The organism is Streptomyces sp. SudanB182_2057, assembly GCF_964272715.1.
Taxonomy (GTDB): Bacteria; Actinomycetota; Actinomycetes; order Streptomycetales; family Streptomycetaceae; genus Streptomyces; species Streptomyces rubradiris.
This window is the reverse complement of sequence record NZ_OZ186798.1, coordinates 1,836,253-1,893,282: the sequence shown is the minus strand read 5'-3', so window position 1 is coordinate 1,893,282 and position 57,030 is coordinate 1,836,253. Positions and strand designations below refer to the sequence as shown.

49 protein-coding genes (2 of these 49 cut by a window edge) are annotated in these 57,030 nt (G+C 73.8%); 36 read left to right on the top strand and 13 right to left on the bottom strand.

All coding sequences use genetic code 11. From position 1 onward, the window contains the following. Positions 1-453 carry the 5' portion of a TetR family transcriptional regulator gene (locus ACSURM_RS07965; RefSeq protein WP_436954265.1) on the bottom strand. It extends 153 nt beyond the left edge of the window, so only the first 453 of its 606 coding nucleotides appear in the window; it begins with the start codon at positions 451-453; the stop codon falls past the left edge of the window. 432 nt (positions 454-885) lie between these two features. Here ACSURM_RS07965 and ACSURM_RS07960 point away from each other — a divergent pair, with 432 nt between their 5' ends. Then, a complete protein-coding gene (locus ACSURM_RS07960) occupies positions 886-1,629 on the top strand; it encodes a class I SAM-dependent methyltransferase (protein ID WP_436954264.1) in 744 nt (247 codons plus the stop codon). A gap of 144 nt (positions 1,630-1,773) precedes the next feature. Here ACSURM_RS07960 and ACSURM_RS07955 read toward each other — a convergent pair whose 3' ends face one another. Next, complete coding sequence (locus ACSURM_RS07955) at positions 1,774-3,048, bottom strand: glycoside hydrolase family 6 protein (protein ID WP_436954263.1); 1,275 nt, start codon at positions 3,046-3,048, stop codon at positions 1,774-1,776. A 47-nt stretch (positions 3,049-3,095) separates the two neighbouring features. Then, entirely contained in the window at positions 3,096-4,061 is a 966-nt protein-coding gene (locus ACSURM_RS07950) for a glycoside hydrolase family 6 protein (protein ID WP_436954262.1), read from the bottom strand. A 362-nt stretch (positions 4,062-4,423) separates the two neighbouring features. Between ACSURM_RS07950 and ACSURM_RS07945 the strand changes: the two genes are divergently transcribed. Then, positions 4,424-5,437, top strand: a complete 1,014-nt coding sequence (locus ACSURM_RS07945) for a LacI family DNA-binding transcriptional regulator (RefSeq protein ID WP_436954261.1) — start codon at positions 4,424-4,426, stop codon at positions 5,435-5,437. A 28-nt stretch (positions 5,438-5,465) separates the two neighbouring features. Here the strand turns inward: ACSURM_RS07945 and ACSURM_RS07940 are convergent, their stop codons facing one another. After that, a complete protein-coding gene (locus ACSURM_RS07940) occupies positions 5,466-7,091 on the bottom strand; it encodes a glycoside hydrolase family 43 protein (protein ID WP_436954260.1) in 1,626 nt (541 codons plus the stop codon). A 283-nt stretch (positions 7,092-7,374) separates the two neighbouring features. Between ACSURM_RS07940 and ACSURM_RS07935 the strand changes: the two genes are divergently transcribed. Next, the gene (locus ACSURM_RS07935; protein ID WP_436954259.1) at positions 7,375-7,941 is read left to right on the top strand and encodes a hypothetical protein; all 567 of its coding nucleotides are present in this window, start codon (positions 7,375-7,377) and stop codon (positions 7,939-7,941) included. A gap of 374 nt (positions 7,942-8,315) precedes the next feature. Here the strand turns inward: ACSURM_RS07935 and ACSURM_RS07930 are convergent, their stop codons facing one another. Next, positions 8,316-8,540, bottom strand: coding sequence for a helix-turn-helix domain-containing protein (locus tag ACSURM_RS07930; protein WP_436954258.1), 225 nt, complete (start codon positions 8,538-8,540; stop codon positions 8,316-8,318). A 219-nt stretch (positions 8,541-8,759) separates the two neighbouring features. On the opposite strand from ACSURM_RS07930, the gene ACSURM_RS07925 reads away from it, so the two are divergent. From ACSURM_RS07925 to ggt, 12 genes are all read left to right on the top strand, one after another. After that, positions 8,760-9,128: a chaplin gene (locus tag ACSURM_RS07925; protein WP_436954257.1), complete on the top strand. Its 369-nt coding sequence runs from the start codon at positions 8,760-8,762 to the stop codon at positions 9,126-9,128. Beyond that, the gene (locus ACSURM_RS07920) at positions 9,125-9,571 is read left to right on the top strand and encodes a tail fiber domain-containing protein (protein WP_436954256.1); all 447 of its coding nucleotides are present in this window, start codon (positions 9,125-9,127) and stop codon (positions 9,569-9,571) included. The genes ACSURM_RS07925 and ACSURM_RS07920 overlap by 4 nt, the downstream gene beginning before the upstream one ends. Before the next feature lie 420 nt (positions 9,572-9,991). After that, complete coding sequence (locus ACSURM_RS07915; protein ID WP_436954255.1) at positions 9,992-10,309, top strand: hypothetical protein; 318 nt, start codon at positions 9,992-9,994, stop codon at positions 10,307-10,309. Between the two features lie 252 nt (positions 10,310-10,561). Beyond that, on the top strand, positions 10,562-11,863 hold the full coding sequence (gene pcaDC, locus ACSURM_RS07910; RefSeq protein ID WP_436954254.1) for a bifunctional 3-oxoadipate enol-lactonase/4-carboxymuconolactone decarboxylase PcaDC: 1,302 nt from the start codon (positions 10,562-10,564) through the stop codon (positions 11,861-11,863). Positions 11,864-11,901: 38 nt separating this feature from the next. Further along, positions 11,902-12,537 (top strand): MBL fold metallo-hydrolase, encoded by a 636-nt coding sequence (locus ACSURM_RS07905; RefSeq protein ID WP_436954253.1) that lies wholly within the window; start codon positions 11,902-11,904, stop codon positions 12,535-12,537. A 35-nt stretch (positions 12,538-12,572) separates the two neighbouring features. After that, positions 12,573-13,352 carry an exodeoxyribonuclease III gene (locus tag ACSURM_RS07900; protein ID WP_436954252.1) on the top strand — a complete coding sequence of 260 codons (780 nt, stop codon included), beginning with the start codon at positions 12,573-12,575 and terminating at the stop codon, positions 13,350-13,352. 15 nt (positions 13,353-13,367) lie between these two features. Beyond that, positions 13,368-13,787, top strand: a complete 420-nt coding sequence (locus ACSURM_RS07895) for a DUF6278 family protein (RefSeq protein ID WP_436954251.1) — start codon at positions 13,368-13,370, stop codon at positions 13,785-13,787. Positions 13,788-13,958: 171 nt separating this feature from the next. After that, positions 13,959-14,702 carry an amino acid ABC transporter ATP-binding protein gene (locus tag ACSURM_RS07890; protein ID WP_436954250.1) on the top strand — a complete coding sequence of 248 codons (744 nt, stop codon included), beginning with the start codon at positions 13,959-13,961 and terminating at the stop codon, positions 14,700-14,702. Between the two features lie 17 nt (positions 14,703-14,719). After that, complete coding sequence (locus tag ACSURM_RS07885; protein ID WP_436954249.1) at positions 14,720-15,646, top strand: glutamate ABC transporter substrate-binding protein; 927 nt, start codon at positions 14,720-14,722, stop codon at positions 15,644-15,646. After that, complete coding sequence (locus ACSURM_RS07880; RefSeq protein WP_436954248.1) at positions 15,643-16,287, top strand: amino acid ABC transporter permease; 645 nt, start codon at positions 15,643-15,645, stop codon at positions 16,285-16,287. The genes ACSURM_RS07885 and ACSURM_RS07880 overlap by 4 nt, the downstream gene beginning before the upstream one ends. Further along, the gene (locus tag ACSURM_RS07875; protein ID WP_436954247.1) at positions 16,284-17,162 is read left to right on the top strand and encodes an amino acid ABC transporter permease; all 879 of its coding nucleotides are present in this window, start codon (positions 16,284-16,286) and stop codon (positions 17,160-17,162) included. Before ACSURM_RS07880 ends, ACSURM_RS07875 begins: the two co-directional genes overlap by 4 nt. Positions 17,163-17,445: 283 nt before the next feature. Next, complete coding sequence (ggt, locus tag ACSURM_RS07870; protein ID WP_436954246.1) at positions 17,446-19,248, top strand: gamma-glutamyltransferase; 1,803 nt, start codon at positions 17,446-17,448, stop codon at positions 19,246-19,248. A gap of 33 nt (positions 19,249-19,281) precedes the next feature. Here ggt and ACSURM_RS07865 read toward each other — a convergent pair whose 3' ends face one another. Both ACSURM_RS07865 and map read right to left on the bottom strand, forming a co-directional pair. Continuing rightward, positions 19,282-21,840 (bottom strand): ATP-dependent Clp protease ATP-binding subunit, encoded by a 2,559-nt coding sequence (locus tag ACSURM_RS07865; protein WP_436954245.1) that lies wholly within the window; start codon positions 21,838-21,840, stop codon positions 19,282-19,284. Positions 21,841-22,024: 184 nt separating this feature from the next. Next, positions 22,025-22,792: a type I methionyl aminopeptidase gene (gene map / locus ACSURM_RS07860; protein ID WP_436954244.1), complete on the bottom strand. Its 768-nt coding sequence runs from the start codon at positions 22,790-22,792 to the stop codon at positions 22,025-22,027. A 79-nt stretch (positions 22,793-22,871) separates the two neighbouring features. Between map and ACSURM_RS07855 the strand changes: the two genes are divergently transcribed. From ACSURM_RS07855 to ACSURM_RS07810, 10 genes are all read left to right on the top strand, one after another. Beyond that, positions 22,872-23,123 carry a helix-turn-helix domain-containing protein gene (locus ACSURM_RS07855; RefSeq protein WP_436954243.1) on the top strand — a complete coding sequence of 84 codons (252 nt, stop codon included), beginning with the start codon at positions 22,872-22,874 and terminating at the stop codon, positions 23,121-23,123. Between the two features lie 172 nt (positions 23,124-23,295). After that, entirely contained in the window at positions 23,296-24,138 is an 843-nt protein-coding gene (locus tag ACSURM_RS07850; protein WP_436954242.1) for a nitrilase-related carbon-nitrogen hydrolase, read from the top strand. Positions 24,139-24,167: 29 nt separating this feature from the next. Beyond that, positions 24,168-25,418 carry an aspartate aminotransferase family protein gene (locus ACSURM_RS07845; protein WP_436960984.1) on the top strand — a complete coding sequence of 417 codons (1,251 nt, stop codon included), beginning with the start codon at positions 24,168-24,170 and terminating at the stop codon, positions 25,416-25,418. 43 nt (positions 25,419-25,461) lie between these two features. Further along, the gene (locus ACSURM_RS07840; RefSeq protein ID WP_436954241.1) at positions 25,462-27,063 is read left to right on the top strand and encodes a PucR family transcriptional regulator; all 1,602 of its coding nucleotides are present in this window, start codon (positions 25,462-25,464) and stop codon (positions 27,061-27,063) included. A 155-nt stretch (positions 27,064-27,218) separates the two neighbouring features. Further along, entirely contained in the window at positions 27,219-28,061 is an 843-nt protein-coding gene (locus tag ACSURM_RS07835) for a nitrilase-related carbon-nitrogen hydrolase (protein WP_436954240.1), read from the top strand. A 25-nt stretch (positions 28,062-28,086) separates the two neighbouring features. Then, positions 28,087-29,481, top strand: a complete 1,395-nt coding sequence (gene hydA / locus ACSURM_RS07830) for a dihydropyrimidinase (protein ID WP_436954239.1) — start codon at positions 28,087-28,089, stop codon at positions 29,479-29,481. 11 nt (positions 29,482-29,492) lie between these two features. After that, the gene (locus tag ACSURM_RS07825; protein ID WP_436954238.1) at positions 29,493-30,512 is read left to right on the top strand and encodes a TIGR03842 family LLM class F420-dependent oxidoreductase; all 1,020 of its coding nucleotides are present in this window, start codon (positions 29,493-29,495) and stop codon (positions 30,510-30,512) included. A 174-nt stretch (positions 30,513-30,686) separates the two neighbouring features. Then, positions 30,687-34,499, top strand: a complete 3,813-nt coding sequence (locus tag ACSURM_RS07820; RefSeq protein WP_436954237.1) for a CHAT domain-containing protein — start codon at positions 30,687-30,689, stop codon at positions 34,497-34,499. After that, positions 34,496-35,227, top strand: a complete 732-nt coding sequence (locus tag ACSURM_RS07815; protein ID WP_436954235.1) for a hypothetical protein — start codon at positions 34,496-34,498, stop codon at positions 35,225-35,227. The genes ACSURM_RS07820 and ACSURM_RS07815 overlap by 4 nt, the downstream gene beginning before the upstream one ends. Then, positions 35,227-35,877: an RES family NAD+ phosphorylase gene (locus tag ACSURM_RS07810; protein ID WP_436954234.1), complete on the top strand. Its 651-nt coding sequence runs from the start codon at positions 35,227-35,229 to the stop codon at positions 35,875-35,877. Before ACSURM_RS07815 ends, ACSURM_RS07810 begins: the two co-directional genes overlap by 1 nt. A 75-nt stretch (positions 35,878-35,952) precedes the next feature. Here the strand turns inward: ACSURM_RS07810 and ACSURM_RS07805 are convergent, their stop codons facing one another. From ACSURM_RS07805 to ACSURM_RS07795, 3 genes are all read right to left on the bottom strand, one after another. Further along, the gene (locus ACSURM_RS07805; RefSeq protein ID WP_436954233.1) at positions 35,953-37,518 is read right to left on the bottom strand and encodes a hypothetical protein; all 1,566 of its coding nucleotides are present in this window, start codon (positions 37,516-37,518) and stop codon (positions 35,953-35,955) included. Continuing rightward, entirely contained in the window at positions 37,493-38,257 is a 765-nt protein-coding gene (locus ACSURM_RS07800; protein ID WP_436954232.1) for a hypothetical protein, read from the bottom strand. Before ACSURM_RS07800 ends, ACSURM_RS07805 begins: the two co-directional genes overlap by 26 nt. Positions 38,258-38,328: 71 nt before the next feature. Then, on the bottom strand, positions 38,329-38,955 hold the full coding sequence (locus ACSURM_RS07795) for a hypothetical protein (protein ID WP_436954231.1): 627 nt from the start codon (positions 38,953-38,955) through the stop codon (positions 38,329-38,331). A 290-nt stretch (positions 38,956-39,245) separates the two neighbouring features. On the opposite strand from ACSURM_RS07795, the gene ACSURM_RS07790 reads away from it, so the two are divergent. Further along, the gene (locus ACSURM_RS07790; protein ID WP_436954230.1) at positions 39,246-39,923 is read left to right on the top strand and encodes a 4Fe-4S single cluster domain-containing protein; all 678 of its coding nucleotides are present in this window, start codon (positions 39,246-39,248) and stop codon (positions 39,921-39,923) included. Here the strand turns inward: ACSURM_RS07790 and ACSURM_RS07785 are convergent. Next, complete coding sequence (locus ACSURM_RS07785; protein WP_436954229.1) at positions 39,898-41,022, bottom strand: macro domain-containing protein; 1,125 nt, start codon at positions 41,020-41,022, stop codon at positions 39,898-39,900. The two genes, ACSURM_RS07790 and ACSURM_RS07785, sit on opposite strands and share 26 nt — an antisense overlap. A 155-nt stretch (positions 41,023-41,177) precedes the next feature. Between ACSURM_RS07785 and ACSURM_RS07780 the strand changes: the two genes are divergently transcribed. The 4 genes from ACSURM_RS07780 (at position 41,178) to ACSURM_RS07765 (ending at position 47,765) form a co-directional block, all read left to right on the top strand. Next, the gene (locus tag ACSURM_RS07780; protein ID WP_436954228.1) at positions 41,178-43,493 is read left to right on the top strand and encodes a serine/threonine protein kinase; all 2,316 of its coding nucleotides are present in this window, start codon (positions 41,178-41,180) and stop codon (positions 43,491-43,493) included. Then, the gene (locus tag ACSURM_RS07775; protein ID WP_436954227.1) at positions 43,490-45,142 is read left to right on the top strand and encodes a hypothetical protein; all 1,653 of its coding nucleotides are present in this window, start codon (positions 43,490-43,492) and stop codon (positions 45,140-45,142) included. Before ACSURM_RS07780 ends, ACSURM_RS07775 begins: the two co-directional genes overlap by 4 nt. Before the next feature lie 93 nt (positions 45,143-45,235). Continuing rightward, positions 45,236-47,248, top strand: a complete 2,013-nt coding sequence (locus ACSURM_RS07770; RefSeq protein ID WP_436954226.1) for an AAA family ATPase — start codon at positions 45,236-45,238, stop codon at positions 47,246-47,248. Continuing rightward, positions 47,223-47,765: an FHA domain-containing protein gene (locus ACSURM_RS07765; RefSeq protein WP_436954225.1), complete on the top strand. Its 543-nt coding sequence runs from the start codon at positions 47,223-47,225 to the stop codon at positions 47,763-47,765. The genes ACSURM_RS07770 and ACSURM_RS07765 overlap by 26 nt, the downstream gene beginning before the upstream one ends. A 16-nt stretch (positions 47,766-47,781) precedes the next feature. Here ACSURM_RS07765 and ACSURM_RS07760 read toward each other — a convergent pair whose 3' ends face one another. Next, entirely contained in the window at positions 47,782-48,444 is a 663-nt protein-coding gene (locus ACSURM_RS07760; RefSeq protein WP_436954224.1) for a hypothetical protein, read from the bottom strand. A gap of 199 nt (positions 48,445-48,643) precedes the next feature. Then, a complete protein-coding gene (locus tag ACSURM_RS07755; protein ID WP_436954223.1) occupies positions 48,644-49,708 on the bottom strand; it encodes a lipoate--protein ligase family protein in 1,065 nt (354 codons plus the stop codon). Between the two features lie 244 nt (positions 49,709-49,952). Here ACSURM_RS07755 and ACSURM_RS07750 point away from each other — a divergent pair, with 244 nt between their 5' ends. The 6 genes from ACSURM_RS07750 to ACSURM_RS07725 all read left to right on the top strand — a co-directional run. Continuing rightward, positions 49,953-51,836 carry a gamma-glutamyltransferase family protein gene (locus ACSURM_RS07750; protein ID WP_436954222.1) on the top strand — a complete coding sequence of 628 codons (1,884 nt, stop codon included), beginning with the start codon at positions 49,953-49,955 and terminating at the stop codon, positions 51,834-51,836. 176 nt (positions 51,837-52,012) lie between these two features. Continuing rightward, positions 52,013-52,858, top strand: a complete 846-nt coding sequence (locus ACSURM_RS07745; RefSeq protein WP_436954221.1) for an inositol monophosphatase family protein — start codon at positions 52,013-52,015, stop codon at positions 52,856-52,858. Between the two features lie 88 nt (positions 52,859-52,946). Further along, positions 52,947-54,365 carry a phytoene desaturase family protein gene (locus ACSURM_RS07740; protein WP_436954220.1) on the top strand — a complete coding sequence of 473 codons (1,419 nt, stop codon included), beginning with the start codon at positions 52,947-52,949 and terminating at the stop codon, positions 54,363-54,365. 45 nt (positions 54,366-54,410) lie between these two features. Next, positions 54,411-54,920 carry an O-acetyl-ADP-ribose deacetylase gene (locus ACSURM_RS07735; RefSeq protein WP_436954219.1) on the top strand — a complete coding sequence of 170 codons (510 nt, stop codon included), beginning with the start codon at positions 54,411-54,413 and terminating at the stop codon, positions 54,918-54,920. Between the two features lie 351 nt (positions 54,921-55,271). Beyond that, the gene (locus ACSURM_RS07730) at positions 55,272-56,126 is read left to right on the top strand and encodes a methylenetetrahydrofolate reductase (protein ID WP_436954218.1); all 855 of its coding nucleotides are present in this window, start codon (positions 55,272-55,274) and stop codon (positions 56,124-56,126) included. Positions 56,127-56,207: 81 nt separating this feature from the next. After that, positions 56,208-57,030, top strand: the 5' portion of a protein-coding gene (locus ACSURM_RS07725) for an AlkA N-terminal domain-containing protein (RefSeq protein WP_436954217.1). It continues 656 nt past the right edge of the window; the window shows 823 of its 1,479 coding nt (coding positions 1-823); the start codon lies at positions 56,208-56,210; its stop codon lies off the right edge, out of view.

The following is a 57,030-nucleotide window of genomic DNA, read 5'->3' as shown; positions in this document are numbered from 1 at the left end:
GGACTCCACGCCGGCGCCGGACCGCAGGCTCCCCTCCTCCCGCGCGCGCAGTACCGTCTGCCGGAGCACCGCGCGCCAGGCGAGCCGGCAGTCCATGGCCGCTCCCGAGGACGGTCCGCGCTCCCGGGCCAGCCTGAGGCCGGCCCGGGTGAGCGGGTCGGCCGCCAGCCGGTCGGCCAGTGCGCGCACCATGCCGCCCAGCGCCCGCAGGGCCGGGACCCCGGGGTCGTCCAGGGCCTTCAGCTCGGCGTGGGACCGCTCGCACGACACGTACTGCACGGCGTCCGCGAGCGCCGACTTGCTGCTGAAGTGGAACGAGAGCGCTCCCTTGCTCACCGCCGCGCGGTCGCTGATCGTCGCCAGCGTGGTGCCCTCGTAGCCGTCGCGGTCGAAGGTCTGGGCCGCTGCCAGAAGCAGGGCGTTGCGGGTCTCTTCGGCCCTCACTTGCCTCATGCGGCGGACCCGTTTCGCAGCATATCCACCGTAACTCCGTTCGATGATCACTTGGTGACGGTCAGTCGTAACAGGACGGATATCCAGCTTGCCGCCGTATCCTGGCATGCCCATGTGGCTGAGCGTCGACGGCGTGTCGGCCGTCGCGTGCCCCGCCCCTTTCGGTGAAAGCGCAGTTCACATGGGTATTCCGAATGCGTGCGGCCTTCTGGGGACTTGATTGTCCAACGACGCGACTCATCTTGTAAACCGAACCCCCGGTTTGTATTGTGGCCGAACTCTGCCCCTGGCGCGCCCATTTAGTTAGATTAGTCGGAAGTAAGGGGCCCGCTCTCTCATGGTTCGGGGGACGTTCGACGCGGGCTCGTGCCGGTGGCGAGTGGCGCCGGAAACGCGCGGACTCCGGCCGGGCGGCCGTCGTACAGTCGACGCATGCTCGATGAGGACGGGTACTTCGGGGAGTCCGTCGCCGCGTCGTACGACGAGTCGTCGGCGGAGATGTTCGATGCGCGCGTCGTGGAGCCGGCCGTCGATCTGCTGGCCGAGCTGGCCGGGGACGGCGGGCGGGCGCTGGAGTTCGGGGTCGGGACCGGGCGGATCGCCCTGCCGCTCACGGCGCGTGGTGTCGAGGTGCACGGCATCGACATGTCCCGGGCGATGGTGGACCGGCTGCGGGCCAAGCCCGGCGGGGACGGGATCGCCGTCACCATCGGGGACTTCGCGACCGCGCGGGCCGAGGGGACCTTTTCGGTCGTCTGCCTCGTCTACAACACCCTCATGAATCTGACCTCGCAGGACGCCCAGGTGGACTGCTTCCGCAACGCGGCCCGCCATCTGGAGCCCGGCGGCTGTTTCGTCGTGGAGGTGGGCGTGCCCGACCTGCGGCGGCTGCCGCCCGGGCAGAACGCCGTGCCGTTCCGGGTGGGCGAGGGGCGGCTGGGGTTCGATCTGTACGACCTGGCCGGCCAGTTCGTCAGCTCGCACCACGTGACCGTCCGCGACGGCCGCGGCGAATACCAGGCCTTCCCGTTCCGCTACGTCTGGCCGGCCGAGCTGGACCTCATGGCCCGGCTGGCCGGGATGCGGCTGCGGGCGCGGTGGGACGGGTGGAGCCGGGAGCCGTTCACCGGCGAGAGCCGGCAGCACGTGTCCGTGTGGGAGAAGGCCGCGGACTGAGGCGGCCGGTGGTCCCCTCCCGTGGCGGGATCACGGTCATGGCAGGCATGGGAAAGAGGGCAGCCCATCGGCCGGGGCGGAGCGGCGTACCCGCTCCGCCCCGGCCGGGCCCGGGGAGGCCCGGCCTCCCGGCCGGGGCTCCGCTCAGTGGTTGAACGTCAGGCGCGGTACCGCGTTGCGCGCCAGGGCGTGGGCCTGGTCGGGCCACCAGGTGCCGGCGGGCGGGTCGACGATGCCGTACTCGGGGTCGATCGTGCCGCCGGTGCCGCGCGTGCAGCTGCCGTCGGACTCGCCGGGCACCTTGATCCACAGGTAGGCGTCGACGAGAGGGACGCCGGTGTCGGCGGTGGGGCGCGGGCCGAGTCCACGGCCGGGCGCGTTGCACCAGGGTTCCGGGTCGCCGCTGTACTTGCCCGGCTCCGGTGTCCAGGCGCCCCGGCCGTTGCGGCTGGTGTCGATGACGAAGTGGCTCAGCGCGTCGGCCGGCGGCGTGCCCGCGTTCTGGTCGTACCAGGCGTCGGTCCAGCGCCAGGTGGCGGGGTCGGCGGAGGAGACGCTGTTGCCCGGGGTGCCGTCGTTGGGGGCGGCGGACGAGTAGTACTGGCTGGCGCACCAGTCGGCGTGGCCGCGAGCCCATTCGGGGCCCTCGGTGGCGAACCACACGCACTTGGCGACCCAGGTGCCGTACCGGGCGTTGTGGTCGGTGGGGTGCATGTTGGAGACGTTCAGCGAGAAGCCGTCGCCCTGGCGGACCCCGGCGTCCAGCAGCCGCTGGGCGATGTCGCCGACGGACCGCCACTGGACGTTGCCGGCGTCCAGGTAGACCGTGGTGCGCGGCCCGGCCTTCAGGGTCTTGACGGCGTAGGCGAGGTCGGCGATGCGCGCGGCCGTGAGTTCACCGGTCGGGTCGGTGGCCGGTCCGCAGTCCCGGGGGAGCAGCGCCAGGCCGTCGGGTTCCACGACGACCACCGCGTCGCGGTCGCCGATGCCGGCGGCGAAGCCGTCGATCCACTTCCGGTAGGCGGCGGAGGAGGCGGCTCCGCCGCCGGAGTACTGGGAGCAGTCCCGGCCCGGGGCGTTGTACGCGACCAGCACGGGGGTCCGGTGCGCGGCGCCGGCCCGGCGGACGAGTTTGTCCACCTTGCCCCGTACCTCTTCGGGCGTGCCCTCGGTGAACCACGAGGCCTGCGGCCAGCTGGCGAGCCTGGCCATGTTCGCGGCGTTCGCCAGGTCGCCGTCGCGCAGGTCCGCGAGGGCCTGCTCGGCGGCCTTGCCGTGCGGGTCCGCGTAGAACCGTGTGGCCGGGGTGAGTTCGCCCCGCGCTGGGGCCGCCTCCGCCCGGGTGGCGGTGAGCGCCGCGCAGGCGGCGAGCGCGGCGAGGACGGCGGCCGTCCCGCGTCTCAGGCTGCGTGCTGTCATGAACTGCTCCTGGTCGGTGGGTGGGTGGGGGAGGCGGCCGGAGCGGATCAGTAGCCGTAGATCATCTTGTAGGCGACCTCGGGGAGGAACTGCCCGGCCGAGGAACCGGCTCCGACGCCGCAGTTGCCGTCGGACTCGCCCGGGACCTTGATCCACAGGAGCATCTCCGCGCCTCCGCCCAGCCGGGTCGGGGTGCCGATGCGGCGGCCCGAGGGGTTGCACCACTGGCCGTTGGAGCCGTTGCCGTTGCGACTGGTGTCCACGACGAACGGCTTGGTGTAGCCGTAGCGGCGGCTCAGTTCGCTGTTGACGGCGTTGGCGTAGGCGGTGTTCTCGGCCGTGGTGAAGTAGTTGGAGATGTTGAGCGAGAAGCCGTGGGCCTGGCGGAGACCGGCGTCGTTGAGGCGCTGGGCCATGACCGCCGCGCTCGCCCAGCCCGGGTTCCCGGCGTCCAGGTAGACCCAGGTGTTGGGGGCCTGGCGGCTGAACTGGGTGAGGGCGCCGGTGAGCATGGACTGGCGCTCGGTGATCTGCGCCTGGGTCATGCAGCCGTAGTCCCCGAGGGAGTCCGGTTCGAGGAGTACGACGGCCGGGCGGCCGGCGATACCGCCGGCGAACTGGGAGATCCAGGTCGCGTAGGCGGACGCCGAGGAGGCCCCGCCGGCGGAGTGCCCACCGCAGTAGTCGCGGTTGTAGATGTTGTAGGCGACGAGGAGGGGCAGCTTGTCCTGGGCGTCAGCGGCCCCCGCGTACGCCCCCGTGGCGGTGCCGATGCTGCCGCTCCAGGAGCCGAACCAGCGGGCCGTCGGGGTGTTCGCGATCGCCGAGTTGATCGCGGAGGTCCGGCCGTCGCCGGGGTTGGCGGCGACCCACCGTTTCGCGCTGGAGTCGGGGTCCGTGTAGAACCCGCTGGTCATGGTGGTCGGGTCGGCCGCGTGGGCGGACGGGGCGACGGCGAGCGCCAGCGGCAGTGCCAACAGGCCTGCCACCAGGGCGCGGATTCTGCGGCGCATGGACGGTACCTCGGTTTCCTGGCAGGGCCGCGCGCACGCCCTCGTCCCGGACGTGCGACGCGCTGAGGAAGTGCGGTGGTACGACACCCTGCTGGGAGCGCTCCCATTGGAAGCGGTCCCATAGCGCCATACGGCCTACGGGGTGTGGTGGGTAATCGTGTTGCGGGCCGCCGGAGCTGTCAAGGGCCGCCGCACACAGCGCGGTTCACAGCCGTACCTGGCCTTTCACGAGACGTGCTCCAGGCTCTAGAGTCCTGGACGCGTGCCCAGGCTCCGAAGCCGGAGAACTGGAAGCGCTACCAGTCCCGTTCGGCGCTCCCGGTCCCCGGGCCGGAGCCTCCGCGGCGAAAGGCTCACGGGTGATGGCAGGTGGTGCGCCGCGTCGGCAGCCGACGCTGGACGAGGTGGCCGAACGCGCCGGTGTCTCCCGCTCCGTGGCCTCCCGCGCGCTCAACAACGCCCCGCACGTCAGCCGCGCCAAACGCGAGGCGGTCGAACGGGCCGTCCGGCAACTCGGTTACGTACCCAACCCCACCGCGCGTGCCCTGGCCACCCGGCAGACGGGAGCCGCCGCCCTGGTCATCTCGGGAGAGGACCCGTCGATCTTCGCGGATCCGTTCTTCGCCCAGGTGATCGTGGGGGCCTCGGCCGCCCTGGAGGAGGCCGACCTGCACCTGATGCTGTGCCTGGCCGCGTCCGAGCGGGGCCGCGAGCGGGTGGCGGAACTGCTGCGGGGCAAGGGCGCCGACGGCGTCATGCTGATGGCGCTGCGCGAGGGCGACCCGCTGGCCGGGCCGGCCGAACGGGCCGCGATGCCCGTCGTGTTCGGCGGCCGCCCGGTCGGCTCCACGCCCCGGTGGTACGTGGACGCCGACAACACCGGCGGGGCGCGCGAGGCGACCGAGTACCTTCTCTCCCGCGGCCGCCGTCGCGTCGCCACGATCTGCGGGCGGCTGGACACCGAGGCCGGGCGCGCCCGGTACCGCGGCTACCGGGACGCCATGCTGGGCGCCGGGGTCGCCCCCCTGCCGCCCCGGGAGGCCGACTTCACCGAGGCCGGCGGGGCCGCCGCCATGGCGGCGCTGCTGGCCGAACACGGGGACCTCGACGGGGTGTTCGCGGCCAACGACAACATGGCGGTGGGGGCGCTGCGCACGCTGCGCGAGGCGGGCCGGGCGGTCCCCGCCGATGTCGCGGTGGTCGGCTTCGACGACCTCGCCGTGGCGCGGGTCGCCGATCCGCCCCTCACCACCGTGCACCAGCCCGTCACGGCGCTCGGCCGGGAGATGGCGCGCATGCTCGTCGCGCTCGTGGGCGGGCAGGACCCCACTCCGCTGATCCTCCCCACCCGCCTGGTCGTCCGCGCGAGCGCCTGACGGCCCCTGCCCCGCTGTCGGGGGCCGGTCAGGGTGTGGACAGCTCGAACCGCGTGACGCGGACCGCGCCGCCGAGCGCTTGCGTGGCGTGGTTGAAGAGCGCGAACCGGTACCCCATGAAGAACCGCCAGTCGTTGCCCATCGTGAAGTCCGGCCCGAGGCGGGTGAAGTTGGTGCCGTCGGTGCTGTACGAGAAGGTGCCGGGGCGTGGCGCGCCGGGGCGGATGTCGGCGCTCGCGCGCAGCCAGATCCGGCTTCCGGAGACGGGCGCGCTCGCCAGTTCGGTGCCGGTGCCGGTGGTGTTCCAGTTGGTGTCCATGGTCAGTCCGCCGACCATGGCGATGCGGGTGACGCCGCCGTCGCGCTTGAGGCCGATCCACGCGGAGGAGTCGCGCAGCAGCGCGAGTCCGGCGCGGTCGCCGTCCCGCATCGCGGAGTGGTCGAGCTGGACCGTGGCCGTGGAGGTGGGGCCCTGGATGCGGTGGGTGAGGGTGTTGCGGGCCCAGTAGAGGTCGTTGGTGACGGTTGCCGTCCGCAGGGTGAGGCCGCTGCCGGTCGACCACTTGGTGTTGTCCGGGTTGTGGTTCCACTCCCATCTCGGTGAAAGGGCGGTGCTGTTGAAGGTGTCGACGCCGGTCATGGGGGTGACCGGGCGGGGCGGGGCGGGGACGGCCGGGCTGGGATAGGTGGTGCCCCAGGCGCCGTTGACCAGTTGGACGACGGGCCAGCCGTCCGAGGTCCAGGTGACGGGCGCCAGCGCGGGCATCCGGCCGCCGGGGTAGGCGTCGATGAAGGCCAGGTAGTACCAGGCGCCGTTCTGGGTCTGCACCAGCCCGCCCTGGTGCGGGACGCCGCCGCCGGGGATCGGCCCGCGCAGGTCGAGGAGGACCTGCCGCATGGTGTACGGGCCGAAGGGGCCGCTGGACGACTTCAGGATGTACTGACCGTTCGCGGGACGGGTCAGGAAGATGTAGTACTGGCCGTTGATCTTGTAGAAGCGGGAGCCCTCGAGGGTGCCGACGCTCGACGGCGTGGTGAACACCTGCTGCGTACGGACCTGGGTGCGGCCGTCGGGCGACAACTGGGCCACGTTGATGGTGGTGTTCCCGTACGCCACGTACAGGGTGTCGTCGGTGTCGACGAGCAGCCCCGCGTCGTAGTAGGCCGTCCCGATCGTCGTGAGCCGGCTCCACGGCCCCTCGGCGGCGGTGGCCGTGTAGACGTACGTCTTGGCGAAGTCGATCTGGCCGAGCCAGTAGAAGGTCCTGTTGCTCGGCCGGTAGGCGAGCGACGACGCCCAGATCCCGCGGACGTAGCCGCGGGCGCCGTTCAGGTCGTACTTGGCGCCGAAGTCCAGGCTGGGCACGGAGTGGCCGGCGATCTCCCAGTTCACCAGGTCGTACGAGCGCAGCACGGGCGCGCCCGGCGAGTAGTGCATGGTCGACGCCGAGGCGTAGAAGGCGTCACCGACGCGGATGACGTCGATGTCCGCGAAGTCCTGCCAGATCACCGGGTTGGTGTAGGTGGCGGCGGAGGCGGCGGACGCGTTGGGGGCTGCCCCGGCCAGGGGGAGGGCCGCGCCGGCGACCAGGCCGGTGGCGGCGGTCAGCGCGCGGCGCCGGGACAGTGGGTCATGCGGCCATGAGGAAACCATGGGCGGCGTACTCCTTGCGGCTCGGCCGTCGGGGGTGAGCGTTACCTGGAGGTGCCTTGCGTGGGGCGGAAGTGAGCATTCGATATGTCGAACGTCGATCGGCTCACCGGTCAACCTGGATGATCGGGGGACAGGGGACCCCCGTCAATCCCTCTCGCAGGATTCGCTGGGGGTGTCGAAACGTTCGGGCGGCTCCCGCGTGTGCCACTGCGGGCGTACGAGGACGTCCCCGAGGTACGCGCGTGCGCGCGGTGCTCGCCGGCCACGGGCGGCTGTCGCTCACGTGACCTCCGTCGACCCCGCCGCCTTCCGGAGCGGACGGCATCCGCATGATGAGCACATGGATTCAGGACTCGCGGCGGTGCTCGGCGCCGGCATCACCGGCTCCGTCGCGTCGCTGGGCGCGTTGCTCACCTACCGGCAGACGAAGGTGCAGCTCAGGAGCAACGCCAGACTGGCCCTGCGGGAACCGCGACGGAAGGTGTACCGCGACTTCCTGACCGGCAGCCGCGAAGCGGTGCAGGCCGTGCTGGACCTTGTCGACGAGGACACGGGAGAGGTCGCCGTCGGGCCGCTCGGCCTCGCCTTGGAGGAACGTTCCCCGGTTCTCATGCGCCTGCTGGCCGAAGTGGACCTGGAAGGTCCGCAGGCGGTGAGCGACGCGGCGAACGAGGTGGTCGGGAAACTTGTCGAACTTCATTCCACCGCCCTCACCGCCGACTTGTCCGGGCTGGTGGACGACGAGGGGCGACCCGCCCGCATCGGCGGCGACTTCCTGGCCGACGTCCGCACGGCGATGAAGCGATTCGTGGCGGTGGCCCGCACCGCACTCGCGACCGATGCCGATTGAGAGCGGCGGCGAGTTCGTTCGTTCGTCGGTACCTGGCCGGGGCTGGATACGATCAGCGAGCCTGAACAGTCACGGGCCCGGCCGGTAAGTACTGGCCGAACCCGGTGTCCGCGTCGCCGGTGTCCGTCGGACGCGCCATGAACTCCTGCAACCGGCCCGGGAGCCGACTCGTTGGCGCCCCGATGATGCGGGACTGCCGCAGTCGGATCTGTGTCGCCCAGGCCGGTGCCCCGGGACCGGTCGCGTCGGTGGGCGAGGGTTGTGGTTTCTCGCCTTGCTTCGCGGGGGGCGGCCCGGGGCGGTTGATCATCACCGGGCGGTGCCCTTCGCCGGCACGGTGACAGCCGTCCGGCGGGGTGCCCGGCGGAGGGTGGTTATCGGCCTTGGTGGGCGGGTGTGCCGGGGTGCCGCTGCGGGTGCTCGCCGCCCCGGGCGCGCAGGGGCACGTCCGTCTCGGTGAGGACGCGGTGGACGAACCCGTACGAACGGCCGTAGGCCTCGGCGATGGCCCGTATGGACCTGCCGGCCTCGTACTGCTCCTTCATCTCCCGCGCGAGCTTCTCACGCGCCGTACCAGTGATCTGTTGGCCTTTCCGCACGGCTCGTCTCCTTCCGTGTTCGGTTCCCCGGTTGTGATCGTCGTCTACCCCGGAATGAACGCGATGCCCCTGCCAAAGCCGGGGCCGTACCGGCACGGTCGGCGGGTCCCGGCCGTGCTGTCGGCGGGGGGGGGGCCGTCGTTAGTGGTTCGGCAAGCCGGAAAGTGGCCAGCGGCAACCGCCGGCGGGTGTCGCGGCCTGTGCGAGGAGGAGCGGAAGATGGGGATGGCAAGACGGGTACGCGCGATGCGTAAGCGGGCGGTCCTGGTGGGCTCGACGCTGGGAGCGGCGTCGGTGGCGGTGTCGGCGGCGCCGGCGCAGGCGAACATCATCGGGGTGGGCAACGCCGCGTTCGGCAACACCTGCGCCAACCACGGCGACGCGCAGGCGTCCGGCGCCACCGTCTCGGGCAGCGGCGTCCTGTCGGGCAACGCTCTCCAGTTGCCGCTGGACCTGCCGCGCAACGAGTGCGGCAACAGCGGCATGACCTGCCTGACACCGGGACAGAACATGGCGAAGAGTTTCATCCCAGGGTTCTCCGACCGGGCGTTGAAGACGGCGGTCACTCCGGTGGTCTGGGAGCGGTGAGCGGCTGGCGTCTGCGGAGTGTGCTGGCCCGGGTGCGGGCGCCCGCTGAGGTCCGCCGACGGCGTCGGCAGGGCGTGTCGGCGGCTGGGCTGGCGTCCTCGGCGGTCGGCGGGGCCGTGTACGGCGGTGAGCCGGTCAACGGCTACCGGGTACTGGAACAGGTGGTGAACCTGCCCATCAGCACCTGGCGTTACCACTGGGACCCGCCGCACGTGCGGCACCTGGGACCGATGGCGCAGGACTGGTGGCAGGCGTTCGGAGTGGGTGAGAACGACCGGACGATCTGCTGTACCGACGCCAACGGGGTGGCTCTGGTCGCCATCCAGGCCCTGCACCGGGAACTGACCGAACTGCGGGAGGAAGTCGCCGCTTTGCGGGCCCAGGTCCCGCGAAGCGACCCCGGCACGAGCGAGCCTGACGGCATCGGCACGAGCGGAGCCTGACGGCACCGGCCGGCACCGGGCAGGGTGGGCGGCGGTCACAAGGCCGTCGCCCTTTTCGGCTGCCACTGCCGGGGTGCCGGCCGGGGGAAACACGCGGGGAACCGACGTACCACCCTGGGGCCTGGCCCCGTGACGGAGTTCATCGCGCGGCACCGTGCGTGCCCTGCGAGGCGGCCAGATCCCGCACTCGGTGTGCGCACAGGTGGGTGGGGTGTGCGCACCGGCCCGTCCGGGCCATGGTGGGCGACGGGTGGTGGGCCGAGGCTGTCAGTCACCACCGCGAGCGCCACGCGGGGCCTCCCCCGGCCGGGCGGAGCACTCCCGTCTCCGCCTGTACCGCACCGGGGCTCCCGCGTGCGGGCGCGGCGAGACGCCCCCGAAGCCAACCCGGCTCCGACCAACAGGAAGAAGGCACCTCTCATGAGACACAGCCGTCGCACAGCGGTAACGGCCGCGGCCACCGTGGCCGCCATGTCGTTCCTCACCGGACAGGCACTCGCCGCCCCGGGCAACGCCACCGGCACCTTCTACTACACCGACCTGCTCGGCGGTAACCAGCAGGTCGTGAACCCCGAACTCAACACCTGCAAACTCGTGTCCGTGCTCGGCACCAGCGTGAGCAACCAGACGGACGCCACCGCGGTGCTCTACACCGACACCAGTTGCGCCCTCCTCGCCAACCCGGTGTCTCCCGGCAGCACCGTGACTTTCGTCTTCAAGTCCTACCGCTTCATCTGAAGCCCCACCCCCGGCCCGGGCGTACGCACGTCACCGCCCGGGCCGGCCCGCATGGCTCGCGGCCGCGATGACATGGACGAAAACGGTCTTCGCGGGGTCCGTCGGTACGATGCTCGGGCGTCCTGCTCGACGTACCTCGCCGTGGAGAAGTGGTACGTGAAGCCGGCCGTGGCGGACCTGCTTCCAGCAGCGGAGGCATGGGGTGGTCTCGCAGGGGGTGTGACAGATCGTGACAGATGAAGGTGTGAACCCGTGACCGAAGCCAAGATCGAGACGCTGCAATACCGCTTTGACGGGCCGGAACACCTCCCCGTCCTGATCTTGGGACCGTCCCTCGGTACCACCTGGCACATGTGGGACCGCCAGGTGCCGGAGCTGGCCAAGCAGTGGCGGGTCCTGCGGTTCGACCTGCCGGGACACGGCGGTGCCCCCGCGCACCCCGCCGGTTCCGTCGCCGACCTCGCCGGCCGGCTGCTGGCCACCCTGGACGCGCTCGGCGTGCAGCGCTTCGGCTACGCGGGCTGCGCGCTCGGCGGCGCCGTCGGCATCGAGCTGGCCCTGCGCCACCCCGAGCGGCTCGCCTCGCTCGCGCTGGTCGCGGCCTCCCCCCGGTTCGGCACCGCGGACGAGTTCCGGCAGCGCGGGGTGGTGGTCCGTACCAACGGGCTCGACCCGATCGCCCGGACCGCGCCCGACCGCTGGTTCACCGGCGGGTTCGCCGCCGCGCAGCCCGCGATCACCGAGTGGGCCGTGCAGATGGTCCGTACCACCGACCCGGGCTGCTACATCGCCGCCTGCGAGGCGCTGGCCTCCTTCGACGTACGGACCGAGCTCGGCCGGGTGGGCGTGCCGACGCTGGTGCTGGTCGGCTCCGACGACCAGGTCACCGGCCCGGCGGAGGCCCGTACGCTGGTCGCCGGCATCCCCGACGCCCGGCTCGCGGTCGTGCCCGGCGCCTCCCACCTGGTGCCGGTCGAGCAGCCCGCCGCCGTCACCGACCTGCTCGTCCACCACTTCTCCACCGCCTGGCAGCAGCCCTTCGACACCGGGCAGACCGCCCTGCCGGCCGCCGTCGCGCCCGCCGTCCCGGCGCCCGCCCCGGTCGTGCCGGCCCAGGCCGCGCCGGTCGCCGAGATCGCCCCGGCCGCCGTACCCGCCCAGAGCGACGGGCCGCCCGACCGGTACGAGACCGGGCTGAAGATCCGCCGCGAGGTGCTCGGCGACGCGCACGTGGACCGGACGCTGGCGGACTCCGACGAGTTCTCCGGGGACTTCCAGGACTTCGTCACCCGCTACGCCTGGGGCGAGATCTGGGACCGGCCCGGCCTGGACCGCCGTACCCGCAGCTGCGTCACGCTGAGCGCGCTGGTCGCCGGCGGCCACCTGGAGGAGCTGGCCGCCCACACCCGGGCGGCGCTGCGGAGCGGACTGACCCCGGCCGAGATCGCCGAGGTGCTGCTGCAGACCGCCGTCTACTGCGGGGTGCCGGCCGCGAACAGCGCGTTCCGGGTCGCCCAGCGGGTCATCCGCGAGGAGACCACGCCCGCCGAGTAGTGCCGCGCGCGGCGGGCGCGGGCGTGAAGATGGGAGACATGAAGCTCACGAAGAAGTCCCACGCCTGCGTCCGCCTCGACAAGGAGGGCCGGACGCTCGTCATCGACCCGGGCGCCTTCTCCGAGGAGGACGCGGCGCTCGGCGCGGACGCCATCCTGATCACGCACGAGCACCCGGACCACTTCGACGAGTTCCGGCTGCGGGCCGCCATGGAGGACAACCCCGCCGCCGAGATCTGGACGCTCGGGTCCGTCGCCGAGCGGATCACGGCCGCCTTCCCGGGCCGGGTGCACACCGTCGGCCACGGCGACACCTTCACCGCCGCCGGCTTCGACGTCCAGGTGCACGGCGAGCTGCACGCGGTGATCCACCCCGACCTGCCCCGCGTCACCAACGTCGGCTACCTGATCGACGGCGGCGCGGTCTTCCACCCCGGCGACGCCCTCACCGTCCCCGACCAGCCGGTGGAGACGCTGCTGGTGCCGGTGATGGCCCCCTGGAACAAGATCTCCGAGGTGATCGACTACGTTCGCGAGGTCGCCCCGCGACGCGCCTACGACGTCCACGACGCCCTGCTCACCGACCTGGCCCTGCCGATCTACGACGGTCACCTCGGCCGGCTGGGCGGCACCGACCACCAGCGGCTGGCGCCCGGGTCGGCGGCGGAGGTCTGAGCCCGTTGTCACAGGCTCCGGGTAGGTTGTGAGGCATGCGCATCGCCACCTGGAACGTGAACTCGATCACCGCTCGCCTGCCCCGGCTGCTGGCCTGGCTGGAGAGCAGCGGCACCGACGTGCTCTGCCTCCAGGAGGCCAAGATCGCCGCGGAGCAGTTCCCGTTCGACCAGCTCCGCGAGCTGGGCTACGAATCGGCGGTCCACGCGACCGGCCGGTGGAACGGCGTGGCGGTGCTCTCCCGCGTCGGCCTCGAGGATGTGGTCAAGGGCCTGCCCGGCGACCCCGGCTACGACGGCGTGACCGAGCCGCGCGCCATCTCGGCGACCTGCGGCCCGGTCCGCGTCTGGTCGGTGTACGTGCCCAACGGCCGCGAGGTGGAGCACCCGCACTACGCCTACAAGCTCCAGTGGTTCGAGGCCCTGAAGGCGGCCGTGTACGGCGACGCGCGCGGCAGCCGCCCGTTCGCGGTCCTGGGCGACTACAACGTGGCGCCGACCGATGACGACGTCTACGACGTGACGGCGTTCGAGGGCTCCACCCACGTCACCGCCGCCGAACGCGCCGCGCTCGCCGCCCTGCGCGAGACGGGCCTGGACGACATCGTGCCGCGCCCGCTGAAGTACGACCGGCCGTTCACGTACTGGGACTACCGCCAGCTGTGCTTCCCGAAGAACCGCGGCATGCGCATCGACCTGGTCTACGGCAACGAGCCGTTCGCCCAGGCCGTCAAGGACGCCTACGTCGACCGCGAGGAGCGCAAGGGCAAGGGCGCCTCCGACCACGCGCCGGTGGTGGTCGACCTGGACGTGTGATGCCACGCTGGGGGCATGCGTCTTCCGTTCCTGGGCCCCCGGCACGACAAGAACGGTGAGCCGGCGCCGCCCGCCGATCCCGAGGCGGTCGCCGCGCTGCTGTCCGAGTGCGATCTGCTGCGCTCGCAGGCGGCCCGGGCCGGTGTCCGCCTCGACGACACCCCGGCCTCCCTGGAGGCCCTGGACCAGATGGACCCGCGCTGGCGCGACGACCCCGAGACGCTGCCCTGGCTGGGCCATGACGCCGGGCTGTACCTGGGCACGGTCGTGGTGCGCACGGTGCCCGGCGCCGCCTGGCGGATCCGCTCCGACGGCGAACCCGTCGTACGGCTCGCCTCCGGCCGGACGGTGGAGGTGGTGCCGGCCGGGCAGGAGTGGGCCGCGAGCGGGGCCCCCGAGCTGTCCCAGCTGTACGCCGAGATCGCCGAGGACTGATCCCGCCCCGGCCCCCGGCCCCCGGACCCCGGCCGCCCGCCGGTGAACCCTGGGCCGCCCGCTGACGTAAATACGGCTAATGCCCTGAAGGTGCGTGTCGTCCCTCCGCCGCACCGTCGCCTGGATAGGTTGCGGCAACCACGACACAGCCGAGAGCGAGTGGGGCTGCGGATGGCCGTCGATCCGTTGATCGAACTGCGCAACGTCAACAAGTACTACGGGGAGCTGCATGTCCTGAGGGACATCGACCTCACGGTCGGCAAGGGGGAGGTGGTCGTGGTCATCGGCCCGTCCGGCTCGGGCAAGTCGACGCTGTGCAGGACGATCAACCGGCTGGAGACCATCGAGTCCGGCACCATCACCCTCGACGGCCGGCCGCTGCCCGCGGAGGGCAGGGCCCTCGCCCGGCTGCGCGCCGAGGTCGGCATGGTCTTCCAGTCCTTCAACCTCTTCGCGCACAGGACCGTCCTGCAGAACGTCTCCCTCGCCCAGGTCAAGGTGCGCGGGCGGAGCCAGCAGGAGGCCGACCGGCGCTCCCGCGAACTCCTGGACCGGGTCGGCCTGCTGAGTCAGGCCGGCAAGTACCCCGCCCAGCTCTCCGGCGGCCAGCAGCAGCGCGTCGCCATCGCCCGCGCGCTCGCCATGGAACCCAAGGCGATGCTCTTCGACGAGCCCACCTCCGCCCTCGACCCCGAGATGATCAACGAGGTGCTGGAGGTCATGCGGCAGCTCGCCCGGGAGGGCATGACCATGGTCGTCGTCACCCACGAGATGGGCTTCGCCCGCGCCTCCGCCAACCGGGTCGTCTTCATGGCCGACGGGCGGATCGTGGAGGACCGCAGCCCGGACGAGTTCTTCACCAATCCGCGCAGCGACCGCGCCAAGGACTTCCTCTCCAAGATCCTCAAGCACTGACCGGGGGACCGCGACCCATGTGCCGTACCACCCGTGCGCCCCGCGCCCTGTGCGCGCTGCTCGTGCTGCTGGCCGCCGCCTGCGGCAAGGAGGGCAGCCCGCCCGGCAAGGGACCGGCCGCCGGGAAACTCCCGCACTACCAGGTGGCCCGGGACGTCCGCCTGCCCGCCTCCCGGACCTGGACCCGGGCCAAGCGGCGCGGCCACTTCGTCGTCGGCGTCAAGGAGGACCAGCCCTACCTCGGCGAGAAGGACCCGGCCACCGGCACCTACTCCGGCTTCGACATCGAGATCGCCAAAATGATGTCCGCCTCGCTCGGCCTGGCGCCCAGGAGCATCCGGTTCCGCACCATCGCCTCCGCCAACCGCGAGACCGCCCTGCAGAACGGCCAGATCGACTACTACGTGGGCACCTACACCATCAACCCCAACCGCAAGAAACTCGTGGGCTTCGCCGGCCCCTACTACATGGCCGGCCAGTCGCTGCTGGTCCGCAAGGACGAGGACACCATCCACGGACCCGGGGACCTCGCCGGCGAACGCGTCTGCTCGGCGGCCGGTTCCACGCCGTACCAGCGCATCAGGGCCGACTACCCGAAAGCGGTCCTGGTCGGCTACGACACCTACTCCGTCTGCGTGGACAACCTCCTCACCTACCAGGTCGACGCGGTCACCACCGACGACGCCATCCTCATCGGCTACGCGGCCAAGGCCCCGGACGAACTCCGGGTCGCCGGCAAGCCGTTCTCCAAGGAGCCCTACGGGATCGGCGTCCCGCGCGGCGACGACGCCCTGCGGTTCGCCCTCGACGACGCCCTGGCGGCCCGCGAGAAGAACGGCGACTGGAAGAAGGCGTACGACGCCACGCTCGGCCTGTCCGGCGTGCCCGCACCCCACCCGCCCGCCATCGACCGCTACCCGGCGGGCCGAGCGAGGACGTCATGAACGTACTGACAGACAACTTCTCGGCCTACGGCGCCGGTTTCCTCGGCACCCTCGAACTGACCGTCTACGCCTCCCTGCTGGCCCTCGCCCTGGGCTTCGTGATGGCGTCCTTCCGGGTCGCGCCGGTCGGCTCCCTGCGGGTCTTCGGCACCGCGTGGGTCACCGTCCTGCGCAACACCCCGCTCACCCTGCTGTTCTTCGCGGTGCTGCTCGGCCTGCCCCGGTTCGGACTCGTCCTGCCCTTCCAGGTGTTCGCGGTCCTCGCCCTCGGCTGCTACACCTCCGCCTTCATCTGCGAGGCGCTGCGCTCCGGCATCAACACCGTGCCCCGGGGACAGGGCGAGGCGGCCCGCAGCCTCGGCATGACCTTCGGGCAGACCCTGTCCCTGGTCGTGCTGCCCCAGGCGTTCCGGTCCGTGATCCCGCCCGTCGGCTCCACCCTCATCGCGCTCGCCAAGAACTCCGCGATCGCGGGCGCCTTCAGCGTGACCGAGCTGCTCGGCACGTACAAGACGCTCAACGAACTCGGCTACAACATCATCTGGACGTTCGTCTGGATCGCCGTCGGCTATCTGATCGTCACGCTCGCCATCAGCACCCTGTTCCACGCGCTGGAGCGCAGGTGGGGAGTCGCCCGATGACCGCCGCCCCCGCGCTCTACGACGTCCCGGGCCCACGCACCCGGCGGCGGCACGCGCTCTACGGCACCCTGTCCACCGTCGTCCTCCTCGCGCTGCTCGCCTGGATCCTGTACCTGCTGTTCCACACCGGCCAGTTCACCGCCACCAAGTGGACGCCGTTCGAGTACCAGGGCATCCAGCGGCTGTTGCTGCGCGGACTCGGCAACACCCTGAAGGCGTTCGCGATCGCGGCCGTCCTCTCCCTGGCACTCGGCGGGGTGCTGGCCTGCGGCCGGCTGTCGGACCACCGGCCGGTGCGCGTGCTCGCCACGCTCGTCGTGGAGTTCTTCCGGGCCATGCCCGTGCTGGTGATGATCTTCTTCATCTTCGTGGCGCTGAAGGTGCAGCCGCTGCCCGCGCTGGTCGCCGGGCTCACCCTCTACAACGGCTCGGTGCTCGCCGAGGTCTTCCGCTCCGGTGTGCACGCCGTCGAACGCGGCCAGGGGGAGGCCGCGTTCGCGCTCGGCATGCGCAAGACGCAGGTCATGGCGCACGTCCTCGTGCCGCAGGCGGTGCGCGCCATGCTGCCCGCCATCATCAGCCAGTTGGTGGTCGCGCTGAAGGACACCTCCCTCGGCTTCCTCATCACCTACGAGGAGTTTCTCCATGCCGGGAAACTCATCGCCTCCAACCTCGACTACGATTTGCCGTTCATCCCCGTAGTGATGGTGATCTCGCCGATCTACATCGGGATGTGCATGCTGCTCTCGTGGTTCGCCGGCTGGGTGTCCCGCCGTGAGCAGCGCAGCCCCAAGACCGAGGCGGTGGCTCAGGCCCCGGCCGGTCCTGGGGCGCTGCTGCCCGGTGGGGAGCCCCCCATGGCCCCGAAACCCTGAGGGGGGCGGCAGTTCAACGGGCCAGGCTCGTCCGGCGGCAGCCGGAGATCACTGCTCGCGGAGCGGGACGGACACCTGTGACGGGTCGTCCCCGCAGCGGGGAGAAGGTCAGCTGCGCGCCGGACGGGTTGTGCTCGGCGGTGTGACATCCGCCACCGGCGCGACCACGCCCGTGCCGTACGCGTGTTCGAGCCCCGGCATGGTGGGGCGGGGCGCCGCGGCGTACTGTCGGTACAGCACCGTTCTGGTTACGCTGCGCGGACTGTCCCGACGGGAGGTACGCATGGGTCGCCCAGACAAGCGGAAACTGGCGGTTCTGGCGGTCTCGGCCGCCATGGTGTCGGTGGGGGCGGCGGCGCCGCCCGCCGCGCCGGCGAGCGAGACGGCCACCAAGACCCCCGTGGCCGTCGGTTACGGCGGAGCGGTCGCCAGCGTCGACGCGGACGCCTCCGCCGCCGGCATCGAGATCCTCCGGCGCGGCGGCAACGCGGTGGACGCGGCCGTCGCCACGGCCGCCGCGCTCGGCGTCACCGAGCCCTACTCCTCCGGCATCGGCGGGGGCGGCTACTTCGTCCACTACGACGCGAAGACCCGCACGGTCCACACCATCGACGGCCGCGAGACCGCGCCGCTCGCCGCGGACTCCGGCCTGTTCCTGGAGAACGGCAAACCGATACCGTTCGCCGACGCCGTCAGCAGCGGGCTGAGCGTCGGCACCCCGGGCACCCCCGCCACCTGGCAGAAGGCCCTTCAGGAGTGGGGCAGCGAAAAGCTGCGCACCGTGCTGGAACCGGCCGAGCGAATAGCCCGCGACGGCTTCACGGTGGACGACACCTTCCGGGCGCAGACCGCGGCCAACGAGACCCGGTTCCGCTACTTCCCGGACACCGTGAAGCTGTTCCTGCCGGGCGGCCGGCTCCCCGTCGTCGGCTCCACCCTGAAGAACCCCGAACTGGCCCGTACCTACGAGCAGCTGGGCCGCGAGGGCACGGCCGCCGTCTACCGCGGGGACATAGGCGACGACATCGTCGAGGCCGTCGAACGCCCGCCCGTGGACCCCGCCTCCGGCTGGAAGGCCCGCCCCGGCAAGCTCGCCGAGAAGGACTTCGCGGTCTACCGTGCCAAGCTCCAGGCCCCGACCAGGACCTCCTACCGCGGCCTGGACGTCTACTCCATCGCCCCGTCCTCCTCCGGCGGCACCACCGTCGGCGAGGCCCTCAACATCCTGGAGCGGACCGACCTGTCGAAGGCGGACCAGGTCCGCTACCTGCACCGCCTCATCGAGGCGAGCCGCGTCGCCTTCGCCGACCGCGGGCGCTGGGTCGGCGACCCCGCCTTCGAGGACGTACCGACCCGGGGGCTGCTGTCCCAGCGGTACGCCGACTCGCGCGCCTGCCTCATCAAGGACGACGCCGTCCTCACCAGCCCGCTCGCCCCGGGCGACCCGCGCCGTCCCGCACCCTGCGGCAAGGGCGGCACCGCGGCCCCGACGACGTACGAGGGCGAGAACACCACCCATCTGACCGTGGCCGACAAGTGGGGCAACGTCGTCGCCTACACGCTCACCATCGAGCAGACCGGCGGCAGCGGCATCACCGTCCCCGGCCGGGGCTTCCTGCTCAACAACGAGCTGACCGACTTCTCCTTCGCCCCCGCCAACCCGGCCGTCCACGACCCCAACCTGCCCGGCCCGGGCAAGCGCCCGCGCTCCTCGGTCGCCCCGACGATCGTGCTGGACCGGCAGGGCAGGCCCGTCGTGGCGGTCGGCTCCCCCGGCGGCGCCACCATCATCAGCACCGTGCTGCAGACCCTGACCGGGTTCCTCGACCGCCGTCTGCCGCTGGTCGACGCCATCGCCGCACCGCGCGCCAGCCAGCGCAACACGGCGCGGACCGAGCTGGAGCCGGGCCTGTACGACAGCGAGCTGAGGCGCCGTCTGGAGGCCGTCGGGCACGCTTTCAGCGCCACCCCCGAGATCGGCGCCGCCACCGGCGTGCAGCGCCTGCCGGACGGCAGGTGGCTGGCTGCCGCCGAGAAGGTACGGCGCGGCGGCGGCTCGGCGATGGTGGTGCGCCCGGCGCGGTAGGGCTCCGGCGGCTCCGGCCGCCGAAGCCGTGCGTCACGACTCCGATGCGGGCGGCCGGGTCCGCGTGTCCGACGCGGGCGGGGCCGTCTGATCGGTGCGGAAGTCCAGCCGCCCGTCCCTGACGTCCACCGTGACCCGGCCGCCCTCGGAGACCGTGCCGTTGAGCAGCAGCCGGGACAGCTGGTTGTCCACCTCGCGCTGGATGGTGCGGCGCAGCGGCCGGGCGCCGTACTCGGGCTGGTAGCCGCGTTCGGCCAGCCAGTCCACGGCCGCGCGCGTGAACTCCACCGACACGCCCTGCCCCTCCAGCAGCCGCCGGGTGCTCTCCAGCAGCAGATCGGTGATCCGCCGCAGCTGGTCGCCCGTGAGCTGCCGGAAGACCACGATCTCGTCGATCCGGTTGAGGAACTCGGGCCGGAAGTGCTCCCGCAGCGGCCGCAGGATGCGTTCGCGCCGCGCCTCCTCGTCGGCCTCCGAGCCGGCCGGCCCGAACCCGATCCCGGCCCCGCGCCGGGTGATCGCCTCGGAGCCCAGGTTGCTGGTCATGACGATGACCGTGTTGCTGAAGTCCACCGTCCGGCCCTGCGAGTCGGTGAGCCGGCCGTCGTCCAGCACCTGGAGCAGGATGTTGAAGACGTCCGGGTGCGCCTTCTCCACCTCGTCCAGCAGGAGCAGCGAGTACGGGTGCCGGCGCACCACCTCGGTGAGCTGACCGGCCTCCTCGTGGCCGACGTAGCCGGGCGGCGCGCCCACCAGCCGGGAGACGGTGTGCCGCTCCTGGTACTCGCTCATGTCCAGCCGGACCATCCGGTCCTCGCTGCCGAACAGGGCCTCCGCCAGCGCCCGGGCCAGCTCGGTCTTGCCGACGCCGGTCGGGCCGAGGAAGAGGAAGCTGCCGATCGGCCGGTCGGGGCTGGCGAGCCCGGCGCGGGAGCGCAGCACCGCCTCGGAGACCACGGCGACCGCCTCCTCCTGGCCGACCACCCGCTGGTGCAGGTGCTCCTCCAGGCCGAGCAGCCGCTCCTTCTCCTCCTCGGTCAGCCGGCTCACCGGGATGCCGGTCTGCCGGGACACCACCTCGGCGACGGCCTCCGCCGTCACCTCCAGCTGCCCCTCGTCGGCCTTCCCGTCCTCGCTGGCCGCCGCGATCCGCTGCTTCAGCTCGGTGATCCGGTCGCGCAACTGCTTGGCCTGCTCGTAGTCCTCGTCGGCGACCGCCTGGTCCTTGTCCCGGGCCAGCTGGTCCACCTCGCGCTCCATGGCGCGCACGTCCGTGCCCTTCGTGCCGGCGCCGAGCCGGACCCGGGCGCCGGCCTGGTCGATCAGGTCGATCGCCTTGTCGGGCAGCCGCCGGTCGGTGAGGTAGCGGTCCGACAGCTCCACCGCGGCCACCAGCGCCTCGTCGGTGTAGCGGACCTGGTGGTGGGCCTCGTACCGGTCGCGCAGCCCGCGCAGGATGCCGATCGTGTCCTCCACCGTCGGCTCCGGCACCAGGATCGGCTGGAACCGGCGGGCCAGCGCCGCGTCCTTCTCGATCCGGCGGTACTCCTCCAGCGTGGTCGCGCCCACGATGTGCAGCTCGCCCCGGGCGAGGGCGGGCTTGAGGATGTTCCCGGCGTCCATCCCGCCGCCGTCGCCGCCGCCCCCGGCGCCGACGACGGTGTGCAGCTCGTCGATGAAGACGATCAGCCGGCCGGAGTGGGCGCGGATCTCCTCCACGATGTTGTTCAGGCGCTCCTCGAAGTCGCCCCGGTAGCGGGTGCCGGCCACCACCCCGGTCAGGTCCAGGGCGACCACCCGGCGCCCGGCCAGCACGTCCGGCACGTCCCCGTCGGCGATGCGCTCCGCGAGCCCCTCGACGATCGCCGTCTTGCCGACGCCCGCGTCGCCGATCAGCACCGGGTTGTTCTTGCCGCGCCGGGACAGCACCTCGATGGTCTGCTCGATCTCGGTGTCCCGGCCGATCACCGGGTCGACCCGGCCCTGCCGGGCCAGCTCGGTCAGATCGCGGCCGTACTTGTCCAGGGTGGGCGTGTCGGTGGGCCGCTGCCGCTCCGGGCGGGGCGGCGCGCTCTCCGGGGCCTCCGGCGGCATGGAGCGCGGCTGGAACCGGGCAGCGTGCAGGATGTGCCCGGCCGCCGAGTCCGGGTTCGAGGCCAGCGCGCTGAGCACGTGCTCCGGGCCGATGTACCCGGCGCCGCTGGCCCGGGCCATGTCGTGCGCGTCCAGCAGGGCCCGCTTGACGGCCGGGGTCAGGGACAGCGACGTCGGCGGCGGGGACTCGCCCGGCGGGTGCTGGGCCGGACCCGCCCGGTCGTCGATCTCCGAGGCGAGCGAGTCCGGGTCCGCGCCCGCCCGGCTCAGCAGGCTCCGGGTGGGCTCCGACGACACGGCCGCCCGCAGCAGGTGCTGGGTGTCCAGGTCCCGGCTGCCGTGCTCGGCGGCGTACTGGGCGGCTCCTCTGACCAGCTCCCGGGCCGGCTGGCTGAGCAGGCGGCCGATGTCGATGTGGCGGGGCGCCCCGCCGGCGGATCCGCCGAAGAAGCGGGCCAGGAAGTCACCGAACGGGTCAGGAGGGTAGCCGTTGGTCATGGCGTTGCGTTTCCTTCGCTGACGACTGGCTCCGCCGGGTAACCGGGTGGGCGGCGCTCATGCCCACGATGACACGATCCGTTTCGTCGGGCATGTCCGCCTACGGGGGGGGGTTTCCTGTGTTTCGGCGGCTGCGGGAGCGTTGTGGTCGCTCGCGCCGTTCCTCGCGCCCCTTTGGGGGCGCCTACCGTGCCGTGAGGATCCGGGGGCCCGACTCCGTGATGGCCACCGTGTGCTCGGTGTGGGCCGCGCGGGAGCCGTCGTCGGTGCGCAGGGTCCAGCCGTCGGGGGCCTCGTGGTAGCCGTCCTCGCCGCTCGCGATCAGCATGGGCTCGATGGCGAGGACCATGCCGGCCCGCAGCGGCAGGCCCCGGCCGGGGCGGCCCTCGTTCGGCACCTCGGGGTCCTCGTGCATGCGGCGGCCCACGCCATGGCCGCCGAAGCCCTGCGGGATGCCGTACCCGGCCGTGCGGCAGACCCGGCCGACGGCGTGCGCGATGTCCCCGATGCGGTTGCCCACGACGGCCGCCGCGATGCCCGCGGCCAGCGCCCGCTCGGCGGTCTCGATCAGCCGCAGGTCCGCCGGGCGGGGGCGGCCCACCACGAAGCTGATCGCCGAGTCGCCGGCCCAGCCGTCCAGCACGGCGCCGCAGTCGACGGAGAGCAGGTCGCCGTCGCGGAGCCGGTAGTCCGTCGGGATGCCGTGCACGATCGCGTCGTTCACCGAGGCGCAGATCACCGCGGGAAAGGGGGTCGGGGCGAAGGAGGGGCGGTAGCCGAGGAAGGGCGAGGTGGCGCCCGCCTCGCGCAGCACCTCCCGGGCCACCTCGTCCAGCTCCAGCAGCGTGACACCGACGCGGGCGGCCTCGCGTACGGCCGTCAGGGCGCGGCCGACGACCCGGCCGGCCGCGTGCATCGCGTCGATCGACGTTTCGGTCTTCAGTTCCACCATGCCAATTACTATACCGGTATTTTAATTGGGTGACGCCCGGCCGGGCCGGAAGAGGGGGGACCGGGGCAGAATGGGGGACATGGTGCGTACCCCTCTCACTCCCGAAGAGCGCGACCGCGGCGAGCGGCTCGGGCGGCTGCTGCGCGAGGCGCGCGGCGAGCGGAGCATGGCGGACGTCGCCGCCGCGGCGGGCGTCTCCGCCGAGACGCTCCGCAAGATCGAGACGGGACGGGCGCCCACGCCGGCGTTCTTCACCGTCGCCGCGCTCGCGGAGGCCCTCGGCCTGTCCATGGACGAACTGGTGGCGCGGTGCGCCCTGGCGCCCGTCTGAGCCGCCCGCTCACCCCCCGGTGACCGGCTCCGCCACCGGAGTGCGAAACGTGATCGACTCCGGGCTTTGACGACGATGGTCTTGGCAAGGGCCGTCCGGAGGCTTACGTTCGTCCCTCTACCGCCTGCTCTACGGGCGTAGAGGCTCTGACGTCGTGTCGAAGGAGCAGCTCATGGCCAACGTCGTCCGCGCCGCTCTGGTCCAGGCCACCTGGACCGGCGACACCGGGACCATGGTGGCGAAACACGAGGAGCACGCCCGCGAGGCGGCCCGCCGGGGCGCGCGGATCATCGGCTTCCAGGAGGTCTTCAACGCCCCCTACTTCTGCCAGGTCCAGGAGCCGGAACACTACCGCTGGGCCGAGCCCGTGCCCGACGGCCCCACCGTGCGCCGCATGCGGGACCTCGCCCGCGAGACCGGCATGGTGCTCGTCGTCCCGGTCTTCGAGGTCGAGCGGCCCGGCCTCTACTACAATACCGCCGCCGTGATCGACGCCGACGGCAGCTACCTGGGCAAGTACCGCAAGCACCACATCCCGCAGATCAAGGGCTTCTGGGAGAAGTACTACTTCAAACCCGGAAACCTGGGCTGGCCCGTCTTCGACACCGCCGTGGGCAAGGTCGGCGTCTACATCTGCTACGACCGCCACTTCCCGGAGGGCTGGCGCCAACTCGGACTGAACGGCGCCCAGTTGGTATACAACCCGTCCGCCACCCACCGGGGCCTGTCCGCCCACCTCTGGCAGCTCGAACAGCCCGCCGCGGCCGTCGCCAACGAGTACTTCGTCGCCGCCATCAACCGGGTCGGCCAGGAGGAGTACGGCGACAACGACTTCTACGGCACGTCGTACTTCGTCGACCCGCGCGGACAGTACGTCGGGGAGGTCGCGAGCGACAAGGACGAGGAACTCCTCGTGCGGGACCTGGACTTCGGCCTCATCGAGGACGTGCGGCGGCAGTGGGCCTTCTACCGCGACCGCCGCCCCGACGCCTACGAGGGGCTGGTGCGGCCGTGACCGACCTCTACTCCCGCCACCGCGCCGTCATGCCCGACTGGCTCGCCCTCTACTACGACGACCCGATCGAGATCACCCACGGCGAGGGCCGCCACGTCTGGGACTCCGCCGGCCGCAGATACCTGGACTTCTTCGGCGGCATCCTCACCACGATGACCGCGCACGCCCTGCCCGAGGTGACCAAGGCGGTCACCGAGCAGGCCGGCCGGATCGTCCACTCCTCCACCCTCTACCTCAACCGGCCGATGGTCGAACTCGCCGAACGCATCGCCCGGTTGAGCGGCATCCCGAACGCCCGGGTGTTCTTCACCGCCTCCGGCACCGAGGCCAACGACACGGCCCTGCTGCTCGCCACCGCGTACCGGCGCAGCAACACCGTCCTGGCCATGCGCAACAGCTACCACGGCCGCTCCTTCACCGCGGTCGGCATCACCGGCAACCGCGGCTGGTCCCCGACCTCCCTGTCCCCGGTCCAGACCCTGTACGTCCACGGCGGCGTGCGCACCCGGGGCCCGTTCGCCCACCTCGACGACCGCGCGTTCATCGACGCCTGTGTGGCCGACCTCAAGGACGTCCTCGGCCACACCCGGCCCCCGGCCGCGCTGATCGCCGAACCCGTCCAGGGCGTCGGCGGGTTCACCTCGCCGCCCGACGGACTGTTCGCGGCCTTCCGTGAGGTCCTCGCCGCCCAGGGCATCCTGTGGATCGCCGACGAGGTGCAGTCCGGCTGGGGCCGCACCGGCGACCACTTCTGGGGCTGGCAGGCACACGCCCGCAGCGGCCCGCCGGACATCGTCACCTTCGCCAAGGGCATCGGCAACGGCATGTCCATCGGCGGGGTCGTCGCCCGCGCCGAGATCATGAACTGCCTGGACGCGAACAGCATCTCCACGTTCGGCGGCACCCAGATCACCATGGCCGCGGGCCTCGCCAACCTCACCTATCTCCTCGAACACGACCTCCAGGGCAACGCCCGGCGGGTCGGCGGACTGCTGATCGAACGGCTCCGGGCGGCCGCCGCCGGGCTGCCCGGGGTGCGCGAGGTGCGCGGACGCGGGCTGATGATCGGCATCGAGCTGGTCAAGCCGGGCACGGACGAGGCCGACCCGCAGGCCGCCGCCACCGTGCTGGAGGCGGCCCGCCAGGGCGGGCTGCTGATCGGCAAGGGCGGCGGGCACGACAGCAGCGCCCTGCGGATCGCCCCGCCGCTCACCCTCACCGTCGCCGAGGCCGAGGAGGGCGCGGCGATCCTGGAGGACGCGCTCAGGAGCCGGTACTGACGCGCCCGGGGCCCGTCCCGCACGAGAGAACGGGGGTACGGCCATGACCACCGCCCCGGAGTCCCGGCACGGGCACGGCACGGAACCCGCCCTGTCCGTCCGCCGGGTGCTCACCCTGGAGCGGGTGCGCGCCGGACAGCCCGAGGTGGTGGCCGGCGCCGACCGGCTGGACCGGCCGGTGCGCTGGGTGCACGTCGCCGAGGCCGCCGATGTCGGGGTGATGCTCAGCGGCGGCGAGATGGTGCTCACCACCGGAGTCCTGCTGGCCGGCGACGAGGCCGGGCAGGCCGAGTACATCCGCTCCCTGCACCGGGCGGAGGCCGCCGCCGTCGTGCTCGGCCTCGGCCGGGCCTTCCCGGCGCCGCCCGAGGCCATGCGCCGGGCCGCCGAACGGTGCGGGCTGCCGATGGTCGTCCTGCACCGGCCCGCTCCCTTCGCCGAGCTGACCGAAGAGGTCCAGTCCCGGCTGGTCAGGCACAAGTTCGCCGCCGTCAGCCTCTCGGAGACCGTCCGCACCGAACTCACCGCCCTCATCACCGCCGGCGCCCCCCTCCAGCGGCTCCTGGACGAGGTCGCCGTGCACAGCGGCTGCCCGGTCGTCCTCACCAACCTCGCCCACCGGGTCCTCGGCACGGCGGGGGAGCGGTCCGCGGTGGACGACGTGCTGCGCGACTGGGAGCGGATCGCCCGTCAGGCATGGGGGTACCGCCCAGGCCGTTCAGGCACTGGGGGAGGCACCGCCGGTGACGGCTGGATCCGGGCCGAGCTGCGCGGACGCGGCGAGCGCTGGGGCCGACTGCTGCTGTGCGGCTACCGGGGCGATCCGGCCACCGGACGGCTGCTCGCCGACCGGGCCGCCGAGGCCCTGGTGCTGCACCGGCTGCTCGGCGGCGCCGCCACGGACAACTGGGCGGAACAGTCCGCGCGGGGCCTGCTCACCGACCTGCTCTCCGGCGCCGTACCGGCCCGGCAGCTGCTGCCCCGGGCCCGGGCGGCCGGACTGCCGGTCAACCGGCGCACCTTCGTGCCGCTCGTCGTCCGGGACGCCGGCCCGGACCGGATCGACCCGGTGCTGCGGCTGCTGGGGCTGCCCGGCCTCGTCGCCGGCCTCGCCGACGGGGCCGCCGCCGTGCTGCTCAGCCTCGCCCGCGACCAGGACGCCGACGCGCTCACCGCGCACTTCGCCACCCGGCTGCGGGCCGGGCCGCCGGTCGTGGTCGCCGCCGCCGCTGCCCGCACCGCCTGGGAGGAGGTGCCCGACGGGCTGCGCGAGGCCCGGCACGTCGCCGACGCCGCCGCGTCCCCGGCCGCCCGGGAACTGCCGGCCGTCGTACGGCTCCGGGACGTCCATCTCCGCGGCCTGGTACGGCTGTTGCGGGACGACCCGCGGGTGCAGTCCTTCGCCGAGCGGGAGCTGGACGGGCTGCTCGGCGCCACCGATCCGGAGCTGCTGAACGTCCTGCGGACCTATCTCGCCACCGGCCGCAACAAATCCCGCACCGCCCTGCTCCACCACGTCTCCCGGCCGGCCCTCTACCGCCGCCTGGAGGCCGTCCAGGCCCGTCTCGGCGTCGACCTGGACGACTTCGAACAGGCGGCCTCGGTGCACATCGCGCTCCTCGCACACGACGCGCAACAGGGGTGAAACATGCGACGACCTGCGACGACGGTGGTGAAACATGGGCCCGTACGGGCGTGACACGGTGGCACGCCGACCCGCCGCGGACGTGACACGCTGCCCGTCGCACCGGCCGCCCGCGCTTCCTAGGCTCATCGCACACCGAGCTACCGGAGGTCCCGATGAGCCGAGTGATCCGTGCCGCCCTCTTCCAGACGTCCTGGACCGGCGACAAGGAGTCCATGATCCAGGCCCACGAGCGGGCGGCCCGCGACGCCGCCGCCCAGGGCGCCCAAGTCCTCTGCTTCCAGGAGCTGTTCTACGGGCCCTACTTCTGCCAGGTCCAGGACGCGGCGTTCCACGCGTACGCCGAGCGGATCCCCGAGGGCCCGACCGTGCGCCGCTTCCAGGCCCTCGCCGAGGAACTGGGCATCGTCCTCGTGCTGCCCATGTACGAGGAGGAGCAGCCCGGCGTGCTGTACAACACCGCCGCCGTGATCGACGCGGACGGCTCCTACCTCGGCAAGTACCGCAAGACCCACATCCCCCAAGTGCGGGGATTCTGGGAGAAGTTCTACTTCCGCCCGGGCAACAGCGGCTGGCCCGTCTTCGACACCGCGGCCGGCCGGATCGGCGTCTACATCTGCTACGACCGCCACTTCCCGGAAGGCTGGCGGGCGCTGGGCCTGGCCGGCGCCGAGATCGTCTTCAACCCGTCGGCCACCTCGCGCGGCCTGTCCCGCTACCTGTGGCAGCTGGAGCAGCCGGCGGCGGCCGTCGCCAACGAGTACTTCGTCGGCGCGATCAACCGCGTCGGCGTGGAGGACCTGGGCGACAACGACTTCTACGGCACCTCGTACTTCGTGGACCCGCAGGCCCGCTTCGTCGGCGAGACCGCGAGCGACACCAAGCCCGAACTGGTCGTCCGCGACCTGGACCTGGCGACACTCCACGAGGTGCGCTCCCGCTGGCAGTTCTACCGCGACCGCGCACCGGGGGCCTACCAGCCGCTGACGGCACCCTGACCGAGCCGAGTGACCGAGGAGCAGCATGAGCAGCCGTACCGTCATCCGCCACGGTCTCGTCATCACCGCGTCCGACGAGATCCACGCCGACGTCCTCGTCGAGGACGGCCGCGTCGCCGCCCTGGCCACGCCCCACTCGCAGAGCTGGACCGCGGACCGCGTGATCGACGCCACCGGGAAGTACGTCATCCCGGGCGGAGTCGACGCGCACACCCACATGGAGATGCCGTTCGGCGGCACACGGGCCTCCGACACCTTCGCGACCGGCACCCGGGCCGCGGCCTGGGGCGGCACGACCACCATCGTGGACTTCGCGGTGCAGAGCGTCGGCCACACCCTGCGCGAGGGCCTGGACGCCTGGCACGCCAAGGCCGAGGGCAACTGCGCGATCGACTACGCCTTCCACATGATCGTCTCCGATGTGAACGACGAGACGCTCAAGGAGATGGACCACTTGATCGAGGAGGGAGTGACCTCGTTCAAGCAGTTCATGGCGTATCCGGGCGTGTTCTACTCCGATGACGGCCAGATCCTGCGCGCCATGCAGCGCTCCGCCGAGAACGGCGGGCTGATCATGATGCACGCCGAGAACGGCATCGCCATCGACGTGCTGGTCCAGCAGGCGCTGGCCCGGGGCGAGACCGACCCCCGCTACCACGGGGAGGTCCGCAAGGCGCTGCTGGAGGCCGAGGCCACCCATCGCGCGATCCGGCTCGCGCAGGTCGCCGGGGCCCCGCTGTACGTCGTCCACGTCTCGGCGACGGAGGCGGTCGCGGAGCTGGCCAGGGCGCGCGACGAGGGGCTGAACGTCTTCGGCGAGACCTGCCCGCAGTATCTGTTCCTGACCGCCGACAACCTCGCCGAGCCGGACTTCGAGGGCGCGAAGTACGTGTGCAGCACCCCCCTGCGCCCCCGCGAACACCAGGCCAGTCTGTGGCGGGCGCTGCGCACGAACGACCTCCAGGTGGTCTCCACCGACCACTGCCCCTTCTGCTTCACCGGCCAGAAGGACCTCGGCCGGGGCGACTTCTCCAGGATCCCCAACGGCCTGCCGGGCGTCGAGAACCGCATGGACCTGCTCCACCAGGCCGTCGTGGACGGGCGTATCTCGCGCCGCCGCTGGATCGAGATCGCCTGCGCCACCCCGGCCCGCATGTTCGGCCTGTACCCGAAGAAGGGCACCATCGCCCCCGGCGCCGACGCGGACATCGTCGTCTACGACCCGCACGCCGAGCAGGTGATGTCCGCCGCGACCCACCACATGAACGTCGACTACTCGGCGTACGAGGGCAAGCGGGTCACCGGCCGCGTCGAGACGGTCCTCTCGCGCGGCGAACCCGTCATCGTCCAGCGGGAGTACACCGGACGCGCCGGGCACGGCGTCTTCACCCCGCGCTCCACCTGTCAGTACCTGAACTAGGAGTGGCGACCATGGACTTCGGACTCGTCCTGCAGACCGACCCGCCCGCCTCCCGCGTCGTCGCCCTGATGCGACGGGCCGAGGACAACGGCTTCCGCTACGGCTGGACCTTCGACTCCGCCGTGCTCTGGCAGGAACCCTTCGTGATCTACAGCCAGATCCTTGCGCACACCGAGAGGTTGACGGTGGGGCCGATGGTCACCAACCCGGGCACCCGCACCTGGGAGGTCACCGCCTCCACCTTCGCCACCCTCAACGACATGTACGGCAACCGCACCGTCTGCGGCATCGGCCGCGGCGACTCCGCGATGCGCGTCGCCGGACGCAAACCCAACACCCTGGCCAGGATCAGCGAGGCCATGAGGGTCATCCGCGCCCTCGGCCGGGGCGAGGAGGCCGACCTCGGCGGCACCAGGATCCGCATCCCGTGGATCAAGGAGGGCGCCGAGGTCCCCGTCTGGATGGCGGCCTACGGCCCGAAGGCCCTCAAGACGGCCGGCGAGGAGGCCGACGGGTTCATCCTCCAACTCGCCGACCTGTACCTGACCGAGTACATGGTGAAGGCGGTCAGGGACGCGGCGGCAGCCGCCGGCCGCGACCCGTCCGAGGTGACGATCTGCGTCGCCGCCCCGGCCTACGTCACCGAGGACGACTCGCCCGAGGCCCTCGCCCACGCCCGTGAGCAGTGCCGCTGGTTCGGCGGCATGGTCGGCAACCACGTCGCCGACCTCGTCTCCCGGTACGGCACGCGCTCCACCGACGTCCCCGCGGAACTCACCGACTACATCAAGGCCCGGCAGGGCTACGACTACGCCCACCACGGGCGCAGCGGCAACCCCGACACCGCGTTCGTGCCCGACGAGATCGTGGACCGGTTCTGTGTCATCGGCCCCGCCGAGCGGCACATCGAGAAGCTGACCGCGCTGCGCGCCCTGGGCGTCGACCAGTTCGCGGTGTACGACATGCACGACGCGCAGGAGAAGACGATCGACCTCTACGGCAGCCGGATCATCCCCGCCGTCAACTCCTAGCCTCACACCTGCCGTTCGCCGCCCTGGTCTCGCCTCTCCCGCCGGCCCGGGGCGGCGGAACGGGCGGAAACCGGCCGGTAGCCGGGCGTTGTCCGGCAGGATGCCGGTGGGGCGCGCCAGGACCCGGCTGCCGGAGCACGGAAGCGGGCACCATGGCGGCGGAGGGGATGACACATGAGTGACGCCGGAACCGTGTCCGCGGCCGACCGCGCCGCCGCCGCGCTCGCCCGCACCGACCAGGTGTCCGTACCGCTCGAACCGGAGACCCACACCGGCACACGAGGACCCGAACTCGACGCCCTGACCGGCGAACTGGAGGCGCTGCTGGCCGAGTTGGAGGCGGCCGGGGCGGACGGCGCGACGACCGCCGCGGTGGCCGCACGGCTCGGCCGGTGCCGGGCCCTGCGGTTCGTGCTGGACGGCGCCCCGGCCGACCGGGAGCGCGCGCTGCCCCTGCTGGACCAGGCCCGCACCTCACCCCTGCTCGGCCCGCGGGAGCGGGAGGCCGCCTACCGGGGACTCGTGGCGCTCACCGCGTTCCGGCTGGTGAGGCTCAGCCGTGACACCTCCGTCCTCTCCGAGCCGCACTGGAGCGTCGACCGGCTCATGCGCCTCATGGAACTGGGCACCCCGCTCACCCATGGCGGGCCGGGCATCGTGGAGGACACCGCGCTGCTCTGGCGGCTGCTGCTGGAACAAGAGCCCCACCGGATGCCCCCCGAACTGCGCGCGAGAGCACAGGGGTTCCTCGCGCTGACCGATGCGCTGCTGTCCGGCGACACCGGCACGTTCGTCCGCGAGGCGCGGCCCGTGCTCGCCGACCTCGCGGGCGGACCGGTACCGGCCTCGCTGGGCACCCTGCTGAACCTGATGCTGGGCGAGCTGGAGCAGGCCCTCGCCAGGTCCCCGGGCCCCGCGGAGCCGACGGCCGGGGACACCGACACGGCCGCGGCCACCCGTGACACCATGACCGAGTTCCTGGCCATGGCCGAGGCGATGTCACCCGGACTCGTCGGCCCGCAGAACGTGCCCGGGCTCCTCGCCGAACTGACCGGGGAACACCCCGGCACCGGCCGGGAGGACGGCCGTACACCGCTGCCGTCCCGGATGGCCGGCGCCTTCCTCCACGCCGCCCGCGCCATGTACTCCGGTGACATGACGGGCTTCAGGGAGGCGCTCCGGCTGGTGCACGGCGCGTGGGCCGAGGGAGAACTCGACACCGACCCCAACGGCGCGTGGCTCACCAACGTCGTCCCCGTACTGCTCTTCGGGGCCGCCATGAACGGCGGCAGCCTGGAGGACGAGGACCTGGCCCTGGAGCTGTTCGAGACCCAGCGGTGGGAGGGCGACCCCGCCAGTACGGCCGCCGCCAACCTGCGCCTGTGCGGGGAGACGATGCGGCTCACGGCGCGGCTGACCTCCGCCCTGGACCGGGGTGACGTCAAGACCGTCTGGGACGTCATCGACGCGCTGTGCGAACTGGAGGTGGACGACAACTATGCCGCCGCCGAGGAGTGGACCGGCATCCACATCGGCCTGGCGCTCGGCATCGCCTACCTCGGCATCGTCGTCCTCGACGCCTCGGGCGCGGACCGGACCGCCCACCTCAGGGCGGCCGTGCACCACATGCAGCGGTCCGTGGAGACAGCGGTGGACATGCCCGTCCTGCGCACCCTGCTCGACATGACCTGGGCCCCGCTGCTCACCCTGACGGCGATCGCCGAATCGGACCCGAGCCGTATCGCCGAGGGCGTCCGGCGTGCCCGGGCCGCGCTGACCACCACCGAATTCAGCGGCGCGCTCCGGCCCAGGTCGCACGGCGCCATCGCGCTCGCCCTGGACACCCTGCACACGTTCACCGGGGACGCCGGGGCACTGGACGAGGCCATCGGCGAGTTGACCGAGGGGCTGGCCGGTCTGCCCGACGGCATGCCGGGCGGCGCGGGCCTCACCTGGGACCTGGCCGCGCTGCACGCCAAACGCGCCCGGCTGCGGGCGGGCGCGCCCGGCACCGACGAGGACCTGACGGCCGCCATCGGCCTCGCGCGCACCTCGCTGCGGCACTCCGCCGACGACGTCCTGCTCCAGCAGGGCGTCGGCCGCGGTCTGCGGATCGCCCGCGCGGCGGCCGACCGGGGCCGTGCGGCAGCCTTCTGGGCGCTGCGCGCCGGACGCACCGAGGACGCGATCGCCTGCCTGGAGGCCGGCCGCTCCCTGGTGCTCGGGGCGGCGGCCGTGTCCGCGGGCGTCGCCGACCGGCTGGCCGCGCTCGGCGAGAGCGAACTGGCCGAGCGCTGGCGGGCCGCCGCCGACCCCGCCCAGGACCGCGGCGACGAGCGCTCCCTGTGGGAACTCTCCGCCGACGTGGCCTCCGGCACCCCCGGCGGTCGCTCGGGCGGCTCCCCGATGGAGCTGCTGGCGGGGCTCGGCGCGGGCAGCCCCGGACTTCCGGGTGACGTGCGGCGCCGCTCGCTGGAGCTGCTGCGCGGGCGGGGCGGGACCGGCCTGGAACCGGTGCTGCCCGCCGCGGACGACCTGCGCGCCGGGCTGCGGGCGACGGGCGCGGACGCGCTGCTGTACCTGGTCCCGGGCGTCGACGACCCGGACGGCGCGGTACTGGTCGTCCGCCGCGAGGGCCCCGCCGAGGCGCTGCCCCTGCCCGCCCTGACCCCGCACGGCCGTCGGCCCGTCGCGGAGTACCTGGCGGCCGGGGCGGACCGGCAGCGGCTGGAGACCATGGCCGGCGAGGATACCTCCGAGGAGGAGCGGGAGCGTGCCGAACGGCGCTGGCTGCGGGCCCTGGACGGCATGTGCGCCTGGGCCGGAGAGGTGCTCGGACCCGCCCTGGACCACCTCGGCGCGGGGGACCGGGCCGTCGCCGGGACGGATGTGTTCGCGGCGCCAGCGGTCGCGGGTGCGGGTGCGGGTGCGGGTGCGGACGCGGACGCGGACGTGGTCGCCGAGACGGATACGACTGCGGGCGGTGGCGGTGGCGATGGCACGCGGCCCGCCGCCGTACGGCTCGTCCTGGTGCCCTGCGGGGAACTGGGGGTCGTCCCCTGGCAGGCGGCCTTGCTCGGACAGCCCGCCGGTCTTGGGGAGACCGCCGGTTTTGGGGTGCCCGGACGCGAGGCCCCCCGCCCCCGCGACTCGCGCCCGGTGCGGGCCTGTGAGGTTGCCGTTCTCACTCACGCGGCCTCCGGGCGGGAGTTTCTGCGGGCCGCGGGCCGGCGGCGGATGCCGGTCGGCGGTCGGCCCGCGCTGGTCTTCCACGGCGGGGACGACCTGGAGTGGGCCGAGGAGGAGATCGACATCCTGGCCGCCGTGCTCTACCGCGACGCCGTGGTGCACCGCCCGCACGAGGACCCCGCCACCCCGGAGACCGTCCTGGCGCTGCTCGGCGGTCGGGCCACTGCCCCCGCCTCCCTGGTCCACCTCGCCTGTCACGGGCTGGCCGGCACGGATCCCACCCGGTCCGCGCTGCTCCTGGCCGACCCGGACGAGGCGGACGAGCCGGCCCGGACCGCCGGTCTCACCCTGAGCACCCTGCTGGAGACGCCCGCCGAGGGCGACGCCTTCCGGTCGGCCGGGCCCCTGGTGGTGTGCGGGGGCTGCGAGACCGACCTGACCACCCGCGACCACGACGAGGCCCTGACCGTCACCTCGGTGCTGGTGCACCGGCTGGCCGCCGACGCCATCGGCTCCCGGTGGAAGGTCGACGACAAGCGGTCCGAGCTGATGATGCTCGTCCTGCACGACGCCCTCGGCCGGGGACTCGCGCCCCCGGACGCGCTGCGCGCCGCCCAGCGCTGGATGCTCACCCCGCCGGACGAGCGCCCGCCCGTCCCGGCGCTGAGCCGCTTCCCGGCCGGGCGGCTGGCGGAGGACTTCCGCGACCGGCCCGACACCTGGGCCGCCTTCGTCCACCACGGCAACCCGGCACCGGCGGCCCCCGCCGCCCGGCAGCGGAAGGGAGAGCCCGTATGACCTCCGAGGACCTGCTGAGGCTCCTGGAGCATCACTGGACCACCGTCACCACCGGGCTGGACGCGGACGACCACCGCGAACTGTCCGACGCGCTGCGGGAGTTGCGCGAACAGACGGCCGCCGACAACCCGGCCGCCGCGGCCCGTGCCGTACGCCGGCTCAAGCGCGCGCTGTCCGCGCTGCCGCCCGGTCACCCGGTGGCCGAGGCGCTCGGCGGCCACCGTTACGCCACCGGCCCCCGCGAACTGCCCCGCCTCGCCACGATCGACGCGGTGATCGGCGTCCTCGGCACCCCGCCGCCCGACCCCGCCGAACTGCTCCGCGCGGCCCGTCGGCGCCTCCTGGCCGCCCCCGCCCTGACCGAGGCCGAGCACACGGCCCTGTACGAGGCCGAGGCCGGGCACCGTGAACCCGTCGCGCGTGACGACGCCGGATCCACCCCGCCGCCCGGTGGGCCGGACGGCCCCGCCGCCGGTCTGATCCGGCTGCGCGACCCGGACGACGGCTTCCGCTACCCCCGCTTCCAGTTCGAGCCCGGTACGGCCCAGCCCTTGCCGGTCGTCCGCCGGATCAACGTACTGCTGTGCGCGGACCGCGACCCGTGGGGAGCCGCCGACTGGTGGCTGGGCGGCAACCGGTGGCTGGGCGGGGTCCCCGCCGAACTGCTCGGCGTGGTGCCGGACGACGCGCTGGAACGCGCCGCCGCCGAACTGGTGGGGGCGGCCTGATGCCTGAACAGATTCCGCTGGAGGGCGTTCCGATGGAGCCGGTGCGGCACAGGCTGCCGGCGGGCACGGTGCTGTGGCGGTGCCACGAGGAGCAGTACGAGGCCACCGAGTTCAACCCGAAGATCGCCCACGAGTTCTTCAAGGGCAACCGCTTCGACCCCACCGAGAAGGACCCCTACCGCCACCTCTACGCCGCCCTGGACCCGGTCACCGCGCTCTGCGAAGTCCTGCTGCGCTCGGTCGAGTTCGGCGGTGACGGGGTGCGCCTGATCCCCTGGGCGCAGGCGTCCCGGTACGTGCTGTCGGCGTTCCGCACCACGGCGGACCTGTCCCTGGTGGACCTGACGACCGCCGAGGGGCTGGCCGCGGTCTGGCAGGACCACTGGCTGGTCGACACCGAGGACTACGCCGGCACCCGGTACTGGGTGCGGGTGATCCGCGAGCGGTGCGCCGATGTGCAGGGGCTGTGGTGGACGTCCAAGCGGTGCCGGCCGCGCACGGCGCTCCAGCTGTTCGAGGACCGCTGTCCGTCCGGACCCCTCGACCCCCGGCCCCAGGAGAGCCTGCGGCTCGCGTCCAGGGCGGACGTGCGCGAGGTCAACCGGCTGCTGGCGCCCCTGCGCGCGGTCGTCTCCGTCCCGGAGGAGTGAGCGCGGCCCCGGCACACCGCTGCCCCGGCCTCCCGGAAAGGGGGGCCGGGGCAGCGGCGCGCGGCGCTCCGGAGGTCAGCCGAGCGGCGCCGGACCGGGCAGCAGCGGCCGGCGGTCGGACCGGCGCATCGCCGCCTCGCTGACGGCGGGATCCTTCGAAGCCGTCACCACGCCGTGGAGGAACTCGGCGGCGGCGGACTCGTACAGCTCGCGGGTCGCGGCGATCCGCTCCCGCGCGGCCTCCCGGCGGTCCTCCTGCCGGGCCTGGGCCGTCTCCCGCGCGGCCCGTGCCCGCTCGGTGGCGGCCACGCTCTCGTCGTGCTGCCGTTGCAGGTCCTCCCGCCGCTCGACCGCCGTGCGGAAGGCGTCGAGGAACGGGTGTTCCCGGAACAGGCCGAGCAGGAACCCGACACCGCCCGAGAGCAGCAGCAGCGCGCAGAACAGCCAGGTCACCGTCTGGGTGGACAGGTGCAGCCGGTCCACCAGGGAGGTGGCGTCCGCCCCCGAGCCGCCGAGCCCGCGGAAGCCGGCGCCGTCTCCCTCCGCCGGAGTGTCGTGCTGCGTCACGAACCTGGCGCGCAGCGTGCCGAGCAGCCAGGTCAGGGCGCCCCACACGCCGAGCAGGGTCAGGGACGGCAGCCATCCGCCGCGCGGCGCCCCGGTCGCCGAGCGCCACCGCAGCATGTGCCCCGCCAGGTGCGGCACGATCAGCATGACGACCGCGGACGAGACGGCGAGCGTGCCGGACAGCACGTCACCGCCGGTGCTGCCGACGCCGTGGAAGGGCTGGTAGGCGACCCAGTAGACGGGCACCTCGACGGCCATGATGGCCGCGAGCAGGGCCAGGGTCAGCCACCGGGGCAGGCCGGGGCGGGTCAGCAGTCCCTCCCAGCGGTCGGCCGACCCCTGGACGCCGGTCTCCCGCAGGGCGGCCCGGTAGTCCTCCCCGAGCGCGGTGGCCGCGGTGCCGTCCGGCGCGGTGGCCGCGGTGGACACCGACTGCCAGTCGTCGCCCGGCTCCGCGCCCTCCTCCGGGCCGGGCGCCGGCCCGGTGCCGTCGTCCCCGGGCGCGGCGGTCGCCGGGGCGGGTCCGGCCGCGTTCCCGAAGCGGGCGCGCAGCCAGCGTTCCTCCACCCGTTCGCGCAGCCGGTCCCGGAAGCGCAGCCAGCGCGAGGAACGCAGCGCGAGCAGGTCGAGCTGGTCCAGGGCGGTCCGGACGGCCCTGTCGGCCTCTTGCAGCCGTCTGTCCAGCAGCAGGGTCCGGGCCTGGCCCGTGGTCATGTCGGCGGCGGCCCGGGCGTCCTGGAGCCGAGCCTCCTCCTGCCGCTCGTGCAGCTCCTCCTCGATCCGGTGGACCATGGTGTCGCGCAGCCCGGCCAGCTTGACGAAGTAGGGCAGTGGCTCGTCGCCGTGCAGCAGCCAGGGGTCCAGCGTTTTCTTCCGGCCGGCCTGCCGTCCGTGCCGGCCGGCGTCCTTGAGCAGCGTGCCCTGGTCCCCGGCGGCCAGGACCAGGGGCGGGCGGGAGGCCCGCCCGGAGCGGTCCGGCGCGCGCCGGGCGGTGCCCGGTGCGGGCCGCCCGGGGAAGGGCATGCGCAGGCGGCGCGGCCGCGGCCGGTCAGCGCCGGTAACGGGAGTCGACATGAGCCTCGGCCCTCCCTTCGAGTGCTTCCACCCAGAAGGACTCGAAGTCGTCGGCCTCGCTGGGTTTCGCCTTGTACTGCATGCCGAGCCCGACCGGGAAGACGTCCATTCCCTTGATGCCGGGCAGCCCCCGCTCCTTGACGAGGGAGTCGATGACCTTGGCCCGCCGGGCCTCGGTGGACAGGTCCTGGCGGGAGAGGAAGAACTCCGGGTCGGCCTGCTGGAAGTCGCTGACGACGAGCAGCTTGGGCGCCGGCCCATCACCGGGGACGGTGTCCCCGATGCGGGCCAGCGCGCCCCACACGTCCGAACCGTTCTGCGTACGGGCGCACTTGAGCTCGGCGAGGGCGGCGAGGGCCGCGTCGCGCCGGGCGCCGGCCCGCTGTGCCTTCTGGTCGGTGGTGGCGTCGTGCGGCGGGTCGAGGTCGACCTGGCCCTGCCGGCAGGAGGAGCTGCGCGAGGAACGGGTGATGGGGGCGAAGTCGACGGTTCCGCACTCCTGGTCGGTGAGGAACTCCACGAGGCTGTCCTTGAGTTTGGCCTCCGAGTCGAATCCCTCCTTCACCGCGGCGGCGGACCCGGAGCCGTCGACCACCACCCCGCAGGGTGTGGTGAGGGCCTCCTCCTGCTTGGTGCAGGACACGAGGGCGGACAGCGCGCACACCAGCGGGACGACGACGGCGAGCCGGCGGGTGGCGCGGACGGTGGACCGGTGACCGGTCCTGGCCGAGTGTTGCACGATGACGTTCCCTGGCCTTCCTGGGAGACGGGGAGCGGTGGGACGGCGGACGGGCGGCGGAGCGGGCGGGGTCATCCCTCGCGGACGCCGCTCGGGGCGCCGCCGTACGCCGCCTGGTTGTCGAGGATGTGCAGCGCCTGCGCCACGGCCGACGCCGCGGCGGCGTCGCCCCCGGCGTACCAGCGGTCGGTGAGCAGGCTGTCGTCGACGTGCTCCCAGGTGCGGTCCAGGGTGATCTCCCCGGGCAGCCAGCCCGCGGGCCGCGCCCCGTCGACCAGGCCGGCCGCCTGGCCGCCGGCCCACGCCGCGTCCCAGTAGCAGGCGATCAACTGGTTCGCCTCGTCGGCGAGTTGCTGGGCCCGCTGGCGGCATTCGGCGGCGGCCGAGCGCCACTCGCCGACCATCCGCCCGAACCGGGCGAGCGCGGCCGGCGCCGGCGTGCCGCGCACCTGGTACTGGTTCACCACCCGCACCGACTCCGCCTCGATCCGGATGTGCAGGGCGCGGTGCGCCCGGAGGGTGCGGGAGCGCAGCCGCGCGGTGCCGCGCCGCACCTGGGCGTGCAGACCCAGGATGTACGGCGGGAGGCCGGGGGCGGCATCGGCCGGCCGGTGCCCCGGTGCCGCTTTCCGCAGGAATTCCCGCAGCCTGACCGCGTCCCTGCGGCCGTGCGACCGGGCGCGCGCGGAGGACAGCAATCCGGCATTCAGTCGTCGGACCCGGACATTTATTCGAGCGTGGTTGATCATTTTCGAAAATCCCCCATTCGTCGCGGGCGGTCCGGGTGGGAAGGCGCCGCGATGGGGAGAGGTTAGCGGAGCGAAACCCTTGGCGGGACTGGTCGTTTGCGGAAAACCGATCATTCTCGTGGGGCTTCCGGAAAACAACCGGATCCCGCCCGGCGGAGAGCCGGACGAAGGGGCTTCCGGCAATTGCGGACGCCCCCCGGGCCGCTGGATACTCGGGGCCGGTACGGGGAGGAGAAGCCGTGGAATTACGTCTCGACGGGACGCACTACCCGTTGGAAACGCTGGGTCCGGGAAAACGGCTCGGCGTCTGGTTCCAGGGCTGCTCGCTGGCCTGCGCCGGCTGCATGTCCCGGCACACCTGGGACCCGGCGGCGGGCACGTCCGGCACGGTCGCCGAGGTGCTCGGGCTGTGGCGCCGGGCCCTCGCCGACGGCGCGGACGGCCTCACGGTCAGCGGGGGCGAGCCGCTTCAGCAGGCGGAGGCGCTCGCCGCACTCCTCACCGGCGCGGCACGGCTGCGCGACGGGGCCCGGCGGCACGAGGGGAGCGCCGGGCCCCGCCTGCCCGACCTGCTGGTGTACACGGGGTACGAGCCCGGGGAGCTGACGCCCGGGCGGCGTCGCGCCCTCGACGGCGCGGACGCCGTGATCACCGGCCGGTTCCGGGTGGCCGAACCCACCCGGCTGGCCTGGCGCGGCTCGGCCAACCAGCGGATCCACCCGCTGACCCCGCTCGGCGCCGCCCGCTACGGCCCGTACCTCACCCGGGAAACCTCCGGCCCCCGCTTGCAGCCCGCACCCGGCCCCGACGGCGCGCTGCGCCTGTACGGCGTCCCGCTGCGCGGCGAACTCACGGCTCTGGAGCGGGAGTTGAGGCGGGACGGGGTGGTACTCACGGAGCGGAGCTGGCGGCCGTGAGCAGCCGGGCGTGGCTCTCCTCCGGGGTGACCAGCAGCACCGACCAGGACGGATCCCGGCGCAGCTCCTCGCGGACCGCGTCGAGCAGCCGCCGGGCCACCGTCTCCACGGGCAGTCCGCCCCGGCCGGAGCCCAGCAGCGGAAAGCAGATCGAGGACATCGGCAGAGAGAGGAACTCGCTTTCGTGGCGGGCAAGTTCGAAGGACCTGCGCACCGCCTCGCCGAGCACGGCGGGGGACACGTGATAGCGGTCGCCGTCCCCGACCGGGGTGGCGATCGCCGCGTGGTGGACGCGCCGCACCCCCTGGGCGGCCAGGGCGCCGGAGGAGGTGGCGACGACCGTGCCCGGCCGCACCGGCATGCCCGTCCTGCCGTGCGTCCGCAGCCACACGCCCAGTTCCCGGGAGAGCACGTCGTCCACGATCTCGCCCTGGGCGTCCCGCAGGGCGGCGGCCCGGCGCAGCGCGCCGGAGACCGTGGGGCGGAACGTCTTGGACATCTCCAGATAGGTGTTCTCCGAGGACACCAGGATGTCCACGTCCCGCACGTCCTCGATCGGGCACACCCGCACGGTGATCCCGGCCCCCGGACGCGCCGGACGCGCCGGACGGGCCACCGCGGGCACCGCGCGCACCGCGGAATCCGCGGCCGGCTCGCGTACGACGTCGACGGGCCGGCCCGACGACTGGCGGGCGACGGCCAGCACCGCCGCCGCCAGCTCGGCGAGGACATCGTGCTCCTGGCTCTTGCGGAACCGCTCGGTGGTCACGCCGTAGACGGCCGCCGCGGCCTTGCGCCGGTCGGTGCCGGGCACCCCCCGGCGCGCCGGGAAGATCCCGAACGAGTGCGCGGCGGCACGGGCCAGCGGATCGCTGGAGTCGTCGTCCCGCACCGGGCGCCCGCCGGCCAGCCGGCGTACCGCCGCGCCCAACAGCTCCTCGATGCCGGTCTGTTCGTCCTCCGGACCGGCGCACAGCCCGGCCGCGACCGCCGCCTGGCGCAGCGCGTCCCTGGTGCAGTGGCGCAGCCCGGGCAGGCCGCGCCGCCTCAGTTCCCTGAGTTCGGCCACGAGGCTCTCGTGCGAGGGCAGGGGGTGCATGCTGCGCATCGTAGCCCCGGAGGGGTATCCGCTGAAGATCCGGGAAACCCCCTGTCACCCGCCGGGGACCGGGATGCCTCCGTCCCCCCGCGCCGGGCCACCGCGCCCTCCGGCGCGGCCCCCCTGCGCACCCGGCGCGTCTCCCGGAGGGCCGCATGATGACGACCACGCGGCCCACCCGATTCGTCGACCCCGCCGACGGGGGCTTCACCGACGCCCGCAACACCGAGACCCGCCCGGTCCTCGCCGAGGTGCCCCACGACCTCGCGGACCGCTTCCCGCTCGTCGCCGTCCTCTCCGCCGCGCGGCGGCCCGCCGAGGCCGTCGTCCTGCGCGTCCGCGACCTGACCGCCCGGCACGGACCGGCGGAGATACCGCTGGTGCTCAAGTGGTACCACCGGCTGCACGCCCCGGACCCGGCGGTGGAGCGCGAGCTGCGGGAGCTCGGCGCCCTCCCGGCCCCCCACCTGGAACGGCTCCTGGAGACCGGCGAGGCACACGGCCACCCCTGGCACCTGTACTGGTCGCACGGCGAGGAGACCCTGGAGAAGTACCACCGGGACCACCCCGAGGGCCTGCCCCCCGACGCCGTACGGGACATGGTGGGACAGCTGTACGGCGCCGTCACCGCGCTGCACGGACGCGGCGTCGTCCACCGGGACATCACCCCCGACAACATCATGGTGCAGACCCGCCGCGGCGACACGGCCGACCTCGTCCTCGTGGACTTCGGCGCCGCCGTCCACCGGCCCGACGAGGATCTGGAACCCCGCACCGACTGGCGCGGCAAGCCCCTCTACCTCGCCCCGGAGGCCGGACTGCTCCGGCAGACCGTCTCCGAGGCCGGCGACTGGTGGTCGCTCGGCATGGTCGTCGCCCAACTCGCCCTCGGCCGGCACCCCGTGGAGTTCCGCCGGGACGAGGACGTGCTCGCCGAGATCGCCACCCACGACCCCGACGTCTCCGGGATCGCCCACCGCGGGACCCGGCTGCTCTGCGAGGGCCTGCTCACCCGGGCCCCCGAACACCGCTGGCAGGCACCGCAGGTACGGGACTGGCTGGACGGCCGGGAACCCCACGTCCACCCGCGCACCGGCGGCCGGATCTGCGCCGACGACCCCACGCGCCCGGCGGTCCGCCCGTTCCCCTTCATGGGCCAGGAGTTCACCGGGACCGAGTCGCTCGCCCTCCACCTGGACCAGAACCACGTCTCGGCGGCCCGCATGCTGGCCGACGACGCCGACCGGGCCCGGCTGGCCGAGTGGCTGGAGCAGTTCCGGACCCTCGGCGGGCGCGGCGAGGAGGAACTGGCCCGCCTCGACGAGCTGACCGGGGAACTGGCCCGGCCGCCCGCCCCCGAGACCGTCGCCCGGCTGCTGAACTGGCTCGGCCCCGGCCTCGACGTCACCTGGCACGGGGCCCGGCTGGACGCGCCGACCATGCGCCGGCTGTGCCAGGGCGCCCGGGACGGACACGCCGACGCGGTCGCGCTGCTGCGGCACCTGGCGGACCACCCCGGAGTCATGACCGAACTCGCCCGGCGGCCCGGCGGCCAGGGCCTGGACGACACGGCCACCGCGTGGGCCCGGCTGCGCGCCCGGTGGGAGCCCACCGTCCGGGAGATCGCCCGGGACCGCCAGGACCGGGCGGCCCTGCGCCACACCGCCGCGGTGGACGCCTGGCTGCTGCAACTGGCCCGCGAACCGGACCGCACCAGGCGCCTGCTCACCGGCACGCTGCTGCGCCTGCGCGCCGAACTGCCCGAACCGGTGCCCTGGTTCGACGCACTGCTCGCCGCCCAGGACGACGATCCCCGCCTCGTCGCCGCCGTCCGGCTCGGCGCCCGGGCCCGGCAGGAGGCCGAGCGGCGCAGGGCCCGGCGCGTCCAGGAGGAGCGGGAACTGCTGCTCGCCGCCGACCAGGACGGACTCACCGCCGTACTGCGCCGCCTGGACCGCCTGCCCACCCTCGGCTGGGCGCTGTTCGGCGGCATCGCCGGCACGGCACCCTGGGCCTTCGTCATCGGCCTCGCGGACGTCCTCGGCCGCGCCTCCCAGGAGGCGGTCGTCACGGCCTGGCTGGAGGCGCTGCCCGCCGCCGCGGTCGTGTTCACGGCGGAACTGTGGACCGCCGTCTACATCGGCCCGCCCTTCTACCACCCCCACCGCTCGCTGGCCGGCCTGCTGATCCGCGGCGCGGACCGGCCCGGCCGGCTGGCCCGCACCCGGGCCGGCCGCTGGATCGGGGCGGCGCTGCTCGTCGTCTCCGTCTTCCTCGGGTTCTACGCCGTCGTCGTCGCGCCCTGGCTGTGGCCGCTCGCCTCGGCCGTCGCCGTCGTCGCGTGGAGCGTCCACCGCTGCCGGGCGTGGGGGCGCCGGCGGCGCGGTCTGCGGGCCCGCCGGCAGGCGAACCGCGCGGGCCGGCCGTGGCGGTCCCGGACGACGACCGACACGACAGGAGAACAGGCATGAGTTCGGGATTCGCCCTGCCCAGTATCGAGACGGTGGCACCCGCCGTGTACTTCCCGCCGCCCGCGCCGCCCCTGGACGCCCAGGCGCTGCCGCACACCGGCATGCTCCACCTGAACGACGCGGCCGGGCAGGCGTCGGGCCACCTCACCGACGCCGCCGGGCAGCTCACCGACGCCGCCGGGCACGCCGCCCACCAGGCCGCGGACGCGGCGCTCCAGGTGCTCGGCTCGCTCAGCGGCGTGCTGCTCGTCGGGCGCGCCGCGCTGCTCGGCACCCGGCTGCTGGCCGCCGGGGCGGTCCGGGCCGCCGAGGAACAGCGCTGCCTGGAACGGCGGCAGCGGATCGCGGCCACGGTCGCCGAACAGTGGGAGGCCGCCGCCTTCGCCGCCGTACGGGTCAACGCCCGCCGCCACGCCCTGCTGGCCCGGGTCGCGCGCGCCCGGGCCCTCGGCGGCCCGCCGGGCCCCCCGCCCCACCCCGACATACCGCCGCCGCTCACCCCCGTCGGCGCCCGGCTCGCCGACCTGCGGCGGGAGCTCGCCCGCGCCGAACAGGCCCTGCACGGCGCGGAGCAGGCGCAGGCCGCGTGGGAACAGCGGCGGCTCGCCGCCCGGTGCCGGCTGGACGAGGACCGCGACGACGACTGGCAGCTCGCCCTGCGCGAGGGCCGCGAGCGCGCGTTGCGCCGCTTCTCCGCCGAACGCACCGCCGACGCGGAGGCGGGACGGCTGCCCCACCCGGCCGCCGACCGCCCGGCCCCCGGACCCACCGACGTCCGGGAGGCACGCCGCACCGGGGCCCGTATCCTCGGCGAACTCGACCCGTACGCCGCCCCCGAGGCGGCCGGCCTCGCCGCGCAGGCCGTCCGGGACGCCGTACGCCGCGCCGCCGAGGACCCCCGCCGGGCCCGTATCCACCTCACCGAGGCACGCAAGTTCGTCCGCGACGCCAACCGGCAGGCGCGCGAGACCCGCGAGGCACAGGAACGCGCCGCCCTGCACCACGACTTCCTCGTCTACGAGACCCCCGAGGGCGCCGAGAACCTCGCCCCGGCACCGGACGCCGTGGCCCTGCTGCGGCGCACCCTGGACGAGGGCGTCCCGCTCGGCCCGGCCGAACGGGAGCTGGTCGAACGCCGGGTCACCGAACGGGTCCGCGCCCTGGAGGCCCTCTACGTGCGGGAGCGGTGCGCCGGCGCCGTCGCCGAGCTGGCCAGGAGGTTCGGCGGCCGGGCCGGACTGGGCCGGGGCGCGGGACAGGAGGTACGGCTCGACTGGACACCGCCGGGCTGGGACCCCGGGCACTGGCTCCGGGCCACCCTGCTCGACGGCCGGCTGAGCGTGGCCACCATGTACCGGGGCGGCCCGGGCGAGCGGACACCGCGACAGCGCGCCCTGGACGACGAGCGCTGCGCCGAGGCCCGGACGCGGCTCACCGAACTGGAACGGATCACCGCATCGCTCGGCCTGGAGGTCGAGTTCACCATCGAGCACACCGAGGGAGCACTGCCCGGGGTGCCGGGGGAGAACGCCCTGATGCTCGACGACCTGATCGACGAGGCGGAACAGCTCGCGGACACGTACCAGGACGTGCTCCCGCGGCCCGCCCGGCAGCGCCACGCCGACGGCGGGAACCGCCGCACGGGCTGACGCCGGGAGCACGAACCACCGGCGGGGCCCTGAGCACACCGCCGCGTCCAAGGCCCGCGCGCGGCCCGCGACAGCGCGCAACGGGGAGGAACGATGGATCTGTCCAAGGAAGACCGGCTGCCGCCCTTCGTGGAGGAGCTGACCGGAACACTCGGCGTGCACGCGCAGTACGTCCTGCACGGCAACATCCGGGATCTGCACCTGGTGCGCCGGCGCGGCCGGGACCGGTTCCACCCGCTGCTCGACGTGCTGTGGAACCCCCTGCGGCAGCAGGGCTACGAGGCGCTGGTGGTGTGCGACCAGATCAGCGGCTTCGGCGTGGCCCAGGCCGGCGCGGGCGACGTCCAGGCCGCCGTGGCCGAACTCCTGCGGGGGGCCGGGGACTTCCCCGGCCAGACGGCGGCGCGCCGCCAGGCGGTGCTGGACCAGCTCCGGAACATCACCGACGGCTGGGCGCGGCAGCGCGGCGAGGCACCGCGCGACGGCCGCCGGCTGCCGCCGCTGCGGGTCGCCCTGGTGATCGACCACGCCTCCCGGCTGCTCACCGACCCGGCCCGGCCCACCCCCGACGAACGGGACTTCTTCCTCGCGTGCCTCAAACTCGCCCACGAGGCACGGCCGTTGCCGCCCCGGACCGACACCGGCGGCCTGCCGCAGGGCCCCGGCCTGTTCAATCCGGTGATCTGGCTGGCGGAGGGCGAGCGGGACGTCCCCGCCTGGCTGCTCTCCGGCAGCGAGCGGATCCGGGCCATCGCCGTACCGGAGCCGGACGCGGACGAACGCACCACGATGGCCCGCCTCCTCCACCAGGTCTACGAGCGCTACCCCGGACACGGCACCCGCGACGGCGCCGCCGCGCCCGGCGGCACGGACGCCGAGGAGACCTCCCGCGCGGTCGGCGCCTTCGCCCGCGCGGCGTCCGGGCTGAGCCTGCGCGCCATGGAGGAGAGCGTGAAGCTCGCCCGCTCCCGCGGCCTGCCGTTCCCCGCCATGCCCGACGCCGTACGCATCTACCGGCTGGGCGTGGAGAAGAACCCCTGGGGCCGCGACGAGATCCGGCAGCGGATCCTGCGCGGCGAGGACCCGGACGACGAACGGTCCATCCCCCGCCGGGTACTGGGCCAGGAGGCGGCCGTGGCCCGCACCCTGGACATCCTCAAGCGGGCCGCGCTGGGGCTGTCCGGGGCGCAGGCCACCAGCCCCGGGCACCGGCCGCGCGGCGTGCTGTTCTTCGCCGGCCCGACCGGCACCGGCAAGACGGAGCTGGCGAAGGCCGTGGCCTCCGTGCTGTTCGACAGCGACCAGGCGTATCTCCGGTTCGACATGAGCGAGTTCTCGGCCGCGCACTCCGCGGACCGGCTCGTCGGGGCACCCCCGGGCTACGTCGGCTACGAGGCGGGCGGCGAACTGACCTCCGCCGTACGGGAGAACCCCTTCCGCGTCATCCTCTTCGACGAGATCGAGAAGGCCGACAAAGGCATCCTCGACAAGTTCCTCCAGGTGCTGGAGGACGGCCGGCTCACCGACGGGCAGGGCGTCACCACCTACTTCAGCGAGTGCGTGCTCATCTTCACCTCCAACCTCGGCGTGCAGCGCACCGACCCGGACACCGGGGAACGCGAGTGGATCGTGGCGCCCGGCACCCCGTACAAGCAACTGGAGGCCACCGTCCGGGACAACGTGAAGAAGCACTTCGAACAGGTCATCGGCCGGCCGGAGCTGATGAACCGGATCGGCGGCAACGTCGTCGTCTTCGACTTCATCTCCGACGACGTCGCCGAGCGGATCTTCGACCTCCAGGTCCGCAACATCCAGCGGCAACTGGCCCACGGGCACCGGCTGGTCCTCAGGATCGAGGACAAGGCCCGGCGGGAACTGCTGGAGTACTGCACCCGGGACAAGTGGAACGGCGGCCGGGGCATCGGCATGGTGCTGGAGACCCATCTGATCAACCCGCTCGCCCGGGAGCTGTTCGCCGCCTCCGACCTCGGACCGGGCACCACCGTCGTGGTGACGGAGGTGCGCGAGGCCGAGAGCGGACGGGTGGACACCAAGGTCGTCCTGCGGAAGGGAGACGCCGTTGACGGAGACCAGCGACTGGGATGACGACGACTGGCAGCCCGTCGACGGCGTCACGCTCCCCAGCCTCCCGCCCCCGGCCCAGCCCCCGCACCTCGGCGAGCGGTGCCCGCGCTGCGCCACGGTCGTTCCGGCGGGCATCCCCCGATGCCCCGGCTGTCTGGCCCCCTCGGGCGCGGGGCCCCCGCCCGAGCGGCTGGCCGGCGGGGTGCTGCGGCTGGTGTTCCGGGCCGGCGGCGGCCATCTCGACGTGCCGCGCGGCGGGGAACTCCGGCTGGGCCGCAGCGGCGACTGGGCCCCCGAGGCGTCGGCGCTCCTGGCGGACGAGGAGACGGTGTCGGCACGGCACGCCACCGTCGTGCACACTGCCGAGGGCGCGGCCTGGGTGACCGAGGTCGCGCGGGGCGCCACCAACGGCACCCGGGTCAACGACCGCGTCCTGGTGCCCGGCCGGGCCGTCCGCCTGCGCAACGGAGACCGGATCGAACTGGGCCCCAGGGCCGGCTTCGAGGTCCGCGGTGTCGAGGAGGAACCGGCGGACTGAGCGGCGGCGGCCCGGCTCAGCCGTCGCCGTCCAGCGCGGCCACCGCGGACTTCGCCGCCTTGATCGCGCCCTTGTTGATCTCGTCCGTGGCCGGCGCCTCGCGGGTCTCGAAGTCGCTGCCGCTGTAGGTGACGACGACGAGGGCGTTGGCGACGCGGGCCAGCACCACGCCCTCACGGGTCTGCTGCTCGTCCTCCGTGGTGAGACCGACGACGGAGTACGCGGTCTCGCCGAGCCCCGGCACGGCCCCGCCGCCGCTCTTCTCCGCGACCCGCTGCCCGTACTCCTTCTCCGCCTCCTGTTCCGACTCGGCGATCTCGAACGACACGTCGAGCCAGCGGTAGTCGTAGCCGTGGAGCGCGTTCCAGGAACAGGTGCGGCGCAGCTTGGTGTCCGTGGAGGGGATCTCCTTGCCGGCCGGCCCGGCGCCGGGGACCAGGGACTTCAGGGTGGCGGCGGGGACGGCGGCGCAGGGGGAGGGAGCGGTGGTGTACGTGGGCGCCGCCGCGGTGGCGGACGGGGCGGCGGCGGAGGTCCCGGCGGACGGGGTGCGGGCGGTCTGGTGCCCGGCGGCGGGCGGGGCGGCGGGGCCGGAGGACAGCAGCCAGCCGGCGCAGGCGAGCACCGCGACCGGCGACAGACGCGCGGTGAGGGCGAGCGGCAGGGGGAGGGGACGCACGGGCACACTTCTCGTGGGGGAGAGGGGTGGAGGGGTCCGCGGGGCGGACGGGGTACGACAGTGTCACATGACTGCCTGTGGGGCGGAAGTGCCAACGCCCCGCGTACCCACCCGGTCACGGGCCACGGTCACGACGTACCGTTTCGCCCGCGATGCGCCCCGGTCGCCGCACCCCTACGGCCTCGCGGACCGCCGGGGACTACGGCACGCGCGCCGTCCACTCCGCCGAGCCGAACTTCGTGCGGGCCAGCTCCTCCGCCCGGGCCAGTTCCTCGTCGGTGACCTTGCCCTCGGCCAGGCCGTAGCGCGCGCGGAAGGACTCGATCATCCGCTCGATGACGGCCTCGCGGGGCAGTCCCGTCTGCCGGCGCAGCGGATCGACCCGCTTCTTCGCGCTCTTCGTGCCCTTGTCGGACAGCTTCTCCCGCCCGATCCGCAGCACCTCGACCATCTTGTCGGCGTCGATGTCGTACGACATCGTCACGTGGTGCAGCACGGCGCCCGGACCCCCGCCGGGCCCGACCACCCGCTTCTGCGCCGCGCCCGCGATCTTGCCCTGGTCGGTGGCGATGTCGTTCAGCGGCTGGTACCAGGCCCGGACGCCCAGATCGCCGAGGGCGCCCAGCACCCAGTCGTCCAGATAGGCGTAGCTGTCCTGGAAGGACAGGCCCTGCACGAGGGACTCGGGCACCGACAGCGAGTAGGTGATCGTGTTGCCGGGCTCCACGAACATCGCGCCGCCGCCGGAGATCCGCCGCACCACCTCCACGCCGTGCCGGGCGGCGCCCTCCGGGTCGACCTCGTTGCGCAGCGACTGGAAGCTGCCGATGATCACGGCCGGGGAGCCCCACTCCCACACCCGCAGCGTCGGCGGCCGGCGACCCGCGGCCACCTCGGCGGTCAGCACCTCGTCCAGCGCCATGTGCAGGGCCGGCGGCTGCGGGGCCTCGTGGATCAGCTGCCAGTCGTAGTCGGTCCAGTCCGTGGCGCGGGCGAGCGCCCGGCGCACCGCGATGCCGACGCCCTCCGAGGTCAGGCCGTACATCACCGTCCCGGCCGGGAGCGCGGCGTCGACGCGCGCGGCCAGCCCCGCCGCGTCGGTGTCCGCGGGCGCGCCCTCCAGGGCGCCGTTCACCGCGTCCAGCGCCTCGTCCGGCTCCAGGAAGAAGTCGCCCGCCACACGGACGCGCCGCAGCACGCCCTCCTCGACGTCGACGTCCACGACGACGAGCTTGCCGCCGGGAACCTTGTACTCACCGTGCACTGTCTTGGCCTTTCGTTCCTGCCCACGAGATCAACGTCCGGCCCGCCCCCGGTGTTCCCGGCGTGTCACTCCAGGCAGGGGCCGCCCCCGTCGCGGCCCCCGGCAAGGGCGGCCTCCGGGGGTACATGCCGGACGGGCCCGGAAGGATCGGCAGTGGGCCGCGTAGCCGGTCGTGCGGCGGGGCAGCTTCCGGTCACGACAGCCGTTCCGGGCAAGCCGGCCGACGCGCACACCGAGGTGACAGATGCCGTTCACGACGCGACCCACCCTCCAAGGCACCTTCGGCATGGTCTCCTCCACGCACTGGCTGGCCTCCCAGTCGGCGATGGCGGTGCTGGAGGACGGCGGCAACGCCTTCGACGCGGCCGTGGCCGGCGCGTTCGTGCTGCACGTCGTGGAACCGCACCTGAACGGGCCGGCCGGCGAGGTCCCGATCCTGCTCGCCCCCGCGGGCGGCGCCGTGCGCGTGCTGTGCGGACAGGGCGTGGCCCCGGCCGGCGCCACCCCGGCCCACTACCGGGACCTCGGTTTGGACCTCGTCCCCGGCACCGGACCGCTCGCCGCCGCCGTGCCCGGCGCCTTCGACGCCTGGCTGCTCCTGCTGCGCGACCACGGCACCAAGTCCCTGGACGACGTGCTGAAGTACGCCATCGGCTACGCCGAACACGGGCACGCGCCCGTGGAGAACGTCGGCGCCACCGTGGCGAGCGTACGGCGGTTGTTCGAGACGGAGTGGACCTCCTCGGCCGAGGTGTACCTGCCCGGCGGCCGGCCGCCCCGGTCCGGCACGCTGCTGCGCAACCCCGCGCTCGCCGCCACCTGGAAGCGGCTGCTGGCCGAGACCGCGCACGCGGGCGACCGGGAGGCGCGGATCGACGCCGCGCGCGAGGTCTGGCGTTCCGGCTTCATCGCCGAGGCCCTGGTACGGCAGTCCGGGCGGCCCACCATGGACACCAGCGGCGAACGGCACACCGGCACCCTCACCGAGGCCGACCTGGCCGGCTGGTCCGCCCACTACGAGACACCGGTGACGTACGACTGGAACGGCTGGACCGTGTGCAAGGCCGGCCCCTGGAGCCAGGGCCCGGTGCTGCTCCAGCAGCTCGCCCTGCTCCCGCCCGAGCTGCCCGCCCCGGGCTCCGCCGACTACGTCCACCTGCTGATCGAGGGCTGCAAGCTCGCCATGGCCGACCGCGAGGCCTGGTACGGCGACGCCGCCGAGGTGCCGCTCACCGACCTGCTGTCGGACGCCTACAACGCCGGGCGGCGGGCCCTGATCGGCGCGAAGGCCTCGTACGACCTGCGTCCCGGCAGCCCCGGCGGACGGCTCCCGAGGCTGCCCGCGCTGGCGCACGCGTGCGTGCCGGCGGACGCGCGGCCCGGCTTCGACCCGATGGGCGCCGGGGAGCCGACCGTCGCCCGGCTGCCCGGCGCGCCCACCCTCGCCGAGGCCACCGGGGAGGCGCAGGTCACCGGGGAGGCCGATGCGGCCGGTGAGCCGAGCGTGGCCGCCGACGGCTCGACCCGGGGCGACACCTGCCACCTGGACGTCGTGGACCGCTGGGGCAACATGATCGCGGCCACGCCCAGCGGGGGCTGGCTCCAGTCCAACCCCGTTGTCCCCGAACTCGGCTTCCCGCTCGGCACGCGGTTGCAGATGACCTGGCTGGAGGAGGGCATGCCGGGCACCCTCACCCCCGGCCGCCGCCCCCGCACCACCCTCACCCCCTCCCTCGCCCTGCGCGACGGGATACCGGTCCTGGCGTTCGGCACGCCCGGCGGGGACCAGCAGGACCAGTGGCAGCTGCACTTCTTCCTGGCCGCCGCCCTGCGCGCCCCCGTCCGCGGCGGCCTCGACCTCCAGGGCGCCATCGACGCCCCCAACTGGCACAACGACAGCTTCCCCGGCTCCTTCCACCCGCGCCGCCGGAACCCCGGCAGCGTGACCGTGGAGTCCCGCATGGACCCCGGGGTGATCGAGGAGCTGCGGCGGCGCGGCCACGACGTCACCGTCGGCCCCGCCTGGTCCGAGGGCCGGCTGTGCGCGGTGGCCCGGGACCCGGAGACCGGCATCCTCTCGGCGGCGGCGAACCCACGCGGCATGCAGGGCTACGCGGTCGGCCGCTGACGCCCCCGCCCGGGACCGGACCGACGGGCCCCGGACGGCGTCCGCGGTCCACCCCCGTGCCCTCCGCCCGGCACCGTACCGAGGCCCCTCCGCGAGCCCTCGCTGTTCACGCCGATTCCACCCGGTGGCCACCCGGGGACCCGGGGCTGTCAGTGGGGCGTGGTCTGATGGGAGGCATGATCGAAGAGACGGAAACCATCGAGGAGTTTCTCGCACGCCGCTCGGCCGACGTGGAGGAGGCGGTCCGCGAGGCCGCCGAGGCCGAGATCCTGCCCCGCTTCCGCCGCCTCGCCGCGCACGAGGTGGACCAGAAGAGCGGCCCGCACGACCTGGTCACGGACGCCGACCGGCTCGCCGAGCTGCGGCTCACCGAGGACCTCCGCGCACTGCTGCCCGGCTCCGTGGTGGTCGGCGAGGAAGCCGTGCACGCCAACCCGGCGGTCTACGAGGCGCTCCGGGGCGACACCCCGGTCTGGATCGTCGACCCGGTCGACGGCACCCGCCAGTTCGTCCACGGCGACGACGGCTTCTGCACCCTGGTGGCCCTCGCCCACCACGGCACCGTGATCGCCTCCTGGACGTACGCCGCCGCGCGCGGCCGGTTCGCCACCGCCGTCCGCGGCCAGGGCGCCTTCCTCGACGGCGAGCGGCTGTTCGCCGGCCCGCCCGAGCCCGGCCGGGACCTCGTCGTCGCCACCTCCCACCCGGACTACACCACCGACGAGCAGAAGCGCGCGCTGCGCGCCCTGTGGACCGACGGCCTCGCCCCGCACGCGTGCGGCTCCGCGGGCCTGGAGTACCTCGCGATCGCCCGGGGCGAGCTGGACGCCGTCGCGTTCTCCTGGGAGGCCGCCTGGGACCACGCGGCCGGCCTGCTCCTGGTCGAGGAGGCCGGCGGCACGCACCTCACCCTGACCGGCGAGCCGTTCCGCGTCACCGGTGGCAACGCCCTGCCGTTCACCGCCGCGCGGGACGCCGCCACCGCCCGCCGGGTGGCCGATGTGCTGCGCACCGCCTCCTGACCGGCCGGGGCCACCCGGGCCGGGGGAGTGTCGGTGCCCCGGCATATCCTGATCCCGAATGGCCGTCGGCTGACGAAGGGGTCCGAAGGTGCCGTCGATGCTCGATGCGGTCGTGGTGGGTGCGGGGCCGAACGGACTGACCGCCGCGGTGGAGCTGGCCCGCCGCGGTTTCTCCGTGGCCCTGTTCGAGGCGAAGTCCACGGTGGGCGGCGGCGCCCGCACGGAGGAGCTGACACTGCCCGGCTTCCGGCACGACCCGTGCTCGGCCGCCCACCCCCTCGGCGTCAACTCCCCGGCGTTCCGCGCCCTCCCGCTCGACCGGTACGGCCTGGAGTGGCTGCACGCCCCGCTGCCCATGGCCCACCCGTTCCCGGACGGCACCGCTGCCGTGCTGTCCCGCTCGGTGGCCGAGACTGCCGCCTCCTTCGGACCGCGCGACGCCGGCCCGTACCGCAGACTGGTCGAGCCCCTGCTCGCCCACTGGGACACCCTTGTGCAGGACTTCATGTCCCTGCCGCTGACCGCGCTGCCCCGCGACCCGGTCACCCTCGCCCGCTTCGGCCTGGCCGGCCTGCCGCCGTCCACCTGGCTGATGCGCCGCTTCAAGGACGAGCGGTTCAAGACCCTCTTCGCCGGTCTCGTCGCCCATGTGATGGCACCGCTGGGCGGCCTCGCCACCAGCGCCATCGGGCTGGTCTTCGCGCTGTCCGCGCACGCCCGCGGCTGGCCGGTGGCCCGCGGCGGCTCCCAGGCCGTCTCCGACGCCCTGGCCGCGTATCTGCGCGACCTCGGCGGTGCGGTGCACACCGACTTCGAGGTCAAGCGCCTGGACGACCTGCCGCCCGCGCGCGCGTACGTCTTCGACACCTCGCCCGCCGCGCTCGCCCGCATCGCCGGCCTCGGCGACTACTACGCGAACTACCGCTACGGCCCCAGCGTGTTCAAGATCGACTACGCGCTGGACGGCCCGGTGCCGTGGACCGCGCCCGAGGCCCGCACCGCCGGCACCGTCCAGATCGGCGCGAACCTCGCCGAGATCGGCACCGCCCTGCGCGCCGCCTCCCGCGAGGGACGCGCGCCCGAGCGGCCGTTCATGATCACCGTGCAGCCGAGCGTGGCCGACCCCACCCGGGCCCCCGAGGGCAAGCACGTCTTCTGGGCGTACGGCCATGTGCCGAACGGCTGGTCCGGGGACCTCACCGAGGCCATGGAACGCCAGCTGGAGCGCTTCGCCCCCGGCTTCCGCGACCGGGTGCTCGCCCGCGCGACGGCCGGGCCCGCCGAGATGGCCGCCCACAACGCCAACTACGTCGGCGGGGACATCGCCTGCGGCGCGGCCTCCGGACTCCAGTTGCTGCTGCGCCCCAAGCTGTCCCTGTTCCCGTACCACACCCCGCACCCGGCCGTCTTCATCTGCTCCTCGGCCACCCCGCCGGGACCCGGGGTGCACGGCATGTCGGGCCACAACGCGGCCAAGGCGGTCTGGCGCAGACTGAGACAGAACTGAACCGACGCGAGCCGAGCCGCCGTCGCTGGGAAAGGCACGACCGACATGACCGGCATCACCCTCGTCCAGGGCGACATCACCCGGCAGCACGCCGACGCCCTCGTCAACGCGGCCAACTCCTGGCTGCTGGGCGGCGGGGGAGTGGACGGCGCGATCCACCGCCGCGGCGGCCCCGCCATCCTGGCGGAGCGCCGCGCGCTGCGCGCCTCCCGCTACGGCAAGGGCCTGCCCACCGGCCAGGCGGTCGCCACCACGGCGGGCGACCTGGACGCCCGCTGGGTGATCCACACGGTGGGCCCCGTCTGGTCACCGGCACAGGACCGCTCGGATCTCCTGGCCTCCTGCTACCGCGAGTCCCTGCGCGTCGCCGACGAACTCGGCGCCCGCACGGTCGCGTTCCCCGCCATCTCCACCGGCGTCTACCGCTGGCCGATGCGCGACGCGGCCCGCATCGCGGTGGAGACGGTACGCGCCACCCCGACCGCCGTCGAAGAGGTGCGGTTCGTCCTCTTCGACACCTACGCGTACGAGGCGTTCGCCCAGCACCTGGGCTGACGCCAGGCGGGCCGGGGTCGCGCCCCCGGCCGGCGGCGGCAACTCCTCGTCGCCCGGGGCGGGGCCCGCGCGGTGGTCGCCACCCGCGAGGCGGACGACCCCCGCCGCGACCTGTGACGGGCCCACCCCTTCCGGCGTAGCCGGCCCGTCCGGGCGCCCGCCACCGGACGGGCACCCCGGCCCGTACCGCGCCCCCCGCCCGGCGGGCGCCGCGCGGCACCGGTCACCGGGTGGCCCGCGCCCTGCCCGCGGGCCCCGGCGGGCGGCGTGACATCATCGGCGGGACCCGCGCCACGGCCCGGCGAGCCGCGGGCCCGAGCCGTACGTCGTACGAGGAGCACGAGAACCACCATGAACCCCGCTCTGCTGGACGACTTCTCCCTGGAGATGACCGGCAAGGACGTGCCCCGGCTGGAAGAGGCGCGCGACGGCATCCCGCCGGGCACCCGGATCAACATCACCTTCCTGGCCGGCGAGGACACCGCGACCCGGCTCACGGCGGCCCGCGCGGTCAAGCGGCTCGGCTTCGTCCCCGTACCGCACGTCTCCGCCCGCCGCCTGCCCTCCCGGCCCGCGCTGGAGGAGTTCCTCGCCGGGCTGGCGGCCGACGGCACCGCCGACAACCTGTTCGTGGTCGGCGGCGACCCCGCCCGGCCCGAGGGCCCCTACGAGGACGCCCTCGCCGTCCTGCGCACCGGACTGCTGCGCCGCCACGGCGTCCGGCACGTCGGCATCGCCGGCTACCCCGAAGGCCACCCCGGCATCACCGACCGCGCCCTGTGGTCCGCCCTCACCGACAAGGCGGCCGCCCTCGACGCGGACCGGTTCGACGGCGACGTCATCACCCAGTTCGGCTTCGACGCGGACCCGGTCCTCGCCTGGCTGGAGGACCTGCGCGCCCGGGGCGTGCGCCTGCCCGTCCGGGTCGGCGTCCCCGGACCGGCCGGGGTGCGCCGGCTGCTGGGCTACGCCACCCGGTTCGGCGTCGGCACCAGCGCCTCCGTCGCCCGCAAGTACGGGTTCTCGCTGACCAACCTCATGGGCACCACCGGCCCGGACCGCTTCCTGCACGCGCTGGCCGACCGCTACGACCCCGGCCGGCACGGCGTGGTGAAGGTGCACTTCTACACCTTCGGCGGACTGCGCGCCACCGCCGAATGGGTCGACGGATTCCGGCGGCGGCACGCCCCCGCTCCCGCGCCGTGAATCGGTGAAGGCACCGGCCGGGCCAGGGTGATGTCGGATTCCCGCCAGCGGACGGGGCGGGCCGTGGCCGATGCTGGAGGCATGCGGACAGGCACTCATCTCGACCGGGACCACTGCGTGCGCGCGGTGCGCTCCAAGGACGCGCGATTCGACGGCTGGTTCTTCACGGCCGTCCTGACCACCCGGATCTACTGCCGCCCGAGCTGCCCGGTGGTGCCGCCCAAGCCGGAGAACATGACGTTCTACCCGAGTGCCGCCGCCTGCCAGCAGGCCGGGTTCCGGGCCTGCAAACGCTGCCGCCCCGACACCAGCCCCGGCTCCCCGGAGTGGAACCGGCGCGCCGACCTGGTCGCCCGCGCCATGCGGCTGATCGCCGACGGCGTCGTGGACCGCGAGGGCGTGCCCGGCCTCGCCGCCCGGCTCGGCTACAGCACCCGCCAGGTGGAGCGGCACCTGCTCGCCGAACTGGGCGCCGGCCCCCTCGCGCTCGCCCGCGCCCAGCGCGCCCAGACCGCCCGGCTGCTCATCGAGACCACCGCGCTGCCCATGTCGGAGATCGCCTTCGCGGCCGGTTACTCCTCCGTGCGCGCCTTCAACGACACCGTCCGCGAGGTCTTCGCCCTGTCCCCGAGCGAGCTGCGCGCCCGGGTGCCCGCGAGCGGCGCCGGCACCCCCGGCGTGCTCACCCTGCGGCTGCCGTTCCGCGCCCCGCTCAACCCGTCCAACCTCTTCGGTCACCTCGCCGCCACCGCCGTACCCGGCGTGGAGGAGTGGCGGGACGGCGCCTACCGCCGCACCCTGCGGCTGCCCTACGGCCACGGCATCGCCGCCCTCACCCCCGGCCCCGGCCACATCGCCTGCCGGCTCACCCTGAGCGACCTGCGCGACCTGCCTGTGGCCATCA

Excerpts from the sequence above, each read along its gene's own strand:
- ACSURM_RS07960 (WP_436954264.1), top strand. The coding sequence starts at position 886 with ATGCTCGATGAGGACGGGTACTTCGGGGAGTCCGTCGCCGCGTCGTAC.
- ACSURM_RS07955 (WP_436954263.1), bottom strand. The coding sequence starts at position 3,048 with ATGACAGCACGCAGCCTGAGACGCGGGACGGCCGCCGTCCTCGCCGCG.
- ACSURM_RS07950 (WP_436954262.1), bottom strand. The coding sequence starts at position 4,061 with ATGCGCCGCAGAATCCGCGCCCTGGTGGCAGGCCTGTTGGCACTGCCG.
- ACSURM_RS07945 (WP_436954261.1), top strand. The coding sequence starts at position 4,424 with ATGGCAGGTGGTGCGCCGCGTCGGCAGCCGACGCTGGACGAGGTGGCC.
- ACSURM_RS07940 (WP_436954260.1), bottom strand. The coding sequence starts at position 7,091 with ATGGTTTCCTCATGGCCGCATGACCCACTGTCCCGGCGCCGCGCGCTG.
- ACSURM_RS07925 (WP_436954257.1), top strand. The coding sequence starts at position 8,760 with ATGGGGATGGCAAGACGGGTACGCGCGATGCGTAAGCGGGCGGTCCTG.
- ACSURM_RS07915 (WP_436954255.1), top strand. The coding sequence starts at position 9,992 with ATGAGACACAGCCGTCGCACAGCGGTAACGGCCGCGGCCACCGTGGCC.
- ACSURM_RS07905 (WP_436954253.1), top strand. The coding sequence starts at position 11,902 with ATGAAGCTCACGAAGAAGTCCCACGCCTGCGTCCGCCTCGACAAGGAG.
- ACSURM_RS07900 (WP_436954252.1), top strand. The coding sequence starts at position 12,573 with ATGCGCATCGCCACCTGGAACGTGAACTCGATCACCGCTCGCCTGCCC.
- ACSURM_RS07895 (WP_436954251.1), top strand. The coding sequence starts at position 13,368 with ATGCGTCTTCCGTTCCTGGGCCCCCGGCACGACAAGAACGGTGAGCCG.
- ACSURM_RS07890 (WP_436954250.1), top strand. The coding sequence starts at position 13,959 with ATGGCCGTCGATCCGTTGATCGAACTGCGCAACGTCAACAAGTACTAC.
- ACSURM_RS07885 (WP_436954249.1), top strand. The coding sequence starts at position 14,720 with ATGTGCCGTACCACCCGTGCGCCCCGCGCCCTGTGCGCGCTGCTCGTG.
- ACSURM_RS07880 (WP_436954248.1), top strand. The coding sequence starts at position 15,643 with ATGAACGTACTGACAGACAACTTCTCGGCCTACGGCGCCGGTTTCCTC.
- ACSURM_RS07875 (WP_436954247.1), top strand. The coding sequence starts at position 16,284 with ATGACCGCCGCCCCCGCGCTCTACGACGTCCCGGGCCCACGCACCCGG.
- ggt (WP_436954246.1), top strand. The coding sequence starts at position 17,446 with ATGGGTCGCCCAGACAAGCGGAAACTGGCGGTTCTGGCGGTCTCGGCC.
- ACSURM_RS07865 (WP_436954245.1), bottom strand. The coding sequence starts at position 21,840 with ATGACCAACGGCTACCCTCCTGACCCGTTCGGTGACTTCCTGGCCCGC.
- map (WP_436954244.1), bottom strand. The coding sequence starts at position 22,792 with ATGGTGGAACTGAAGACCGAAACGTCGATCGACGCGATGCACGCGGCC.
- ACSURM_RS07855 (WP_436954243.1), top strand. The coding sequence starts at position 22,872 with ATGGTGCGTACCCCTCTCACTCCCGAAGAGCGCGACCGCGGCGAGCGG.
- ACSURM_RS07850 (WP_436954242.1), top strand. The coding sequence starts at position 23,296 with ATGGCCAACGTCGTCCGCGCCGCTCTGGTCCAGGCCACCTGGACCGGC.
- ACSURM_RS07845 (WP_436960984.1), top strand. The coding sequence starts at position 24,168 with ATGCCCGACTGGCTCGCCCTCTACTACGACGACCCGATCGAGATCACC.
- ACSURM_RS07840 (WP_436954241.1), top strand. The coding sequence starts at position 25,462 with ATGACCACCGCCCCGGAGTCCCGGCACGGGCACGGCACGGAACCCGCC.
- ACSURM_RS07835 (WP_436954240.1), top strand. The coding sequence starts at position 27,219 with ATGAGCCGAGTGATCCGTGCCGCCCTCTTCCAGACGTCCTGGACCGGC.
- hydA (WP_436954239.1), top strand. The coding sequence starts at position 28,087 with ATGAGCAGCCGTACCGTCATCCGCCACGGTCTCGTCATCACCGCGTCC.
- ACSURM_RS07825 (WP_436954238.1), top strand. The coding sequence starts at position 29,493 with ATGGACTTCGGACTCGTCCTGCAGACCGACCCGCCCGCCTCCCGCGTC.
- ACSURM_RS07820 (WP_436954237.1), top strand. The coding sequence starts at position 30,687 with ATGAGTGACGCCGGAACCGTGTCCGCGGCCGACCGCGCCGCCGCCGCG.
- ACSURM_RS07815 (WP_436954235.1), top strand. The coding sequence starts at position 34,496 with ATGACCTCCGAGGACCTGCTGAGGCTCCTGGAGCATCACTGGACCACC.
- ACSURM_RS07810 (WP_436954234.1), top strand. The coding sequence starts at position 35,227 with ATGCCTGAACAGATTCCGCTGGAGGGCGTTCCGATGGAGCCGGTGCGG.
- ACSURM_RS07805 (WP_436954233.1), bottom strand. The coding sequence starts at position 37,518 with ATGTCGACTCCCGTTACCGGCGCTGACCGGCCGCGGCCGCGCCGCCTG.
- ACSURM_RS07785 (WP_436954229.1), bottom strand. The coding sequence starts at position 41,022 with ATGCACCCCCTGCCCTCGCACGAGAGCCTCGTGGCCGAACTCAGGGAA.
- ACSURM_RS07780 (WP_436954228.1), top strand. The coding sequence starts at position 41,178 with ATGATGACGACCACGCGGCCCACCCGATTCGTCGACCCCGCCGACGGG.
- ACSURM_RS07775 (WP_436954227.1), top strand. The coding sequence starts at position 43,490 with ATGAGTTCGGGATTCGCCCTGCCCAGTATCGAGACGGTGGCACCCGCC.
- ACSURM_RS07770 (WP_436954226.1), top strand. The coding sequence starts at position 45,236 with ATGGATCTGTCCAAGGAAGACCGGCTGCCGCCCTTCGTGGAGGAGCTG.
- ACSURM_RS07750 (WP_436954222.1), top strand. The coding sequence starts at position 49,953 with ATGCCGTTCACGACGCGACCCACCCTCCAAGGCACCTTCGGCATGGTC.
- ACSURM_RS07745 (WP_436954221.1), top strand. The coding sequence starts at position 52,013 with ATGATCGAAGAGACGGAAACCATCGAGGAGTTTCTCGCACGCCGCTCG.
- ACSURM_RS07735 (WP_436954219.1), top strand. The coding sequence starts at position 54,411 with ATGACCGGCATCACCCTCGTCCAGGGCGACATCACCCGGCAGCACGCC.
- ACSURM_RS07730 (WP_436954218.1), top strand. The coding sequence starts at position 55,272 with ATGAACCCCGCTCTGCTGGACGACTTCTCCCTGGAGATGACCGGCAAG.